Below are 48,903 nucleotides of genomic sequence, written 5' to 3'. Positions count from 1 at the left end.
CTGGGCTACCAATCCCCGGAGGATTATGAAAAGCTCAGTGCATAAAGTGTCCATCAAAGTGGTACAAGATCACGCCGCAAAGCCAAGCGTTAAAAGCTCATAACATCAATCATAGGTGCAGCCATGGAATTTGATTACCGCGCAGACGACGATTCTGGACTCATGTATTTCGGCGACTATGAGCCCGGAACGAGCCTGTCGCAATCTATCGAGCCAGGTGATGAGGTAACACTCAAGGTTGGTGGAAGTAGAGTCAATGTCACCGTCGGTACCATCAACGGTAATGCTTACGAGGGTTCTGTAAGCCGGTTCATTGATGACCCAGATGCACTCGATGATCTAGACGTCGGTGATGACGTGGAGTTTTTCCACTCCAATATCTGGGCTAGGCATCGGAGTTAGTAAGCATTTAACAGCTGTTAAAGGGAACTATTATGTACTGGCGAATTGTCATTCTCTTGCTCATGGTTTCGAGCTCTTTTTTTGTAAAAGCGAATTCCATTCAGAATAATGGGAACAGCTTGTTAAAAGAGTGCGGGGCCTTTCTCCATCTCTTGGATAAGGGGGCAGGCAATAAAGATCCGTATGGCGCAGGTATATGTGTTGGCTATGTTCAAGGAGCTACTGATTTCAATTTCGTGCAGGCAGCTACCAAAGGTGAAGGTAACTTTTGTATACCGCAGGAAGTCGCCTTTGGACAAAAGGTACGAGTACTTGTGAAATATCTCCGAGATAATCCCGCAACTCTCCATGAGCCACAGGTTCTACTGGTTATCAAAGCGTTTCGCGAATCGTTTCCATGCCAGTAGATTTAGTGCCGGATTTTGGGCCTTTTAACAAATCAATTAAGTTCGTTCCGGCCTGCGGCCTCCACCGGACGCCCCTGTCGGGCCGCCGCTTATTTCAGCGTTAAGTTTACGGAGTTCGGAAATGTTCGACGCTATCAAGGAAGATCTTCCCAACTTTCCAGATGATGTAATCAGAGATTGGATTGAGCCGTTTGCTCAAGATGAGGGTTGGCCTCCTACTGCTGAAAGATGGCGGTACCTTCTCAAAGAAACAGACTTAGACCGCTGGCGTTCGGTTAACTGGGAGCTAAGAGATCAGAACTTCTCTGAGCTAGTGTTGAGCCCGAGTTGTACCGCTTCGCTTGGGGCCATGCTACGAGCTTATGTTGGCGGGGAAGACAATGAATATTCTCGAGCATTGGGGGAGAGGGGAAAGGAGCGCTTTCACGTTCAGCTTCATCACCTTATCGATCACGGTTTGTTCCCGTCGCCTCCAGTGTTGGTCGATCATGGAGAAGGTCTAGAGATCATGGATGGCAATCACCGAATAGCAGCCCTATGTGCGTGGTCCCAGTGGAAAGATAACGCCAACTTTCTAGAAAAGCTCGGAAAGGAACCAAAGCCACTACAGGCTCTCCAGCCTGTATGGATTGGAGCATTCGAAACTTAACCAGTGCATTAAATACGTTCCGGCCCAAAGGGCCTCCACCGGACGGCTTTTTCTCCGCTTCGCTGCGCAAAAACCGCCGTTTAAGCAGGCGTTAGGCAAGACCAGTATGGAGCAAATAACAAACTTCGGAGATCAGCGTACGCTAGCTTACTGTGCCTTCTGTGGCGGCAAAACTGGTACCAGGGATCACTGCCCATCACGAGTTTTCCTTGATCAGCCTTTTCCAGAAAATTTGCCTGTAGTGCCTGCTTGCGTTGAATGTAATAGCAGCTTTTCCATAGATGAGGAGTACTTGGCGTGCCTAATTTCGTGCGTGCTAGCTGGCTCTACAGATCCAGATAAAATTGGTCGTGAGAAAATTGCGAAGATTCTTAAGAGAAAACAGGCTCTCCGTTCAAAGATTGAATCTTCTATATCTGTGGTAGAAGGCAACACGATTTTCGAACCAGAACACAATCGTGTAAAAGCAGTATTAACTAAGCTTGCTCAAGGGCATGCGCTATTTGAGCTTCATGAATCAGTTGCTCGCGAACCTGACGATATTTCCGTATTTCCCATGCTTGCGCTGACAGAACAACAGCGTATGGATTTTGAGCAGCCAGTTGCCGCTGAAGTTTGGCCGGAAGTAGGGAGCAGAGCGATGCAACGAATGTTAACCGGCCAAGATACGGATCAAAGTGGTTGGATTGTCGTTCAGCCCAACATGTATCGCTATGTAGCATCGGCAGTCGGATACATTGAAGTGCGGATCGTAATAAACGAATACATTGGGTGCGTAGCGCAGTGGGAATGAGTAAGGCAATGCCTAACCAGGCCAAGCACGGCGACAGCTTTTTCGGTGCGGCTTCGCCTCCACTACAAAGCTGCGCGTGTTGGCGGCGTTATAAGGGGGCTTTAGCAAGGAAGCCTAAGAAGGATATCTATGATTATTCAAAGGTATATGGACCTTCCAAAGTTTGTAGGCCTTGTTCAGACAAGGTCACTCTATTTCGCAAAAATGTCCGCCTTTGAGGATGCATTAGAAGGTGGCTTGACGGTTGATGATTTCTTTAAGACATCGAACGCTCCTGCACACATTGATTTGGCAATTAACGATATTTGGCCTCGTGCAGCAGAAACTGCTGATGAGCGAGCCTCTCGGCTTAAGAGTTCAAAATTAGCTCAAAGCGAAGTTAGTGCGAGGCAATTTCCAACACCGTTTGGATCTTATCCTCGCGATGATGCAGAGCGATTGTTTCCGGCCTGCAGAGAATGGATATACGTAAGCTGTTGGCACCAGTCAGAGTATGAATGTGCAGCTATGTGGCCGCTATACGGTCGTGATAAAAACTCTGTGTGTATCTTTTCAACTGATGAACAGTTAAAAGAAGCCATCGCCCCGGATGCTTCATATGACAGTCTAGAGATTGAGCGAGTAAAATACGTTTGTCACATCAACGATAGTTTCTCAGGCAATTCACTAGACCCATTCATAGCCAAATCAAAGCCATACGCTTTTGAGCGAGAGATGAGAGTCGTGGCTTGGAATTCTGACTTAGATCTCTCGACGTTACCTAAAAACGAAAACTCGGGCCTTTTACTCGGAGTGGACCTGGGACAACTGATTCAAAAATTGGTTGTCTCGCCACATGCAGATCCTTGGTTTAAAAATATAGTTAAAAAGCTATGTGAAGACGCTCGAGTGAGTGTAGAAGTCGAAGATTCCGCAATCCGAATGGAGCCTGTGTCCGACATTTACCAGGCAATGTCTTATAACCAATCACGGAAGCCGGACGCGTGAGACGCGCCGCTTCGTTTTCGCGTTATGTTTCATCGCAGGACCGGTTTACACTCTGAATCATGTCAAAGAGAGATAAATGAGCATTATTCCATTGTTTGGAGGGGTTATTTTTAGCGCGTTAGGTATTTACATATGCTACGACTACCGACGCTTCAACAAGAAAGCACTTAAAATTAAAGGCAGAATTCTTCGTTATGAGGAATACATTTCTAAAGATACTGATAACATTAAGAGGAAGGTTTATAGGCCCTTTTTTGAGTTAACAGTTAATGGCTCTACCTATGTTGTTAAATCTAAAACTTCATTTCATTCAAAAATCATTCCCGTAGGTCACCATGCAGATATTCTATACCAGAAAGGTGATGAAGAAAATGCTCGCTTAGCCAAAGGTAATGGTGACGGGTTAGGTATTTTATTTATAGCCCTCTCTTTACCAGCATATTATTTTGGGCTGTTTCATTAATATATATTTTTACCTTGGAAGTAAAGAAACAAAACAATGAATTTAACAGGACAAAAAATAGTTGATTTTTCTACTGCGCCACAAATTTTAACCAACTGATTCTTTCCCGTTAATGGGGTGTTATGTTTTCTAGGTGATGAATATGAGCTGGCAATACATAATTCTTCTGCCTTGGATTCTAGTGTTGCCGACCGGACTATTCTTGATACTCTGGCACAACTATCGCGTTAACTCGGGCTTGTGCCCTTCTTGTGGCGCGCCGTTAGAAAGAGGCGCCGGCTGCTCTGTATGTACAGATGCCGGGAAGCCTTCATTTTTTAAGGCTGTCGCTGCTAGCTGTCTTTGTCATCTGGATGCTTGTTAGTTTTTCAGTATTACGGAGGTTCGCTCTATAATGAGTGAGCAAATACATAACAAGCCGTCGCAGTTTGCGCCTGTCGGCGCCGGACTCGCTACGCTCGCCGCTGCAAAGGGGCGTTAGCTTTCTGGAGGAACTTTCGTGGTACTTGAATCATGGTTTGCGTTCGTTATTGCATCGGCAGTTCTGCTTGTTATTCCCGGTCCCACAATCCTCGCAGTTATAAGCTATTCCATGGCTCATGGTCGCCAAGCCAACATACCATTGGTGATTGCCGTTGCACTCGGCGATTCAACCGCGCTATTCGCGTCTATTATAGGGTTGGGTGCCTTGTTCGCAATATCGGCTTTCTGGTTCACAGTAGTCAAAGTGGCTGGCGGTATGTACTTGCTCTACCTTGGTATCAAGTTGTTTCGCTCAGGCCTTTTGGTGGCTGAAACCGTCGCTCTGGATTTTGCCTCTTCGCGTTTGAAATTGTTTGCTAACACCTATCTTGTTACTGCGCTCAATCCAAAGGGCATCGTTTTTTTCGTAGCATTCTTGCCGCAGTTCATCACTCCGGGAGCAAACAGCACATCGCAATTGTGGCTGCTCGCTGTCACCTTCGTTACGTTGGCGACGATAAATGCCACGCTGTACACCGTTTTCGCATCATCTGCTCGCCGGTTGCTCTCATCTGCCAAGGCACAGCGGAGGTTTAATTTTGCGGGTGGTGCGTTACTCTCAACAGCAGGGGTCTGGGCATTGTTCGCCAAACGTCCGACTATATAAAAGCTAACAATCCGCGTCACGGGGATGGCCTTTACGTCGCTTCGCTATGCAAAGGCCACTGATCTTTCACCTCTTTAGTGGACGGTCATTTACCGCACTGTTGAGCAAAGCGTTATACACAGCGAGGAGCGTAATGAGTTATTTATATTTGGCTATAGCTATTGTCGCTGAAGTTGCTGGTACAGCAGCTCTGAAATCCTCAGAGGGATTTACTAATTTGTTGCCCAGTATTGTTGTTGTCGTGGGTTACAGTATAGCCTTTTACTTTTTATCATTGGTGCTTAAAACTATTCCGGTTGGCGTCGCATATGCTATTTGGTCTGGAGCTGGAATCGTTCTAATCTCGGTTGTCGGTTTGGCTATATTTGGTCAAAAGTTAGATCTTCCAGCAATAGTTGGTATGGCCCTTATAATTACCGGAATTGTAATAATGAATGTGTTTTCCTCTTCGGTTCAACACTAATGCATACAAGGCCATTAAGGTTGTTCCGGGCCGGTGGGCCCTACACCGGACGCCCTTGCCAGGGCGCCGCTTATGGCTCGCGTTAAAAATCCCCAAACATCCATATTCAGCCCCCTTCACAAGAACCTATACTGCATACACCCCTCTCCCATTCGCCCTCTAAAAAGGATTACGACATGGACCTCAAAAGCGGTTACCCCTTCTGGGCCATCAAAAATGGCCTCATGTGCGCTTTCCCCCAGCTCAAGGCGAATATCAGCTGTGATGTGGTGGTGATAGGAGGCGGTATTACCGGGTCGTTGATCGCTGACAATCTGGGTAAGAACGGTTTTGATGTGGTGGTGGTTGAGCAGCGCGATATCGCCTGGGGCAGTTCTGCTGCGAGCACGGCATTGTTGCAGTACGAAATTGACACCCATATGGCCGATCTGGCGCGGATGTACGGCGAGTTCCATGCGGTGGCAGCTTACAAGGCCTGTGCCGCCGCGATCACGGATCTGCGGGATCTTGCTGATGAATTGGGTGATGTGGATTTCGGCATGCGGGAAAGCCTGTACTTCGCCAGTAAACGTAGCCACAAGGCCGAGCTGCGAGAAGAGTACGATCTGCGAATAAAGCATGAGTTTGACGCTGAGTGGCTTGATGCGGGTGGCGTGAAGGAGCGCTTTGGCTTCAAGGCGCCTTGCGCGATTCTGACCAAATTGGCGGCCCAGGTTGATCCATATCGTATGGCTTCCAAGCTGCTCCTCCGGCTGGCAGAACGCGGCGGCAGGGTGTTTGATCGCACGGTTATTCATACCATCGAACCATCGGAAGACAAGGTGACTCTGCAAACACCGGAAGGTTTCAAAATTCAGGCCAGGCATGTGGTGATGGCCGCTGGATATGCCTCGCAGAAATGGCTGAAGCAGTCGGTGGCGAAGAACCGCAGCAGTTATGCCTTTATTACCGACCCGATAGAAGAGTCAGCCCTCGGCCCCTTAGCGTCCACTATGATGTGGGAATCAGCCAGGCCTTACCTGTACATGCGCACGACGGGCAATGGCCGGCTTCTGGTCGGTGGAGATGACGACGATATCGACATCCCGGCGCGTCGGGACCGACGGGTGGATAGCAAGGCCAAAGGTTTATGCAAGAAGGTCAGGAAACTGTTTCCGGACCTGCAGATGCGCCCGGCGTTTTCCTGGGGCGGCACGTTTGCAGAAACCAAGGATGGCCTGCCTTTTTTCGGCGAGCATCCGCAGTATGGTCCCAGGGTGCAATTCGCTCTCGCGTACGGCGGTAACGGTATCAGCTACAGTATGATTGGTGCGGATTTACTGAGGGCCAATATCGAAGGCCGCTTGCATCCCTTGGCAGGCTTATTCGGTTTTTCGCGGGTAGGCTAGCTGTGACCTACCGGGGTACATGCCTGGTGGGGCGTTGCCTTAGGAAATAGGATTCAGTAATCCCGCCTCATACGGGGAGTCTTTCCAGGCGCACCAATCCCAGCAAGAAGGTAACACCTATAATCATGATTCCCGCTGAAAAGTATAATCCAAGGTTGTAGCTGCCAAACGCTTCAGTAAGGTACCCGGTAAAGGCGGGCGCGATGATTTGAGCCGCTCCATAAGCCAGTGTCATTACGCCCATAAATCGGGCTGGATTGCTTGGGAAGAACTTTCCAGCCATGGTGAGTACCAGGCTGACACAGGCAATAAAGGTTCCGCCAAACAGGAATGCACTTAACAATAACGCCGTTAAGCTGTCATCAATGGCGGGCAGAATAATACCAACCACCTGAAGAATGTAAGCCGCCAGGAGTGCATAAAGATAGCCGGTTCTTCTCGCAATTCTGTCCCACACCAGTGTCGCTGGCATGGCGGCAATCCCTACCAGCAAAAACGCCAGTGTCCCCTGCCCCTCCAGCCCCTTTGTTCTTTCTACAATGTCTACAATGAATGTGGAGCTGACAGCGTATCCGTACCCGGCACAAAAATAAGCAAGCATCATGAGCGTGGTAAACGCCCGGCCCGGGGGGTTATCTTTTGTGGTCGTTACGTCCTGCCCATCCACCAGAGGGTGTGGAATCCATAGCCATGCGGGAATAGCGACAACGCCTGCCATCACGGCCAGCGCCAGCCACTGTTGCTGCCAGTTGGCCGACAGAGTCAGCATTACTTCAACTAAAACGGATGTGGCTATGATGCTCACACCGATACCGGCGAAATGAATGCCTAATTCAGCGCGATGATCATTCTTCACCAGCCATTTCAGAATCAGGCCGGATGCAATGATAAGGCCCCCGGATGCACAAACCCCGGCAATGAATCGTAATACAGCCCAGGCAACAACATCCGTTGTCATCACCATGGCGGCTGACGTGCCTATGCTTAACAGAAGATAGGCCCTGTGCAGATTGTATTTGTAGTTGAGGTTGTTCAGCCTCGATGCAAGCAGCACCCCGGCCATGTACCCCATAAAATTAGTGGTCGCCAGCCAGCCACCACCTACTTCGGTGAGGCTTGCCCCGCTCTGCATGATGGGCAGTACAAGACTGTAGGAAAGACGGGCCACGCCAACGGTTACGATCAGGCTGCAGATTCCGGCCAGGTAGACTCGAGTCCGTGTAAGCTCCATCAAGATTCCCACCATGCTGTTATTAAATGATTTTCAGCAAAGATTACTCCCGTCTGCTAATCTTAAATATTGAATTATCAAGAACATTTATTTCTTTTTAAGAGAACTGTATGGAAATCCTGGCATTGAAGACCTTTAAAACGCTGGTCGATGAAGGTGGCATCAAAGGCGCAGCAGATAAGCTTCATACGGTTCAGTCGAACATCACCAGTCGGATTAAAAAGCTGGAAAGTGAGCTGGATACCAGGCTGTTCACCCTGGCAGGCAGAAAGCTGCAGCTAACCCCCAGCGGGCAACAGCTCTACAAGTATGCGGACGAGATTCTGGAGCTGGAGTACCAGGCTAAATCTGCCATTTTGCGTGATAAAGGTAACTATGAGTTAAGGGTGGGAATGCCAGAAACATTTGCAGCGGTTCACATGCCTTTAGCACTCAAGCAGCTCAAACAGGATTACCCGAATATCCAGACCAGGATCTTTACGGACACCAGCGACAGGCTCGTAGGTGCCGTGTTGAACAACAAGGTGGACTGCGCCGCCATAGGCAATGCACCCGCCCATGAAAAGCTTTGTGTTATTCCTATTGTGAATGAAGAACTGGTTATGGTGACCCCTGCGGGAAGCCATTATGACCCTGTACTCTTTGTGCGCGAAGAAGGTTGCGGTTACAGGAACCATGCGCTTTTATGGCAGCAAAAAGTAGGACGCATCAGCGATGAACTCATGATCATGAGCAGTGCGGATGGGGTTTTGGGCTGTATCTCGGCCGGTTTGGGTTACACCATTATTGGCAAAAATATGGTGGTCGGAAGCCGATATGAAAAGTCTCTGGTGATGACGCCCGTGACACAGGGTCCAAAGCATGTTCAGCTATCTATCGTTTACCGAAAAGGCAGCCCCCTGGAAGCAGGCACGCTGGCACTTGCGGACATTTTCACAAACAGGGGCCAGTTAGAGCCTGCCCTCTGCAATTTTTAGGCGCAGGTTTTACCGGGAGAATACTAATCTCAATGAACATCATAAAAGGATGACAGGTATGATCTTCTCTGATGCTGCCCGTTGGCGGGCCGCTACCACTGTGGTGGCATTGTGCGGGTCGCTGGCCAGTTGCGCGGCTCTTTCGCCTGCGCCGAACTTGACCACCGATGAAAAGAAAGCCCTCAGTACCAATCTTAACGAGAAATACGTAGCGTATCAGGATTGCATGGCCAGTGAAGCCGATCGCTTCAGCCATATCACATCCGCACCACCTTCAGACATCGCCAAGGGCGCACAAGCGGGCTGTGAAGCTGCTTTCAGGAGTTATCATCAGGCTGTGACCAAACAGTTTACGTCCTTTGTTTCAAGCGCCGGCCAGGCAGAAGCCCGAAGCCGGGCCGAGCAGCATGCCAGCGATGCAAAAGATCGCACCTGGAGTCATGTCATCCAACGGGTTCTGCTCCAAAGACAATAAGCCAGATCATGAGAAAGCTTGAAGGCTTTGTTGGGGGTGTGGTTGTGGTTGTGGGTGTGGTTGAGGGTGTGCTTGGGTAACGTGGCGTGACCCAAGCACAGTGCTGGCTATACCTGCATCAGGACTCGCTCACCATAACAGACTTCACATTCACAAATTCGAGCATGCCAAAGCCACCATGTTCGCGGCCATAACCACTCTGCTTCACGCCACCAAATGGCAGGTTAGGCTGGGCCAGATTATAGCCATTGATATTAACCATACCCGTGTCGAATTCATCCCGGGCCAGGCGCACAGCCTCATCTTCGTCGGTGCTAAAGATGCCACCGCCCAGGCCATAAATGGAATCATTTGCCACTCGCATAGCCTCGGCTACATCTTTTACCTTGATCAACGCCGCTACCGGACCAAACAGCTCATCGTCATACGCTGGCTGCCCGGGCGCCACGTTTTCCAGGATCGTGGGTGGGTAGTAGTAACCTTTGTCTTCGGGAATTTCACCACCCAAAGAACAGATTGCGCCGTTCTCGATCGACTTGCGAACCTGCTCATGCAGCCCGTCTCTGAGGTCTTCGCGAGCCATGGGGCCCATTTTGGTATCACTGTGTGTGGGATCACCAAAATTAAGCTTTTCCATTTCAGCCAGGTAGGCATCCCTAAACTCTTCATACACAGGTTCTTCAACGATAAAGCGCTTCGCAGCAACGCAGGTCTGGCCCGCATTGTAGGTGCGGCCCTGAACGCATAATTGCACGGCCTTCTTGATGTTGGCATCTGCCAATACCAGATAGGCATCATTGCTGCCCAGTTCCAACACGGTCTTTTTCAGCACTTTAGCTGCTCGCTGGGCCACTGCCCTGCCAGCGTTGGGGCTACCCGTCAGCGTTACGCCACGCACCAGATTGTGTTCGATAACGGCGTCTGACACCTCATGGTCAATTAACAGTGTGCGGAAGGCGTGCTCCGGCATGCCGGCATCGCGGTAAAGTTTTTCAACTTCCAGAGCCATGCCCCATACGTTATTGGCATGCTTCAGCAGCACGGTGTTACCCGCCATAAGGTTGGCAGCGCTGTAACGAATAACCTGGTAAAGCGGAAAATTCCACGGCTGTATGCCGTAAATCACGCCTTGCGGCTGATAGGAAACCACAGCACGGCCGCCTTCCAGCTCTCTTGTTTCATCCGCAAGTTCGGTGGGGCCATGTTCAGCGGTGTACTCACAAATCGCCGCACACAACTCACATTCCTGTTTGCCCTGTGCCAGGGTTTTTCCCATTTCCCGGGTCATCAGTTCGGCGTAGTCATCCTGGCGTTCGCGAATCAGTGCAGCGGTTTTGCGTAGGGCATCCGCACGCTCTTCAAATCCGGTCTGGCGCCAGTTCAGAAACGCATGGTGCGCCTGTTCAATGATGCCCTCGGCATCTTGCCTGGACATCAGGGTATAGGTTTCAAGAACTTCTTCTGTGGCAGGATTGATTGTCTTATGAGTATTCGACATCAGTTTGCCTCCTGAATAACTAATGACAGCGGAACCGGTATTGGGTCGGCCGTCATAAATTGAAGTTGCCGGATGAACCTAACATTTCCAGATACCCTTAAGGGCGAAGGTTACCTAACCGTATAACTCCACCGCGACCTGGCCGAAAGTTACCTTGTTGGATCAGGCTGTCTCGTAAGGTGACGATGGGAACTGGCAACTTTTGAGTGATTACTCAAATATAATTTGAATCCTGAGTTTTCACTCGGTAGCGTAAATGTTCAACAGATCACTTTGGAAAACGTGAGCTGCGAACTGTGAAATGAGAGGAGCGCTACGATGAGTGAATCAAACTTTGAGCACCAATACCTGCATGTAGACGGCCACCGTATTGCCTACCTGGATCAAGGCGAAGGAACACCGCTGATCTTGCTTCACGGCATCCCGATGTCCGGCCTGCTCTGGCGCAAGATCATCCCGCAGCTGGCGCGGACACACCGGGTGATCGTGCCAGACATGCTGAATTACGGTGAATCCGATAAACCGCTTGATGCGGATGTCTCGATCGCTGCACAAAGCACGATACTGCTCGGCCTTATGGACGCATTAGGCGTGCGCTGTGCCGACCTTGTGGCCCATGATATTGGCGGTGGTGTTGCCCAGATACTGGCGGTAAATCACCCGGAACGCATAAACCGGCTGGTGCTTGCCGATGCTGTCTGCTTCGATTCCTGGCCGATTCCAGACTTCAAGCCCTTGCAGGAACCGGGGGCGGAAGATCAGATGAGCGAACAGGAACTGGAGCAGATGCTTCGCGACTTCCTGCCCAAGGGCATGCATGATGAATCACATGCCACCTCTGAGCTTGCCGATATTGTTGTGCACCCCTGGCAGGGTGAAACAGGCAAGCGAGCGTTTTTCAGAAACCTGCGCAGGCTCAATCCGGAATACACACTCGCGATTGCTGATGAACTGAAGAATATTCCCCATGAAACCCTTGTGCTATGGGGACAACATGATAAGTTCCAGAAGCCGGAATACGCTGAGAAGCTGAAAGGCGCGATACCGAACACGCGCCTGGAGTGGGTCGACGCGGCGCACTGGATAACCGAAGAGCGCCCTGACGATGTCGCGAAAAAGCTCATCGCGTTTCTGGATAGTTAGGGGACCACTGGAGTCCCCGGCTCTGTTCCCTTTTATCTAGATTCAACAGCGAAAATACCATGGCCTCTTCATTTCATAGCCTCTACTCTTTTCGCCGCTGCCCCTATGCCATGCGCGCCCGGCTCGGTCTTTTGTTTGCCGGGCTGCAGGTGGAGCTGCGAGAGATAACACTGAAAAACAAGCCGGCGCAAATGCTCGCGGTTAGCCCGAAAGGCACCGTGCCTGTTTTACAGTGTTGTGATGGGGCTGTGATTGAAGAGAGCCGTGAAATAATGGTGTGGGCGCTTGAACAGCAAGACCCGCAAGGGCTTTTAGATGCACAGGTTTTGCAGCAGGCCAACGCCCTGATCGAGCAAAACGACAGCGAATTCAAGTATTGGCTGGATCGCTATAAATACGCCGATAGGCATCTGGAAATGTCCCAGACAGAATATCGTCAACGGGGCGAAGCCTTTTTGCAGGTTTTAGAGACATTACTGACGAATAACCGTTTTCTGCTGGGGCCTGACGCGACCATCGCAGATATTGGCATCATGCCGTTCGTTCGCCAATTCGCCCATGTTGATCGCGATGTTTTTTACGGGCTACCCTACCCCAACCTGCAGCTATGGCTACAACACTGGCTGGAGCATCCGCTCTTTCTACAAACCATGACGAAATTCCAGCCATGGCAAGAGGGAGATGACGTGGTGGTTTTCCCTTCTTAACGCTAAGCGCTTTGTAATAGCCTGCAATTTCACTACTCACCAGGAAGCGCTAGGCAGCGTCCGACGTGCGACCAGTGGAAATCTGATTGCGCCCCTGAACCTTGGCCTGGTATAGCTCTTCGTCCGCCCTGGAAATAGCGTGTTCCAGGGTGACATGCTGAGCATGGCGGCTGGCGATACCCACACTGATGGTGCATCGAATGGTCCTGCCGCAATCGTTGACCTCCAGTTGCTCAATATTACGGCGGAAACGCTCAGCCACTGTGAGGGCTTCGGCCTCGTCCGTTTCCGGCAACAAAAGAGTGAATTCTTCACCTCCCCAGCGAGCCAGAACGTCGCCTTTGCGCCGGGATTTTTCAAGCTCGTCGGCAATTTTCTTCAATACCCTGTCGCCGACTGCATGGCCATATTGGTCGTTGATGCTCTTGAAATGGTCAATATCGATCATAGCCACACACACATTGCTGCCCTTGCGCGTAGCCAGGCTCCACAGTGATTCTGCGACAGACAGAAAACCACGCCGATTGTTGAGCCCCGTCAGCAGATCGACCTGGGCCGTCCGTTCAGCTGTCACCCGGGCCTCTTTATTTTTACGGGCCAGATCGGCCAGCGCCAACATCAACAGTATGGCATCCACTACCATACCGATATCCAGGGCATAGTAGCCAAGCTGAGAATATGAAATCACGCCGGCTACCGTCAGGGCCGTCACAAAGGCACCAATAACAGAGGCCAGTGTTCCTAGCATGAAATACCGTGCGGATTGGTTGCCGCCCATCCAGCTCGACACGCCCATGTAGAGCATGAGCACCGTGAATACCGGCACAACCAGGAATGCCAGTTGCAGCGCCAGGCCCTGTTTGTCTAAGGCGAAACAGACACCAAAGAAGGTGAAATAGGCCACACCGATTGTCTTAATAACTTTGTGAAGCCCTGGGCGCCGCACCCGGGTCTTTAGAAAACTCGTCGCAAAGGCCAGGCCAGAGCTTACGAAGCAGAGCATGAACAGGGGCGGCGCCCACTGTTGCCAGCGCACAGCATCGGGCCACAACAAGGCCATGCCGATACCATTGTAGGACGCCGTCACGACTACGAAAATGGCCGTGTAGAGCGAGTAAAACAGATAGCGCCGTTTTCGAAAGCCTGCGAATAGCATCAGGTTGTAAGTGGACAGCGCAAACATTACACCGTAGATAAAGCTGAAGAAGATCGCCTCGAACTGCTCTCGACTATGGCTGACGGCGATGCTGGAAAAGTAGAGTGGCACCACCATTGGATCTGCAGTCTCAACGCGCAGCAATAGACGTGTCTCGCCGGGCGGAAACCGATAGTCTGCGCTGGGTATCCGTTTGGCAATGGCGCGTTGCTCCAACGCAATACGGTCACCACTGACGAATTGCTGTAGCAACTGGCGGTCGGTCAGGAAATAGAAGTCGACCCTTTCCAGCCAACCGGTTCCGACGGACACGCGCCGCAAAATGGGGCCGTCGGTCGGATTGGATACGTTCGCCACCAACCATATCGCATCAGAATTGAGGCCGTTGGCTAACACCCCGCTCTGAGGGCGCATCAGGAGAGCCGGATTCGTACTGATCAAAGACTGAACTTCGTCGAAGGAGAGCGCTTCACCTTGCTCAACGAGATAGGCTACCCGATCAGCCATTGCGCCCTCGTAGTCGGCTCGAGCGTCAATCAGGGGTAATGCGCTTTCGTCCTTTGCAGGTTCCGCCAGAACGCATGTGGTCAGATTCACAGCGATCAGGAGGAAAAAGAGGAACCAATGCTGGTGCACTTGATTATATTTCCGTAAGTATTTCTAAATAGGTTATAGGCAAACCTGTGCCTTGTCATACGGTGCTGTGTAGCGAATTGTGGTGATTGCAAGCGACTATCTGTAGCTACCCGCTGATACTTGGCACTACCGCTCGTTTTTCCTTCAGGCCATGGTACGATCTCCAAAAAAACCAAGGAGATAACCAATGCCCCGCATATATGAAGACAACTCTCAGTCTATTGGCAACACGCCGCTGGTCAGGTTGAACCGCGTTAATGACGGCGCTACGATCTGGGCCAAGATTGAAGGCCGCAACCCGGCCTATTCGGTGAAGTGCCGAATTGGCACCGCCATGGTTCTGGATGCTGAAAAGCGGGGCGTGCTTAAGCCGGGGATGACCATTATCGAGCCTACCAGTGGCAACACTGGCATCGCACTGGCTTTTGTTGCTGCAGCCAGAGGTTACAAAATTACTCTCACCATGCCGGCTTCCATGAGCCTGGAACGCCGCAAGGTATTAAAAGCCCTGGGTGCGGATCTTCTGCTTACAGAACCTGCCAAAGGCATGCCCGGCGCGATCGCCAAAGCGGAAGAACTGGCGACCGCCGAGCCCGAAAAGTACTTTCTGCCCCAGCAGTTTAACAATCCCGCAAACCCGCAGATTCATGAAGACACAACCGGCCCTGAAATCTGGAATGATACCGACGGCGCTGTAGATATTTTCGTCGCCGGCGTAGGCACGGGGGGTACGCTGACCGGCGTATCACGCTACCTCAAGAACACCAAAGGCAAAGCTATCACCACTATCGCGGTTGAGCCTTCCGACTCACCGATCATCACCCAGGTGCGAAATGGCGACGCCCCCAAGCCCGCCCCGCACAAGATACAAGGCCTCGGCGCTGGCTTTGTGCCGAAGAATCTCGACATGAGCCTGGTTGATCAGGTGGAAACGGTAAGCAACGACGAGGCTATGGCCATGGCGCATCGGTTGATGCGGGAAGAAGGTATTCTCTGCGGCATTTCCTGTGGGGCGGCTGTCGCTGCCGCAATCCGGGTTAGCCAGCAACCCGAGCATAAGGGCAAGAATATTGTAGTAATACTGCCGGATTCTGCCGAGCGCTACCTGTCGACCGCGCTGTTTGCCGATCAGTTTGGCGATATGGAAAACGTGCAGTAAAGATGGCGGCTGTAATTCTTGAGCGCTAAATCTATATTGCCTAGAATGGCGCTCTTTCTATTCAATGCAGGTCAACAACATGAACGATACTAAATCGCTGCCAGCGCTACCGGATCGCCTTTCAGGCAATCCTAATAGCCCGCACCATGTAGCAGAAGTTTTCGAGAACGATATTGGCATTCTGCTAAACGGTAAAGAGCGGACCAACGTTGAGGAATATTGCATCAGTGAAGGCTGGATTAAAATATCTTCGCCAAAAGCACTGGACCGTCGCGGACAGCCGCTTCTGATGACCCTGAAAGGAAAGGTTGAAGCCTTCTATCGTTAACCAATCTTTTGCAGTCTGGGGGTTGCTGATGCAATGCCCCCAGTCACATTTCCTCATGAACCTGGCCATAGGCCAGCATCGCGAACAGGCCTGTTCCGCCGAGAATGTTGCCGATCAATACCGGGCTGATGTGGAAGACCAGGCCGGTCAAAATGTTCATCTCCCCATTCAACACCAGAGTGAAAATCTCGTTTGACCCTGCAATGACATGGGTGAAATCGCCTGCTGCAATCAGCCAGGTAAACATAACGATCACCAAGACTTCAGATCCCTTCGCCGAAGGCATCATCCACACCATTGCAGCTATGAAAAACCCTGATGGAATGCCTCGCAAAAAGGCCTCAGCCGGGGTCAGTTCCGCCACGTGACGGGAAATTTCCAGGATTGCCACAAAGGTGTCAGCAGGGATAATGCCCCCGTGAACGCTAATGGCAGCGGTTAAGAATGTGCCCACCAGATTGGCCGCAAGTACAATGCCCCATAGGCGGGCAGCGCAGTAAAAGCGGTTACGCGATGGTTCTGCCAGTACGGGAAGGACGACCGTGATGGTGTTTTCGGTAAATAACTGAAGCCGGCAGAGGATAACCAGCACAAACCCGAACGCGTAGCCCAGGCTCTCAATCAACGTCAGGTAGGGGTGATCTGAGCCAAGATTGGCGCGAATAATTCCCTCGGCGAGTACGGAAGTCGATATCCCTACCCCTGCTGCCACACCAGACCACCATAACGATGTATTCGGGCGCCGGAGTTCGTCCTCGCCCTCGCGCAGCACAACGGAGTAAACGGTCAGCGGCGATAGGTTACCGTGTTCGGCTACAGAAGCCCTCTCTTTGCGAGTCAGCGACTTTTCACTGGTCGTTGGCGTCTGTTCGCGGGACTCTCGATCTTTGCGCTTGGCAACTGCCTGGCGCTCCCTTGCCGCTTCCTCATCGTTCATTTAATGGTCCTTTGGACAGCCATACACAGGCACCCAGGTTGCTTTAACATTTAGTCTTCCGGAGCTCTGATATAAGAACTATGATTTGAGAACTATGATAGTCCAGGACGGTGGGTTTGGATCACTCTCAAGGAGAAGCACCATCAAATATCTATGGATTGGCCTTTTCCTGGCCGTTTTGACCTGGTCAGGGATAAACCCGAATGATCAGATTACGTGGATGCTGGAGGTTTTTCCCGCAGTTGCCGGCGCCATCCTTCTGGCTCTGACCTACCGTAGCTTCAGGCTTACCTCCCTCCTGTACATTCTCATCCTTGCCCATTGCATCGTGCTGATGATTGGCGGCCACTACACCTATGCGGAAGTTCCTTTCTTTGACGGGCTTTTCGGGGCCGAGAGGAACAACTATGACAAGCTGGGCCATTTATTCCAGGGGTTTGTGCCAGCAATGATTGCCAGAGAAGTTCTGATCAGAAAACACGTGGTGAACGGGCGTTGGTGGCTAAGCCTGTTTGTAATCTGTGTTGCACTGGCTTTCAGCGCGTTTTACGAACTAATCGAATGGTGGGTCGCCCTGTTATCCGGCGAGGGTGCGCATGCCTTTTTGGGGACCCAGGGCTATATCTGGGATACACAGTCGGATATGGCTTGTGCATTGATTGGTGCTATATCGGCGCTGATAATCCTGTCCAGGTACCATGATAAACAGATCGAGGCGTTAGATACGCTACCCGAATAGCCAGATCGCTTGCCCCGCATTGCGAGGCATGGCGATGGCTATAACCGGAAACTAACGTGCAAGGCTTACGGTAGCGCCTGCCGATGCTGTTTCAACGGCATCTGCAAGCTTCTCTGCGGTAATCGCAGACAGTGTCCAGCCCAGGTGACCATGGCCCGTGTTGTAGAACACCGTGGGAAGGCTGCCCGGCCCTACTCTCGGCATCATGTCAGGCAGCATGGGGCGCAACCCGGCCCAGGGCACAACCCGCCGTGTACAAACGCCTGGAAAGCATTGTTCTACCCAGCGGGTAAGAGGTCGAATACGGTCATCCCGGATATTGCGGTTGTAACCATTGAACTCTGCGGTACCCGCGATCCGGAAACGGGTATCACCCAGCCGGCTGGTTACGAGCTTAGTGGCATCATCCAGCAGACTGACGGTCGGTGCCGCTTTTTGTGAGACTTCATCGTCCAGCTCAACGGTAATGGAATAGCCCTTCACCGGATAAATGTTAACGCGGTCGCCCAGCTTTGCCGCCAGCGCCCGGCTACCAACGCCGGCACAAATCACCACGCCATCGTATGTTTCGCGGGTTTGCTGTTCGTCGTCGTAGGAGGTTACCCAGGCATGGGATTGATCTGCGCTGAGTTCAGTCACCGTATGGCCGTAGCAGGTCTTCACGCCAAGGCGCAGGATGGCCTCTGCCAAACCGTTGGTGAATTTGTGGATATCGCCGGTTGAATCACTTTCGGTGAAAAATCCACCGTAATAGGTGCCGGCAAGGGTGGGCTCGATTGCACGCATCTCCTCTGGAGTAACGGCCCGGCGCTCAAGGCCGCCAGCGGCAAGGAGTTTCGAGACATTCGCTGCGTGGTCGAAACCGGCTTTGTCGCGATAGATGTGCAGAATGCCCTGCTTCTTGAGGTCGAAATCGATACCTTCTTCTTTCGCCCACTCAAACAGATATTCACGGGCAGCAATGGCCAGGCGCGTAGTTTCAGTGGTGTTCTCTTCGTATTTGGGCATGGCGGCGCAGAATTCGGCAAACCAGCTCAGTTTGTGCCAGGACGGCTTGGGATTAACCAGCAACGGGGCGTCATTGTGAAACATCCACTTGATGCCCTTGGCGATGGTCTGCCAGTTGTTCCAGACTTCAGCATTGGAAGCCGACAGCTGGCCACCGTTGGCGAAAGAGGTTTCCATCGCCGCATAACGGTGCCTTTCATAAACGGTGACATCCAGGCCACGCTTGGCCAGCGTATACGCGGTCGTGATACCGGTAATACCGCCGCCAATAACTGCAATTCGCTTCATAGCAATCTCCAAAGAGTGTCCAGAGTTCACTTCTACGTAGAGCCGTAGAAATCACCCCTTCCGTCACGGGACCTGAGAGATTCACGCGCTGTTTTACAAAACAGCCGCTTGCTCCTTCGGTGTGCCGACTAACGCAGTCGCCGACAGCTCTTCGGAAAGTCGTCATGTTAGCGGTCCGTTTGCCTGAGAGTTTCCGGGGCAGTTGCTCCTTCGGCGCCGATCACACAACCGTGCGATTCAGTCTCTCCCGCTAACACGTTGGATTTGCATTTAATCCTATCCTGCTTCACAACATAGCAAATAATTCGGCTCTACAACATCTCCTCTGCCACTGGAACATGCTAACGTCCTTGCTGACAGAGCATGTTGTTATGCCTGATCAGCGATATGTTTGATTTCAAAAACGAGACAATAAGGTGCCTTCTCTATGACGGAACTTACACAGGTTGCCGGCCTTGACCCAAACCAGCTTCTCAATATTGAAGGCCACCTGGACCGTCGTTACATTCAGCCCGGGAAGTTACCCGGTGCGCTTACGCTGGTAGCCAGGCACGGCGAAATTGCCTATGTAAAAGCCCAGGGGCTGATGGATGTGGAGCGCAACAAACCCGTCTGCCGGGATACAGTGTTTCGCATCTATTCCATGACGAAGCCGATCACGTCTATCGCCATGATGCAGCTCTACGAACAGGGCCGGTTTCTGCTGGATGACCCGGTACACAAATACATTCCGTCCTGGAAAGACCTGCGGGTATATAAAAGTGGTGTCTATCCGGATTTTCTGACCACACCAGCAACCAGCTCAATGACCATTCGCGACCTGTTCACACATATGTCAGGTTTAACCTACGGTTTTATGAACCGTACCAACGTTGACGCTGCCTACCGCAAATTGCGGCTGGACGGCAGCCGGAATCTGACGTTGGAATCACTGATCAATCAGTTGGGGGAGTTGCCACTGGAATTCTCACCAGGTACCGCCTGGAATTATTCAGTCAGCACGGATGTGCTGGGGTATCTCGTGGAGTTGCTGTCTGGCCAGCCCTTTGATGAATACCTGCAAGAACATATCTTTGCGCCTCTTGGCATGGTGGATACAGGCTTCCACGTTCGTGATGATCAGCTTGAGCGCTTTGCCGCCTGCTACCAATATCAGGCCGGCGATCACTTCAAGCTACAGGATGACCCGGAAACCTCGCCTTTCCGGCGCCAGGGGAAGTTTCTGTCGGGCGGCGGAGGGCTGGTCTCTACCATTGATGACTATTTCCGTTTTGCCCAGGCTCTTTGCCAGGGCGGGGAGTTTCTGGGGCAACGGATTATTGGTCGCAAAACTCTGGAGTTCATGCGCAGTAACCACCTCCCCGGCAATCAGGATTTACCCGGTCTCTCTGTAGGCGCGTTCAGCGAGACACCTTATGCCGGCAGCGGTTTTGGTCTGGGCTTTTCAGTAAAGACTGACGTTGCCAAATCACAGGCCAACGGATCGGTCGGCGAGTACGGCTGGGGTGGCCTGGCGAGTACCAACTTTTTTATCGATCCTGTGGAAGAACTGGTAGTGATCTTCATGACCCAACTGATCCCCTCCTCCAGTTACCCGATTCGTCAGGAATTGCGGGCCATCGTTAATGGTGCGCTGGTGTAGACTTTCAATTGTTTGAGGAGATTCAACATGAGCCAGAACCCCAGCAAGGTGGACAGGCTACTGGCTGAGCAACGTGATTACATCGCGAAACGCGAAGCTGGTTACCGCGAGCGGGCTCTGAAAATGTATCCCTGGGTGTGCGGGCGATGCGCCCGTGAGTTCACTCGCGTCAATTTGCGGGAGCTCACAGTGCATCATGTTGATCACGACCACGACAACAACCCCGCCGATGGCAGCAACTGGGAGTTGTTGTGCGTGTATTGCCACGACGAAGAACATAACAAGTTTGAGGATTTTGTACGCTACGGAGGTAGCTCCGCGAAAAAACGGGAAGCAGCGACCTACAACCCCTTTGCAGGTCTCAAGGAAGCGCTTGAGAAGAAAAACTAGGCGGATTTTGATCTATGATTAAAAGTCTCTTACACAGGAGACTGATATGAAGAACTTTCCCGCACACTTTGAAGAACTGAATACCTGGATGGGCAAACTTGGTGCCGCCATTCCGGACGTAATGGAAGGCTTTGGCGCTCTGCATAAGGCGAGCATCGCAGACGGTGCCCTGGACAGCAAAACCAAGGAGTTGATCGCGCTGGGGATCGCCATCACGGTGCGCTGTGACGGCTGTATCTCATTCCACGTACACGATGCCTTGACGGCCGGCGCCACCAGGGAAGAGATCGCCGAAACCGTATCCGTAGCGATTCTCATGGGAGGCGGGCCGTCTATGGTCTACGGTATTGAGGCCATGCAGGCAACAGAACAGTTCATGGAGCGTTCGAGCCAGGGCGACTCATAATCTGCTGCTAATAGAGGGGCTTTGGCGGGTTTTAGTTATCGCCCCGCCAAAACCTTAGGATGTGTCCCTTGAAAGGCTGTTCCAGATAATCGGTATGCTCTGGTTTCTCTTGTGAAAAGCTGTACCCATGGGTTTCCATTCGCCGGCAGAATTTATTTTTACGACCTCTTCCCGGATCAACCAGAATCACTTCACAGGCCCTGTTGGAGTGCTTGTGAACGAAGTCGGCCAAGAGGTTTATATGCGCGTCTTCGTATAGCAGGTCACTGCCAATAATGATGTCAAACAAGCCGAGATCACTGGCCTCATCCGCCCAGCCAATGCGCTGGTAACCTATGGCTTTTCCATGGTTAAGCTGCGTGTTTCGCTCGAGAAAAACGCCCACTTCAGGGTGGTAATCGGTTGCAGTGATATCGTCATTGCGTTGGTTCAGCAACAGGCTGGACAGCGCCATCCCACAGCCAATTTCAAGAATTCTCTTGCCCTTGGTTTCATGGCAAGCGATGTAATGCGCAAGTACCAGGCTTGAAGGCCAGATCACGCCAAAAATCGGCCAGGTTGCAGACGAAATGCCCAATTTGAGAGCTATGTCGTTTGGGTCATCGAACTGCTGATTATCACGCAGGGTGCAAACGTGGATGTCCACGTCGCCGAACTCAATGGTTTGATAACGCAGGCGCAGCGGCGATGTCATCGCTTCGCCAAATCCTCAAGGAAAGCCTGAACTCTCTCGGCGTTGGCGCCAAGGTCGCTCTTACCTACTCTTGATGCGGAACGCATGTCTACCTGCACACCGGTTTCTGTTTCAGCCATGCGGATTACTACGTCGTCTTTGAAACCGAACCAACGGGTGGTCGCGGTGGCTTCAATGGTGTTCGCGGTGGTTCCGGCAATTTCCCAGCCCCGCGCCTGAATAATCGATCTTGCAGCTTCCATAACGCTGGCCATGGGCATGCTGAGGGTCATCGCCTTTAACTGCGGATAGGCAGCCTGTTGCTGGCGTGCGGTTTCCGCTCCCGGATAATCCACTGCATTGGGCGCTTCCTCACGGGCGGCAGCCAGCAATATGAAGGCGGGTGGGTTGTTGGTATCCGTTGTGATGTCGTGGATGGGCGGCACGCTCTGCGCACGCTGTTTCATCTGCATGGGCATGGCGATCATGGCGCCAACGGCTAGGCAGACGAGAGCTCCCACGAGTGCCGGGCGCCAGCGGCGAAGAACAAGTGCAAGCACCAGAGTTATCAGCCCCAACACGGCCGCACCTGCTGCCAGCTGGGCACCTTGGCGCAACCAGGAGAATGACGTACCTAACTCTATCAGCTCAGCCCTGTAGGCTGGCCCCGCAACGGCCATCAACACGCCCGCAGTGATCAGAAGGATCACACCAAGCCAGGCGATAATCACAGGCCATTTTCCGCCACGGCGGGGCGGATTTGTTTTTGTCAGCATTCTGGCTCCTTTAACGGACACAACCTTTTGGCTGGCTATTACTCGACAGTCTCACCAGCATCGCTTTTGGCCGCCAGCACTCTGACGCGTTCGAAATCTTCTTCACTGAACACGCCGTTCACGCCGGATATCGCCGCGAGCGTCATTCCGTGTTTCAGGCCCAGCTTGTAGATATCCCGAACTTTGCCCCACTCAATGTTGCGCCCCAGTGTGAAGTTCTCGAATCGGCCTTCCAGTGCCAGCACGATTGTTTCCGCCAGGCAGGCATAGGCAACGCCTTCAGGCAGGCCGATGTTTTTCATATACACGTCGCCCGGCAATTGAACCTCTCCGGATTCAATCACCAATACGTCGGGGCGTTTGGCTACATCTTCTGCCGATATATCCAGGGGACGGGCCACGTCAGTGATCACACAACCAGGCTTTACCCTGGTGATATCCAGGATTCGTTTCCCGGCACCAGAGGTGGCTGTCACTATCATGTCCATGTCTTCGATATCCCGGTCGGCAGAACCTGCCACATGCACGATGGCGCCCGGGGTTTCCTGTTCTATGCTTTCTTTCAGAGCCAGCAGCTTGGCGGGCTCAGGTGCCGCCAGATAGATCTCGTCCACCGCTTTGGCCAGCAACCTTGCGCAGACTGAGCCAATTGCGCCCGTTGCCCCCACAACCATGGCCTTGCCTGCCATTTTTCCATTTTCGCCAATCTTGGCCCTGCCGATATTTTGCACGGCATCCTTCGCGGCCCAGAGTGCACCAGAAGCACTGTAACTGTTGCCGGTGGTAATGGGTAGCGGTGCCCGTTTGGCTACGGTGATACCGGCATCTCCCACCACTTTGGTAAAGGCACCCAGGCCCATTATCTGAGCGCCCAACTTTTTCGCGAGATTGGCTGCAGCCAGCAACCGGCTGTACGTAAATTCAGGATCGTGAGCCATTATTTCTTTAGGCGTGCCGCCGACGGTAATCAACCAGCCCTCTACTTCGTCTCCTGTAGGCGATTTGATGCCAGTGACTTTTGAATAGATAAACGGCGGAGAATAAGCGATGGCCTTTTCTACCAGATTCATCACCATTGGGGGTGACACATCGGCAACCCAATCCAGCGGCCGTGTCTTGGTGAGGTACTGTTGTGAGAGCGGATGGATCACGAAGGCAAACCGGTTTATCCGGCGATAGCCATTCGGGTAGAGAATCCGGGGCTCAATGCCCAGGCTTTGAATAACATTAAGATAATCATCTGCACCCAGTTGTTCCGGGGCACGGGAAAGCGCCGCACTGATCATCGCTTCCATCACATTCACGCCCACGGGGCGGCCTTCCAGCCAGGGGCTGTAATCAACGACCATCGCCACCTTGCGTGTGCGCAGCCACTCCATAGCCGTTTCCGATACACGGGACGTAATGATGGTTTTACCGTCCAGTTCCTTATCGGTGAAATTCTCCAGATCGCCCAAGTGGGAAACAATCACATGGGCATCTTTCACCGCCTGGTGCAGCGACCCCTTGATCAACCCTTCGCCAAGACGATACAGCGGCGTTCGAAGCACGGTTTCGACCATCTTCACTGCTGATGGGCGAAACATAATCGGGGCCGTCAGCGAACTGTAGGTCTCAAGCTGTTTCAGCGACGTCAGCAGGCGTGGTACACCGAAATCCATATAAGGATCGGCAAAAAAAAGGTTTTCGGTATGCTCGGAGAGAGCTTTTGCTACACGGTAACCGGCCTGCCCGTTCATGAAGACTACCCGGGCATTATCAAAGAAGTGACCCAATTCCGACTGGGTATGGCGCACTGCCCACTCCTGAAGAATGCCCCGCAACCCTGAACCGCTGGTTATCGGCTTGTCTGGAATACAGGCTTCAAGCCTGGCCGTGTCCGGATGCTCCAGCTGCACCGAACCGATTTTGTAGTGATCAGATACCATGCTGAGGCCAAAGGCATCTGCCCGGTCATGGTAAGTTTTCAGCAAGGATACGGCGCGGGAGAGATCGCCATCGGTACCTGCACGAATAACCCGGAAACTCTGCCCCAAAAACTCTGTTTCGAGATCGTAATCGTATTCGGATGAGCCCTGACTTACGCTAATAACTGTCTTCATACCAAGTCCTTGTTCTTATCGTGCCTTAGTTAGAATCAGCGTATGGCATTATCTGAAAAATTGCCTTAGCTCAGGTCAAATTATGACCGGAATCGCAGCGCCCGCAGCCAATGAACGGGCTACACTGATGAAAGAAGAGAGAGCTGTAAAAGACCACAACACTTATCATGACACAGGAGTGAGCATGAGTATTCAGAACGAACTTCATTCCACGATTCAACGCCTTGTGCAGCCAGGCAAGGGAATTCTTGCTGCGGACGAAAGTCATCCTACCATCGCAAAGCGTTTCAAAGCGGTTGGTGTTGAGTCTACCGAAGACCTGCGCCGTGAATATCGCAGCCTGATCTTCACCCCACCTGGGCTTGGCGACTTTATCAGTGGCGTGATTCTTTTTGAGGAAACTCTTGGCCAGAACAGCCTGGATAATGTGCCAATCCCCAAGCTACTGGAAAGCCAGGGCATTGTTCCGGGTATCAAGGTCGATAAAGGGAAAAAGCCGCTGGTTAATGCGCCGGGGGACGAAATAACCTACGGGCTGGACGGCCTCGACGACCGGCTGGAGATTTACAAAAGCCAGGGTGCCCGTTTTGCCAAATGGCGCGCTGTGTACAACATCTCTGACACCCTGCCCTCACGCCAGGCGGTGGAGGCTAACGCTGAGATGCTGGCCCGCTATGCAGCGCTCTGCCAATCCATTGGCATTGTGCCGATTGTAGAGCCGGAGGTGCTGATTAACGGGAATCACTCTATCGAGCGTTCTGCAGAAGTGAACGAAGTGGTGATTGCGGAGGTTTTCAATGCCCTTCGCCGGCACCGTGTGCAACTGGAAGCCATGATTCTCAAGCCCAGTATGGTAACGCCGGGCAGCGACTGCGCGAAAGCTTCTCCGGAAGAAGTAGCTGAAGCCACTCTGCAGGTTTTTCGGCGAGTTGTTCCGGCAGCCGTGCCGGGCATTAACTTTCTTTCCGGAGGCCAGACCCCCGAAGAAGCCACCCGCAACCTGAACGCCATGAACAGCGGTGGCCAACAACCCTGGAACCTCAGCTTTTCCTATGGCCGGGCCCTGCAGGAACCCGCCCAGAAAGCCTGGGCAGGAAAACTGGACAACGCAAACGCTGTCCAGCATGCCATGCTTGAACGGGCCAGGCTCAACGGTGCAGCCTGTTCCGGAAGCTACAAGGCCGATATGGAAGGCTGATCTCAGTTACATCCGGTCGTACAGCCACCGTCGCCGTTGAAGGCGATGGTGCGCCCACTCAAGGGAACGTGCATAGGCACTTTAACCAGATCCCTGAACAAGGCAGTTTTGGTGCCCTGCTTCAACTCGCCGCCTGATGTAGCTGGCTCATTGGCATGAGAGGCGATAACGGCTTTTGGATCAATCAGATCATTGATCACATAAGCGGCCTCTTTTGGCCCGGTCGTGTAGGTATCACCAATGTTCATAACCACCAGCTCAGCTCCGTAGTGATCGTTCACCACCAGTTTTTGCTCAGCCGTAATACCGGTATCGCCAGAAAGATAGACCACCAGGCCATTTGAGAAAGTCAGCACGTAGCCGGTAGGCGGCCCAACACTCGCACCAACGCCTGCGGCTTGCAGATATTCCGCCAGCGGACCAGTGAGGAAGGATGGTGAAACCCCATTACTGTGAACGGCCGGAACGGTCGTGATGGCAACACCACCAACGTTCACCTCTGCACCAAAGCGTACCAGCATGGAGTTGGCAGCATCACCGCCTGCCGCCTTCAGCTTGGCGGCAAAAAACGCCGGCATTTCACTGCCCGTCACGATTTTTGAATTTTTCTTCAGGGCAATGTCCACGGTGTTTGATTGCGGCAAAGTAACCACGGGGAATTCAGGGCCACCGCAAGTCCCGGCATTGGTTTCCTTGATGCGTCGGTCACCCAGGTGATCACCGTGCATATGCGACACCAGCACCACGTCAATTTTGCCAAGGCGGGGGTCATCCGGGCCAGCAACGGTACGGCCGGCATCGTAAAGGATACGGGTGCCATTCGGGTCTTCAAACACCATGGCTCTGTCCAGGGGGCAGAATTCGCCATCGTGGCTTCCCAGCGGCGTAACCTTTACATCACCTTCTGCTGCGCCTGCACCGGTCACGAGCCCCAGCGACAGACAAACTCCACTCAGGAGCCCTTTGAAGGCCCCGGATTTCATTTTTTTGGTCATTAAAGATCCCTCCTTCGTGGTTTTTTTATACGGACCACAGTATTTACGAACACATGGCAGCTCTGTACCAGTGTAGTTCGCAATCAGGAAGGACAAGGAATAAAAGGTCGAAAACAGAAAGCTTCAGGCGGCGCACTCTGCACTGCGGGATAGCGGCAGCTTTTGCTCAAGGCAGTCGAGCATTGGTGCTACTTCGCGGATTTTACGGGCGTCCTTCCAGATTGCTTCAGCTTCTGGAAAGCCCTGTCGCAGAAAGTTCATCCATTGCTTGATACGGCCGGTGACGTACTTGTCTTCAAGCCAGCCTTGCAGTACTTCCGCATACTCCCGAACCAGAACTACTGCTTCGGGCCAGGTCATATCCGGAATTTCAATGCCCTCTTGGCTCGCCTTGATCTTGCGAGCCAGATCCGGCCGGGCAATCAGGCCCCGGCCGATCATCACATCATCACAGCCAGACACTTCCCGGCAGCGCCAGTAGTCCGCTACAGTCCAGATCTCGCCGTTGGCAATAACATGAGCGGACACCGCCTGCCGAACTCTGGCAATTTCCTCCCAGTAGGCTGGTGGCTTGTAGCCATCTACCTTGCTGCGGGCGTGAATAACGATTTCCTGTGCCCCGGCTGCTTCCAACGCCTGAGCACAGGCAACGCCCATGGAGCGATCGTCATACCCGAGGCGCATTTTTGCCGTTACTGGCACACCTGCGGGAACGGCCTTACGCACGGCAGCCGCAATCTCATGCATCAACTCGGGTTCACGCATCAGCACACAGCCACCTTTATGCTTGTTCACTGTTTTCGCCGGGCAACCGAAATTGATATCCACCTGGGTAGCGCCCAACTCTGCAGCTTTAAGGCCATGCTGACCCATCTGTTGCGGATCGGAACCCAGGAGTTGAACGGCCACTGGCGTACCTACCTGAGTGAGTGACTGATTATGAAGCTCGGGCGCATACTTGTAGAAAATCCGGGGCGGCAGCATGCCGTGAGTCACGCGAATAAACTCGGTAACACACCGGTCGATACCGCCGACTTTAGTCAGGGTTTCACGGATAGGTGCGTCGACCAGCCCTTCCATCGGGGCAAGGATGATTCGCATGTAAACTCCAGAAGCGGAAAGACAGAATGAGAATGCTGCTGATCAAAAATCAGGCGGAGGGGATTGTAAGGAATATAAAGTAAAGTTGATAGCCGGACACTCCACTAGAGAAGTGCCCGGCCTGTTGCTTTCGACTTACTGCTGTACGTCGAAACGGTCTGCGTTCATGACTTTGGTCCAGGCAGATATGAAGTCTTTAACAAACTTCTCCTGGTTATCATCCTGGGCGTACACCTCAGCGTATGAGCGCAGGATGGAGTTCGAACCGAACACCAGGTCCACACGGCTAGCGCTCCACTTGAGCTGATCGGTTTTGCGATCACGAATCTCATAGAGGTTGTTGCCCACAGGCTTCCAGCTATTACCCATGTCAGTCAGGTTAACGAAAAAGTCATTCGTCAGCTGGCCTTCACGGTCGCTCCAGATTCCGTGCTTGGTTGCATCGTAATTGGTTCCAAGCATGCGCATACCGCCAATGAGAACGGTCATTTCCGGTGCTGTCAGGCCCATCAGCTGAGCACGGTCCAGCAATAGCTCTTCAGCCTTCACCACGTAATCTTTCTTCAGCCAGTTGCGGAAAGCATCTGCAACAGGTTCCAGCGGCTCGAAAGAATCCGCGTCCGTCATCTCGTCCGTGGCATCGCCGCGGCCTTTCAGGAATGGTACGCGAACGTTATAACCGGCAGCTTTCGCAGCCTTCTCGATGCCTACGCTGCCTGCCAGCACAATCACATCGGCTATGCTAGCGCCGGTGTCGGCTGAAATCTGCTCATATACCTTGAGCACCTTTGCCAGGCGGGCGGGCTCGTTGCCTTCCCAATCTTTCTGGGGAGCCAGACGAATACGCGCACCGTTGGCACCACCGCGCATGTCCGAACCACGGTAGGTCCGCGCGCTATCCCAGGCCGTGCTGACCATCTCGCCGATGCTAAGACCACTTTCAGCAATCTTTTCCTTAACGACTTCTTCGCAGTAGTCGGTGCGGCCAGCAGGAACCGGATCTTGCCAGATCAGCTCTTCGGCCGGCACTTCCGGTCCGATGTAGCGAGCTTTGGGCCCAAGATCACGGTGCGTCAGCTTGAACCAGGCGCGGGCGAAGCAGTCCTTGAAGTATTCTGGGTCCGCCATGAACTTTTCACAGATGGCCCGGTACTTGGGGTCCACCTTCATGGCCATATCTGCGTCGGTCATGATCGGGTTGTGGCGAACGGAAGGGTCGCTGGCGTCAACCGGCTTGTCCTCTTCCTTCATGTCGATGGGCTCCCATTGCCAGGCGCCCGCCGGGCTCTTTTTCAGCTCCCACTCATAGCCAAACAGCAGATCGAAATAACCCATATCAAAGGTGGTCGGGTGCGTGGTCCAGGCACCTTCAATACCCGAAGTCACCGCATTGCTGGCTTTACCCTTCATATTAGGGTTGCTCCAGCCCATACCCTGCTCTTCCACACCACCCGCTTCAGGCTCTGCGCCAAGCGCGCCGGCATCACCATTACCATGGCATTTGCCAACGGTGTGTCCACCAGCGGTAAGAGCTGCAGTTTCTTCATCATCCATTGCCATGCGGGCAAAGGTCACTCGTACCTGCTCACCTGTCTTGAGCGGATCCGGCTTGCCGTTCACGCCTTCTGGGTTTACATAGATCAAGCCCATCTGTACGGCTGCGAGCGGGTTTTCCATGGTGTCTGGTTTATCAACGTCTTCGTAACGCTCATCCGAGGGTGCCAGCCACTCCTTCTCAGCGCCCCAGTAGATATCTTTTTCCGGGTGCCAGATATCTTCGCGGCCAAAGGAAAAGCCGAAAGAAGGCAGACCCATGGACTCATAGGCAACCGTACCCGCCAGGATTATAAGATCGGCCCAGCTGATCTTGTTGCCGTACCTTTTCTTTATGGGCCACAGTAGGCGACGGGCCTTGTCCAGGCTGACGTTATCCGGCCACGAACTGATGGGCGCAAAACGTTGGTTACCAGTACCGCCACCCCCACGGCCATCCGCAATGCGGTAAGTGCCTGCGGAGTGCCAGGCCATACGGATCATCAGGCCACCATAGTGACCCCAGTCTGCCGGCCACCAGTCCTGGCTGTCTGTCATCAATGCGTGGAGGTCTTTTTTGATGGCGTCAAAATCGAGGGTTTTGACTTCTTCGCGGTAATCAAAGTCTTCGCCCAGCGGATTGGTCTTGCGGTCATGCTGGTGCAGGATGTCGAGGTTGAGCCCTTCTGGCCACCAATTCATGACGTTACGGTTTTCAGTAGAGTTAGCTCCGTGCATCACGGGGCATTTACCACCTGTATTGTTTTGCGACATGGTATTCTCCTGATTTATCCATCATTAAAATATTCGTCTTCGCCACTAAGGTAATCATAGCTACTGACTGCCCAAGTGCTGCTTCAAATCTCTGCTACTTTCGGCATTACAACTGTTTGCCTGCCCCTACCCCTTCACGGAGAAGGCCCTACTTCTCTTCAATGTGCAATCGCATAATTCTCCCAGTAGTCAGCCAGAACAACGAAAGTGTCTTTCCATTTCGGGGAGATCATTGGGTTCAGTGCCTGCATCGTCCCGTTTCCTGCTTTAGTACCACGGACTCAGGTTAACCCTTCAGATAACAAGAGAAACAATTAATTAAAAGTACGAATGTGAAAGCTTTTATTTATCGATCAGCGCGACAGAAAAGCGGAATGAATCAGAATCTTTCGATGGAGGAGAACTTGCCGGAATCGTCGAACAGAATACGGAAGCTGCCCCGCACACCGTCCTGGAGATAAAATCTGGAGAGAATACGAGCCGGGAAACGAACAGAGCGTCCGTCCCGGGCTCGGGTGTGAACATCGGTAGCAACGCCCTGATAGAGCTTTATCCACTCATCAGGGCTGATGCTTATGTCCACAATAATCTGGTGCATAAGGCTTAGTTAGCCAATTCCAGCAACAGACGGTTCAGACGGGTTACGTAAGCACCCGGGTCTTGCAGCTGTTCGCCGCTGGCCAGTGTGGCCTGGTCCAGCAGAACAGCAGAAAGCTCCCCGAAGCGCTCGTCGCCCTTCTCGCTTTCAAGGCGCTGAACCAATGGGTGATCCACATTGATTTCAAAGATCGGTTTGCTGTCAGGAACTTTCTGGCCCGCCGCTTCCATGATCTTCTTCATCTGGGCGCCCATATCAAAGTCGCCGGTTACCAGGCACGCCGGTGAATCAGTCAGGCGATTGGTTACCCGCACTTCCTGAACCCGATCGGTAAGTGCTGTTTTGATGCGCTCCAGAAGATCTTTATGTTCCTCAGCAGCTTCTTCCTTGTGCTTCTTGTCTTCCTCGGTTTCTACTTCACCGAGATCAAGATCGCCACGGGCAACGTCCTGTAGGGATTTGCCGTCATATTCGGTCAGATAGCCCATCATCCACTCGTCGATACGATCGGAGAGGATCAGTACTTCAATACCTTTCTTGCGGAATACTTCCAGGTGCGGGCTGCTCTTGGCGGCCATGAAGTTATCAGCCGTGATGTAGTAGATCTTGTTCTGACCTTCTTTCATCCGCTCGATGTACTGGTCAAGAGATACGTTCTGGGTGCTGTCACCTGAATGGGTGGAAGCGAAACGCAGCAGGCCGGCGATCTTCTCGCGGTTACTGAAATCCTCGGCAGGACCTTCCTTCAGCACAGTGCCAAACTCACCCCAGAATTTCTGGTACTCGTCAGAATCTTTCTTGGACAGTTTTGCAAGCATATCCAGTACTCGCTTGGTAAGCGCGGTACGGATGCTGTCTACCGTGGCGTCGTTCTGCAGGATCTCTCGGGAAACGTTCAGCGACAGATCGTTGGAATCCACCACGCCCTTCGCGAAACGCAGGTACAGCGGCAAAAACTGCTCAGCGTCGTCCATGATAAACACACGCTGCACATAGAGCTTCAGCCCGCGAGGTGCCTCGCGGTTATACATATCAAATGGCGCGCGAGCCGGAATATACAGCAGGCTGGTGTAGTCGAGCTTGCCTTCAACCTTGTTGTGAGACCAGGTCAGCGGGTCTTCAAAATCATGCGCTATGTGCTTGTAGAACTCTTTATATTCCTCGTCTTTGATCTCGGTACGGGGCAGAGTCCACAGTGCGGTTGCATCGTTAACGGTTTCGTCTTTTACCTCTTCACCCTCTTCTGTGGGCTCGGATTTCATGACCACCGGGAAGGAGATGTGATCGGAATACTTTTTCACCAGGTTGCGCAGGCGGAAGCCATCGGCAAATTCTGTGGCATCCGGCTTCAGGTGAATAACAATCTCTGTACCGCGCTTTTCGCGAGCGACCTGCTCAATGGTAAATTCGCCGTCACCGGCTGATTGCCAGTGCACGCCCTCTTCTACCGGCGCGCCTGCACGGCGAGTGAATACATCAACCTTGTCGGCAACAATAAAAGCAGAGTAGAAACCTACACCAAACTGACCAATCAGCTTGCTGTCTTTCTTTTCGTCGCCGGAAAGCTGCTGAAGAAACTCTGCAGTGCCGGAACGCGCGATGGTACCCAGATTCTGGACAACATCCTCACGGGTCATGCCGATGCCGTTGTCGGCCAAAGTGATAGTATTGGCTTCTTTGTCGAACTCGAGGCGAATTTGCAGGTCGGAGTCGCCTTCGTAAAGGCCGTCATCTTTGAGTGCGGCAAATCGCAATTTATCTTCGGCATCGGAGGCGTTTGAAATTAGCTCACGAAGGAAGATTTCTTTGTTTGAGTACAGCGAATGAATCATCAGTTGAAGTAGTTGCTTAACTTCGGTCTGAAAACCCAGAGTTTCTTTCTGCGATTCAACAGTCATTTTATTTGTCTCTCCTGCATGGAACATGTGGGGGGACGCGTGAGCGAAGGAGCTCCCGCGTCATCCGACTTCGGAATTAGTCATGCTGGAAAAGTGGGGGCTTACCGAGGCATTTCAAGCCCTGCATGCCAACTCAGTCAGTCTTCCAGCAGGAAGTGCGCTCGTGCAGTGGAAATCGGCTTGGAACGGGATTGCTGCCAGGCGGTGATCATTACGTTGGCGACGCGATTTCCCTGGCGGGTTAACTTGCACTCGGCGTAGGTCTCGCGGTCGAGGCCTGCGCGGAGATAGTCGAGGGAGAAATTGACAATACGGGGCATGCGAATGGTTTCCTGAGCCAGCATCAGGTATATCGCCGCCGAAAGCTCCATAAAGCCACCGATGACGCCGCCGTGAATGGCGGGCAGCACCGGGTTGCCGAGATTCTGGTCTTTGGCAGGTAGACGGAATATCAGGTCGTCGCCAAACTGGCTGCACTGCAAGCCAATAAAGGTTGCATAGGGAATGCTGGTGATCAATTTGGAAAAGTCACCGCTTTCACGGGTATAGCGCAAGATTTCCGGATCTGTCATACCGGGCCTCCGGTGATTTTTTCGCGGTAGGCTTTTGGCAGTGCGTCAGGGCCGATGCGCATGAAAGTTCCAACGCAATTTGCAACGGTTTCGCCGCCTTCCTGATAGGCTTCACAACGGGTAAAGATGATGTTGCGGGTAATTTTGTAGACTTCCGCGCGGGCATACACGGGCTTGTGTGGTTCGGCCGGACGCATGTAATCAACCCGCAGGTCCAGCGTGGGGCAAAGTTCGAACACGTCGAGGGCGCAGAGCAGGACCGAGCCGGATGTGGTGTCCATCAACGTTGTTATAGCGCCGCCATGAATTACGCCGGTGTCCGGGTTGCCGATGATCCGGTCATTGTATGGCAGGCACAGGGTCAGGCTGCAGTCGGTGGTTTCGGTAACCGACAAGCCAAGCTCTTTGGCCTGGTTGAGTGTTTCGATGAACCGGGTAACCCGGTCGGTTCGGATTTGATTGTCCATTCGGAACAAGCCTGTAGTTCGGGTGTTGGTTCCGGAGCGCCGGTGTTTAAAGCCGGCAGCAGCCGTGTAATTATAGCTTTCAGGAATTCAATCACAGGAGTCGAGAGTGAAAAACACTGCCTTGCATCGCTGTATTCCAGTCATAACGCTTATGCTGCTGCTTACGGGGTGTTCTGTAAACCCGGTAACCGGCGAGAGGCAACTTTCTCTGATTGGAGAGAGCCAGGAGCTCGCCATCGGCGCCGAGCAGTATACGCCCACTCAGCAGACTCAGGGCGGGCAATTCTACATTGATCCTGAGCTTACGCTTTACGTGAGTGAGGTTGGTCAGAAGCTGGCGCGGGTCAGCGATCGCCCCGACCTGCCCTACGAATTTGTAGTGCTGAACAGCAGCGTGCCTAACGCATGGGCCCTACCCGGGGGCAAGATTGCCATCAACCGTGGGCTGCTGACCAAGTTTGATGATGAAGCTCAACTGGCTTCCGTGCTTGGCCACGAAATTGTTCACGCAGCAGCAAGCCACAGTATTCAGCGCATGCAACAAAGCATGCTGATCAGTGTCGGTGTTGCCGGTTTAGGGTTTGCACTTTCCGATAATGAGTGGGCTGGACTGCTTATGGGAGGAGCTGCAATGGGGGCACAATTGGCATTGGCGCAATACAGCCAGGGTGATGAACTGGAGTCGGATCATTACGGCATTCGATATATGAAAGAAGCCGGCTACGACCCACAAGCCGCAGTGGAGTTGCAGGAAATCTTTCTCGAACTCTCCCAGGGCCAGAACACGAGCTTTGTTGATGGTCTGTTCGCCACGCACCCACCCTCCGCCCGACGTGTTCAGGAGAACAGTGAGCTGGTGAGCAAGATCGGCGGCGGAGGCTATCGGGGCGCTGACGTCTACCAGAAGAAAACCGCAACCCTCCGCCAGCTCCAACCCGCCTACGACGCCCACGACGAGGCCATGAAACTGGCTTCTGATGGCGACATGGATGCAGCCCTCAAAAAGGTCAATGAAGCGATTGATCTGTTACCAAGGGAAGCCATGTTTTTCTCCCTGCGTGGTCGTATCTACCAGGAACAAAACAATCATGACAAAGCCTCAGCCGATTTCGACAAAGCGGTTTCGCTGTATCCCGAAATGTTTGCGTACCGGCTACACAACGGTTTGAGCGCGCTCAAACTCAATAATCTGGACAAGGCACGGGAGAACCTGATCCAGGCCAATCAGGTTGTGCCTACGTCCATTGCGTTTTTACGCCTGGGCGATATTGCAGTGAAGGAAAACAACCGCGATGAAGCTATCGCCTACTACAGCAAAGCCGCGGAATCCAGCGGCGAAATAGCAGAGGAAGCGCGTCGCAAGCTGGCCGCCCTTACCCAGTAAAGCGGCGTTTATTGTGCTGCCGGCATCAGGAACATTGACTTCTAGAGCAATAACTCTAAAAATCAGCTCATAACAATCAAATTCAGGTGAAGGACATGTTAACGAAACGTATCCAGCCTATGGCTTCGCAGGCAAAGCGCTTATATGTGGAGCTGATGTTCCAGGTTATGGGGCGAGCTCTTCAAGCTGTCAGTGAGGTTGATAGCGTGGTGCAGACAGAAGCGAAAGCGCTTCCTGAAGGCTTCCTGTTTGAAATGATGGTGATGCCCGATGGCTCAAAGCTGATCGTGGAGCACATGGGTGAAGGCCGCTTCCACTACCACGGCGACACCGCTCCCCGACCTGTAGACGTATCGATCAAGTTCAAACACCTTACTCACGCCTTTCTGGTGCTATCGTTCCAGGAAAAGACGTCGGTCGCATTTGCCCATGATCGCATGCTGGTAGACGGAGATGTGAGCTACGCGGTGCGTATGACCCGCGTGCTCAATAGACTTGAGTCTTTCATTCTTCCCAAGATCATTGCCAAGCGCGCTGTAAAAGAATACCCGGTAGACCTTCACCTGCCAGAAAAACTGACCAGTGCCGCCCGGATCTACCTGAAGGTTGCCACCCACTTTGTCCAGTCAGCGAGAGCATAATGACCAACACTTACTATGAGTTCTTCTGCCCGGTAAAGGTTATTGCCGGCAAAGCCGCCCTTGAGCATATCCCCTACGAGCTGAGCGGATTGGGTGCCAAGCGACCGATGATCGTGACTGACAAGGGCGTTCGTGCCGCCGGCCTGCTCGACCCCGTGATTGCAGCCTGCGAAGAAAGCAATCTGGACATCGTCTGCATTTATGATGATGTGCCACCAGACTCCTCAACCACTGTAGTTCGTGACATTGCTGCCGTTTATCGCAAGGAAAAATGTGACTCCATCATTGCGATTGGTGGTGGCTCCGCTATCGACACAGGTAAAGCAGTCAACATTCTGGTTTCCGAGGGCGGCACAGACATCGCAAAATACTCAGGCGCCGGTGTAATCAAGCATCCGCTCAAGCCGTTTTTTGTTGTGCCTACCACAGCAGGAACCGGTTCGGAAGTTACCTCGATTGCGGTGATTACAGATGAGACAAAAGGCGTAAAACTACCCTTCACTTCATCGTTCCTGCTGCCCAACGCGGCGATTATCGACCCGCGTATGACGATGACGTTGCCACCTCACATTACTGCGGCAACAGCCATGGATGCCATGACTCATTCGGTCGAGTCCTTCACCTGCATGGCAAAGAACCCGCTGAGCGATGCCTACGCTACAGCAGCCATCAAGAAAGTAAGCCAGTCGCTCTTGCAGGTTATGGATAACCCAAAAGATAGCGACGGCAGGCTCGAACTGGCCCAGGCATCCACCATGGCCGGCATTGCCTTCTCCAACTCCATGGTTGGGCTGGTGCACTCCCTTGGCCACGCTACTGGCGCCATCTGCCATCTGCCCCATGGCCTGTGCATGAGCCTGTATCTGCCTTATGTGCTCGAGTACAACCTGGAGACCATCCGCCAGCCACTAGGCGAGTTGTTGTTGTATCTTGAAGGGCCGGAGGTATATGCCGACACGCCAGCCAGCCGCCGTGCAGAAGCCAGCATTTCTGCGCTGCGCAAGTTGCGGGACGCGCTGTACAAACGTTGCCAGCTGCCCCGAACACTGAAAGAAACAGGCAAAGTGACCGAGGATCAACTGGATCATATCGCGGAAATGGCGCTCGACGATGGCTCCATCATGTTCAATCCGAAAGAAGTGACACTCAAGGATGCCCGCGCCGTGCTGCAACGCGCCTGGGCCTGATCTGTCTACCCCTCGAAACAGGGCTCGGCGGCAAGCCGGGCTCTGTACCTGAACAACCACAGGTTACGCTCTTAACATTGAAATTGTCGGGCAATCGGGTAACATCAACCGTGTTTCTGGCAGGGATATAGCCGGGTCAGTTCGTTCACTGACAACATTGCCCGCAGCCCGCAGAGAGCCCCTCTTGATGAAGCATTCAGATTATCCAGAGCTTAAAACCTACTCAAGACGTTTTGCCTCCGCCTTTTTCCTCTTTTCCTTTCTGCTGAGCACCAGCGCAGCTGGCGAAAGCGACCGGAAAATTTTCCACTTCAATATCTCACCCAATGGCTACCCGCCCTACATGATTGTGGATCAGGAAGCGCCTTCGGGGATAATGTGGGATGTGGTATCGCTGATTTCCGAACGCATAGGGTACGAAACTGTCGCGAGAAAAATTCCCCGTAAACGTGTCGACCAGATGTTGCTGGATGGCTACATAGATGGCACACCACGGGCCATAGAATGGACGCACGAGCCAAAAAACTTTCTTTTTACCGATCCCGTGGTCCATATTCAGGAAGTGTTCTTTACACCCAAACACAAAGGCGAAACATACCATTCACCGGAGGACCTTTTTTCCAAAACGGTCGTCGCGCCGCTGGGATATCTGTACCCCGAACTTGAGCCATATTTCGAATCCGGCGCCATAAAGCGTTTTGACGTTCCAGGGGAAAAGGACATGTTTAACTTTTTGCTCCACGGCGATCGTTTTGACGCCGCTGTGGCCGATGTACTCGTGGGTAAATGGATACTGAGAAACGAAGGGTTGCGGGAACATTTTACGGTATCTTCCGGAAGCCTGAATTCCTATGGCTTCCGGATAATGCTACGCAAAGAGAACCACTCTTTCGTCAAAGATTTCAATGCGGAACTTACGCGTATGCGTGAGAATGGAGAGCTCGACGCCATCCTGGCGAACTATCGGTAAGCGGCCACCGCCGCTTACCGACCGCGACTTCTGTTCTACTCGAGGCGCCTCAGCAGAAGCATAGGCGATACACTCAACACTGGCCTCAATTGCCAGCGACCGAACAGCGCCAGAACCACAGCACTGATCACAGGTATGGGTAGCACAACCTGCCAATGCCAGCTGAAAGCACCCTCGAACATCCGGAACTGCAAAGCCCATACCGCGGCCTCCGCTGCTGCTACGCCGAGAATCCCGGCAAAACCGCCGAGCAGAGCAAACTCCAGCATGGTGCTTCTTACCAACAATCTCTGCCGACCGCCAAGTGTGCGCAAAAGTGCGCCTTCCCTCTGGCGATCCTGGAGCGTGGCGCTGACAACCGCTGCCATTACGACCAAGGCCGCGGCCAATATCAGTACAAGAATCGCTTCTATAGCCTGGGTAACCTGTCGGACAATCTCCTGTATACGCTCAATAACGTTGTCGATTTCCAATAACGACACGGTCGGGAAGCGCCGGGAGAATTCATTCAGCTCGCTTTTGCGATCTCTGGGCAGATAGAAGCTGGTTATCCAGGTGGCAGGCATATTGGTGAGACCGCCTTCCGGTGGAAACGCCATGTAGAAGTTGGGTTTCATGCTGTCCCACTGAACCGTGCGGATACTTGTGACGGTTTCAGTGACCTTGTCAGAACCTATGGTAAACGTAAGCTCATCACCCAACACAAGGCCAAGCTTGCCGGCCAGCTCTGACTCTACGGATACACCCTTGGTTTGACCCTCCTGAAACCATTGGCCTTCTACAATTTCGTTGTCAGCCGGAAGCGAGGGCATCCAGGTCAGGTTCAGTTCCCGGTTCAGAGCCCCTACCCGCTGGTCTTTACTCACCACTTGTTTGACCGGCTGCCCGTTCAATTCTGTCAAACGGCCTCGCACCATGGGGTAAAGCTGATCCAAGGGCTGACCGCGCTCTTCCCAGTAACCCGCAACCTCATCCACCGCATCCGGGGAAATGTTGATCAGAAAGTGGTTGGGGGCGTCATCCGGTAGTTGAGCCTGCCAGTCGTCCAGCAATGAGGTTCGCACCAGAATCAGCGTTGTCGCCAACATGAGCGTCATGGCAAATACAGCAATTTGCGAGAGGCTGGCACGGCGATGTCGATACAGCCCGACCAAAGCCAGGCGCCATGATTGCCCTCCACCGCGAACCTTCCGGAGGGCTGCAACAAGAACACCGCCCAACAGTGCCAGGGCTCCGAGCAGCAATGCCAGACCACCAAGCAAGGAAACAACCAGTGACAGATCACCGGCGTACATCCACACCAGGCCGAACACAGCTACTATGGCGATCAGCATATCCGGCAGAGCTTCCCGACCTGTCTCACCAGGCTGGCTGCGCAAGACGCGCATTGCCGGAACGTTCCGGAGTCGCCGAATGGGCGGGTAGGCAAAGGCAAACAGAGAAACCACCGCTGTGAGGAGTGCCGGGGCAAGCGCGGACGAATCCAGCTGAAACTCAACTGGCCGGTCCAGGGCCTGGCCCAGCAGCTGAGTGAGCAGCCAGAACAACGGCACGGCAACCAGAAGGCCCCCGATCATGCCGGTCACTCCCCAGAGCGCCAGCCGCTTCAGATAGAGCCGGCCGATCCCGGCACTGCCCAGACCCAGGGTTTTGAGAAGAGCCACAGTATCGCGCTGAGAAAGCGCGTACTGTCGGCTCGCAACAGCGACCGCTACAGCAGCCAGGAGGACCGCCAGGCTACCCCCCAGAAGCAGGAAACTTTCAGCCCGATCGAGAGATCGTGAAAATGTTTCGCCATCGCGAACGCCTTCCCACTCGTGACTGGGTTCAAGTTGCGGCTGAAGCCATTGGTAATAACCCTCAAGGGCCGCCTCCTCGCCTGCAAACAGGTAAACGTATTCCACCCGGCTTCCTTCCTGGAGAACTCCGGTAGAAGCCACGTCATCCACATGCATCATGACCCGGGGAGCGAGTGCGGAGAGACTAAAGCCGCCGTCTGGCTCACGCAGCAACAAGCCGGACACAGTCAGGTTCAGGCTTCCTACTTCGAGCGTTTCGCCAATCTGGAGATCCAGCAACCGTAGCAACCTGGGATTAATCCAGACTTCACCCGGCTCTGGCCCGCTTTGCACCTGTATCCGGGAGCCCTCGGATGCACCTTGAATTTCCAGTTCACCGCGCAATGGATACTCATTGCTGACGGCCTTGATCGAAACAAGCTGGAAAGCATCGCTGCCAAATACCATGGTAGAGAACTCCACCATGCGACCAGTTTCCAGCCCACGTTCCGCAGCTTCTGTAATCCATTGCTCGGGTACGGGGCGCCCGTTTTCAGCTTCCAGTTGTCGGTCTGCCGCCAGGAAGGAGCTGGCAGAAGATACCAGGGTGCGTTGTAACTGGCTGGCGAACAGGGCAATGGTAGCAACCGTGGCTACGGCAATAATAAGCGCCGCAAGTACCACACGCACATCACGCTCTCGCCAGTCCCGGCGCACTGACATCAGCTTTTTTGCAGCAGCCATCAGTCAGCAAGCTCCATTTCTTTAACTGGCTCGGTCAGCTCGCCGGCCTCAATATGAAACTGCCGGCCACAGCGAGCGGCCAACTGTTCATCGTGAGTGACCATCACCAAAGTGGTGCCCTGCTCCTGATTTAACGCCATCAACAGATCCGAGATTTCCTGGCCCGTTCGGTTATCCAGGTTACCGGTGGGCTCGTCGGCAAACAGAATCACCGGGTCAGAAGCAAACGCACGCGCAATGGCAACCCGTTGCTGCTCACCGCCGGAAAGCTGCCTTGGCGTGTGGCTGACCCGCTCGCCCAACCCCACTCGCTCAAGGAGCTCATGTGCACGCTTTTCCGGCGCATCCAGGCCCGCAAGCTCCAGCGGTAACATAACGTTTTCCAATGCAGTCAACGCCGGAAGCAGCTGGAAAGACTGGAATACAAACCCGACCCGGTGGGCACGCAATTTGGCCCGTTCATCTTCGCTCAGGCCGCTGATGATGGATCCGTCAAGTTCAACGGTGCCTTCGGTCGGTGTGTCGAGGCCGGCGAGCAAACCCAACAGTGTGGTTTTGCCGGAACCGGAGCGGCCAACAATGGCTACGGATTCTCCCCGATTGATTTCAAGACTGACCCCCTTCAATATCGTGAGCGTATCTGTTTCCAGGCTTACGCGATGGGTCAGGTTTTCAACTCGCAGCATTGCGCGCTGGCTATCAGGGTTTATAGTCTGCATCTTGCTAACGGGGCTCCCGGAAAAAACACGTTCATTTATCAAGGTATACGGATCTTCTATGCATACGGTGTTGCTGTACGTCAGATCAATCACATTCCTTCTGGTGGCATTCTTTGCCATGCCTTTGATGGCTGGCCAGCAAACACTTCTGGTTGTAGGTGACAGCCTCAGTGCCGCCTACGGCGTACCTTCAGAGACCGCCTGGGTACAACTTCTGCGCCAGCGTCTGCAAGGCAACGGCTTGAGCCACTGGGATGTGGTAAATGCCAGTATAAGCGGCGAAACTACGGACGGAGGCGCTCGCCGGCTGCCCGATTTGCTTGAGAAGAATAACCCCTCGGTGGTCATCATCGAGCTGGGTGGTAACGACGGCCTTCGCGGCTTCCCCCCTAACGTGATCAAGTCCAATCTTGCGTCGATGGTTGAAAACGTTCAAAACTCCGGTGCCCGCGCCATTCTGGTTGGTATGCAGATACCCCCGAACTATGGCCAACGCTACACTCAGATGTTTGCCGACATCTTTCCAGCGCTATCAGACAGCTATAGCACCGCTCTGGTTCCCTTCTTTCTTGACGGAATCTATGACCAGGCGAACCTGATGCAGGGTGATGGCATTCATCCTACGGAAGAAGCCCAGCCCAAACTGCTTGAGAATGTGTGGCCAGCACTCGAACCCTTACTTGAGTAGCGCGGAATCACGCCACACCCTGAAGAAAGGCGAGAGCCCTGCGTTCAGACCAGTAGTACCCGTCATTGCCGAGTTCTACAAACCCGACATGGCCACCCCATTTTGGCGCGTCCAGGCGTACATGGGCTCCGAGCACAGCCCGGGATTCCGGAAAGCACTTTTGCGACAAAAACGGATCGTCCGCTGCGTTCACCATCAAAGACGGAACCCGGATATCTTTTAGCCGGCCTGAGGCAGAACATTGAGCCCAATAATCAGGGGCGGATTTGAACCCGTGCAGCGGCGCAGTGTAACGATCATCAAATTCATGAAAACTATGAATCGCGTCAAAATCGGAAATATCGATAAGATCGGGAAATTTTCGTGCCTTTTCGTCCATTTTTACCCGAAGATCTCTCAAAAACCTCTGCATATAAATTTTCCGGCTGGGCAGGGCCAGCATATCCGCACTACCCGCCAGATCGCAGGGTACTGAGTAGGTCACTGCGCCACAGATTCTACTGTCAACCCGCTCGCCCTGTTCACCGAGATACAGCAGTGTCAGGTTCCCTCCCATACTGAAGCCAGATAAAAACACGGTGCTGTAACCTTGGGCCAGGCCATGATCCACAACCTGACGGAGATCTTCAGTAGCCCCGCTGTGATAAAACCGCGGCTGCAGGTTCATAACGCCGCCACAGGAGCGGAAATTCCAGGCCAGTACATCCCAACCTTCTGCTAACAAGGCCCGCGTCAGCCCTAGCACATAAGGCCGCCGACTATGGCCTTCCAGACCGTGGGAAACAATGGCCAAACGACTGCTACCCTGGCGATGCCAGTCCAGGTGTAGCTCATCGTTATCGGGCGTTGGAAGCACTTCCGATTCAGGATTCTCCACTCGAACCTTGCGAAACAACGCCGGCCATACAGACTGAATATGCCCGCTGCGTAACCAGGGAGGAGGACGATATTGATGAGCCATACTGCAGTACAAATTTTGACCTTTTATATCAGGGGGTTGACCGGCTAATTCAAAGCGCTTAATATGCCGCCCGACTTGATGCTGTTCCCCGATAGCTCAGTTGGTAGAGCAACGGACTGTTAATCCGTTTGTCGCTGGTTCGAGCCCAGCTCGGGGAGCCACTTATTCCGAAATGCCGCTGCTTCTTGTGAAGTAGCGGCATTTTTCGTTTCGGGACTTGTAAAGCGACCCTCAGAAAACCTGCTCACGCTGCATGAACTCTGTCAGCACGCGGAACAATGTAAAGCCATCTTCATTTCCGATCAGTTCACGTATGGAATGCATACCGAACTGTGGTACGCCAATATCCAGCGTTGTCACACCCAGATTTGCTGCCGTCAAGGGCCCGATTGTGCTGCCGCACCCCATATCACTGCGCACCACGAAGGTCTGGTGCGGCAACCCCAGTTCATCACTGATATGCCGGTAAACCGCGGCCGAGCGGCTGTTAGTGGCATAACGCTGATTGTGGTTCACTTTGATAACCGGGCCCTTATTCAGAATGGGGCCATGGTTTTCATCGTGTTTGTCCATGTAGTTCGGGTGCACGCCATGCGCATTATCTGCGGAGATCATCATGGAGCGGGCAAGGGCCTTTGCCTTGCCTGAGCCACACCAGCGATCGAGAACCGCGGTGAGAAACGGCCCTTGGGCGCCTTCGGAAGACACACTTCCCACTTCCTCATGATCGTTACACACCAACAATGCTGCTTCATCGCCAGACGTGTTCAGCAGCGCCTGCAGCCCGATGTAACAACTCAACAGGTTATCCAGCCGTGCCGATGCAATAAATTCATCGCGCAGCCCCACGTACCCGGCTTCCTGAGCATCATAAAAACCCAGTTCATAGCCAAGTACCTTACGAACCCCGACACCGGATTCCCTGTCAATTTGCTCGCTCAGAAGATCGTTAAAGCTGGTCGCATCGTCTTGCGGTGCCTGCATCAGAACCGGCGGCAGGTCCGTCTGGGCATTTACCGTGCGATTGCTGTTGGCTTCTCTATCCAGATGAATTGCCAGGCTGGGGATGAAGGCGACAGGCTTCTGGAAATCAACCAGGGTGTCAGTGACCTTGTTATGCTCGTCGAGAAAGGTCACTCTCCCCGCCAGCGAAAGATCCCGGTCGAACCAGGGGTTCATCAGGACACCACCGTATACCTCGACCCCAAGTTGGAAATAGCCTTTGCGGCGCAGCTCCGGGTTGGGTTTTACCTTCAAGCATGGGCTGTCTGTGTGCGCACCGACCATGCGTATACCCGACGCGGCGGCATCTCGGGTGCCGGTGCGGAAAGCGACGATGGATGACCCGTTTCGCAATACGTAATAGCTGCGGTTCTGAGCAAGGGTCCAGTCGTTTTTCTCATCCAGCTCTTCGAAGCCGGCTGCATCCAGCTGCTGCTTCATGGTGGCCACAGCATGCCAGGGCGTGGGTGATGCGTTCAGAAACTTCAGCAAATCTTTGTTGAATTCAGCGTGTTCCATGATGTCCCTGATAGAATGATAGTTATTGCCATAGTATGTCATGAAGCCTGAGCGCCTCATACCGAAGCAACAGAACTTACCCGCCCGGGCCACAAATTCTGCAGCTTCTATCTGCCACCCACAACACGGAGACTGACATGCCTGCACCAAAGTTCCTGGACATCGAATATTGCCAGACTGACGACGCCCTGTTCCCGACTGCCATCGCCTGGTCGCTGGAAGACGGCCAGATGAAAACTGTAGTCATTGCTCCTGCAGAAGAGTGGCTGCCTGAAGATGGCGACTTTGGCGACCTGGATATCCCCTACCTTGAGGAACAGGGTGTGCCTTTGCTGGAGCTTATTCAGGAGCTACACCAGGACCTGACCGACCAGACGATATACGTTGACGGCATCGATCCGGACGAAATTCTGATGGATATGATTTTCGGCGCTCTGGAACAAGACGCTCCGTTTGAAATAGGGCCCATCAGCGAGCTGATCACCGGCATGAGCAATGAAGTGCTGGAAGATCGCCGCCGTGAGTTGCTTTTTGAAGAAGGTCTCGAACCCCAGCTACCCGAAAACGGTGTTTACGCTTTGTTGTTGATGGCCCAGGAAGCTGGCCTGTTCAACCAGGACTGATAGCTCAAGTGAACCGACACAGGGAAGTGTGACACGGGTCGACGTAACAAACGGTTACACAAGGCAGACTCAGCCCGTAACCGCTCACGTCAGGAATCCCGATAACAATGAACAAGGTTGTGCGATCGCACCGATTACTCACACTGGTGCCTGCTTGTCTGCTTTCCGCCCAGGCTGCTCTGGCCCAGGAAACTGAGGAAACGCCCCGTGCAGACAAGCATTACATAGGCCTACTGGCAACGGCGTTCAACTTCCGCTCGATAGGCTCTGCTTCTAATGAGCAAGCCACGGGAAGCGGTGGAACGCTGATTGCAGGCAGCCACATCAATGATATGTTCCATGCAGAGCTGCGCGCAGGGGGTGGCCTCAGAGACGCTGAAGTGCCAAGTAGCGACCTCACCCTTTCTGTCGACTACTTTGCCAGCTGGTATATTGGCCTGCACTACCCTGTTACGGACTATGCCAACGTTTACGGCCAGGCAGGATTCTCTTTCATTCACGGTACAGCCGAACTCGAAAATACCGATGAAAATCAGAACGCCCAATTCCAGGATCTGGAAGGCGATTTCCCGGACAGCAGCTTCAGCATTAGCTGGGTGCTCGGGCTGGATGTCAAAGTTATGAGCGACACCTATCTGGTGCTTGAAGGCGGAAAACTGTTTGAAGATACCAGCACCGATGCCAATACCTTTCAGTTTTCCGCCGGGCTCAAATACGAGTTCTAACGGGCCCCAGGCCTGATTTAAGCATTATTGTTATGCATTTTTTCGGATATGCCAGCACCGGTGAATCCGGGCGTTCCGCTGAAAATCCTTATCGAGGGTGCTGGCGCTCACTTCTTCCACTTCAAACTCCGAGGCCAGCTCCTCATCAAGCTTGAAGCGCCGGAAGTTGTTGGAAAAAATTAACAAACCATCCGAGCTCAGTCTGGCCATTGCCTGACGGATCAGCTTTGCGTGATCTTTCTGTACGTCCAGCACTCCCGTCATACGGGCGGAGTTGGAGAAGGTGGGCGGATCCATGAAAATCAGGTCATACAGCTGATCCGGAGCCGGCCTGGCAGCGAGCCACGCCAGACAATCTGTCTGCTCTACTTTATGTTTGCGGGGATCAGCCTTGTTCAGCGCCAGATTATCCTGTGCCCAACCCACATACGTGTTCGACAGGTCCAGGCTCAAGGAACGGCTGGCACCACCAACAACCGCATGGACAGTTGCGGCGCCGGTATAACAGAAGAGGTTCAGAAAACGCTTACCCCTGGCGTTCTTCTGGATCCAGTGGCGCACTGGGCGATGGTCCAGGAACAGGCCGGTGTCCAGATAATCTTTGAGATTTACCTTCAGGATGCAGCCATGCTCATGTACCTGGAAGAATTCGCCGCTGACGTCCTGCTTTTCATACTGACTGATACCTGTCTGGCGCTGCCTGTGCTTGCAGATCATCCGATCCGGCTCGATGCCCAGGGCTTCGGGAATAACGGCCAGGGCCTCAGCCAGACGCTCCCGCGCCGAACGCTCATCAACCGACTTGGGGGCGGCATATTCCTGCACATGCACCCAATCCTCGTAGATATCAATCGCAATCGCGTACTCGGGCATATCCGCATCGTACAGTCGATAGCAGCCAATCTGCTGTTTTCGCGCCCACTGGCCGATGGATTTCATATTTTTCTTAAGCCGGTTGCGCAGCATGGCTGCGCGCTCCTCGTTCGCAATCCGGGGTGATACCTCACCCGGCGCTGAGGGCTCTCGGGGCGTGCGCACACTGGCTTCGTCTATGGTAAACAGCAAAAGTTGCGCCGGCAGCTTGCCGTTAAAAAGTTTGTACTGTTTAAAGCTTCGCAAGCCAATGGATTTGCCGAATTCGGGCGCGCCGGTAAACACGCCAAGCTGCCAGCCTGATGCTGCTTTTTTTACTGCATCACCCAGTGACTCATACAGACTTGCAAGAGCCGCCCTGTCGCTGAGCCGCTCACCATAAGGAGGATTCACAAGTACCAGACCGGTTTTCGACCGGTCGTCTCCCAGCGAAAGCTCTTCAATTGGTTGAGCCTGGAACTCAACCAGCCCCTCAAGGCCAGCTCTCTGGGCATTATTACGTGCGGTGGAAATAACCCTGCTGTCCTGATCAAATCCAAGAAACCTGGGTACTATGCCTTGCTTCCCTTCGTAGGCGCGTCTTTCGGCCTCCTGGCGCAGGGCAAGCCAGGTTTCAGGTTGGTGCCCAAGCCATTTCTCGAAGCCAAAGCGCTCCTGACGACGACCCGGGGCGATATCCAACGCCATCAAGGCGGCTTCTATGACCAGGGTGCCAGAACCGCACATAGGATCGACAAAATCGCCGCCTGCGGCTGCAAGCTCAGGCCAACCTGCACGCAGCAACAAAGCCGCCGCAAGGTTCTCCTTCAAGGGCGCCAGCCCCTGCTCTGTGCGGTAGCCACGTTGATGCAAACTGTGGCCACTGATATCAATACCCAATGAAAGGCGGCCACGATGTAGCCGTGCCGATACGGTTACATCCGGCATCTTTGCTTCTACCGCAGGGCGCTTTCCGCCGCTCATGGTGAAACGATCCACAATACCGTCTTTTACGCGTTGGGCACCGAACTGGGTGTTACGGATCGCCTCGTTCTCACCAATGAAATTGACGCGAAAACTCCCATCCACCGAAATATGCTGCTGCCAGTCAAGATGAACCACACCATCGTAGAGTTCATCGGCATTGGTGGCCGCGACTTCATCAATATGGAGGATTACCCGGTTTGCCAGGCGAGACCAGAGACAAGCCCGGTATCCGGCCTCCAGCGGCCCCTCTACCCATGCACCAGCAGGCGCATTTCTCACCAGCCCAAGACCAAACGTGGTGAGCTCGTCCGCCAGAAGGTATTCAACACCCTTTGGGCAGGTTACAAAAAAGACAGATTTGGACAAGTTCAACTCCAGGTTCTTTGGCGATTTCCGGTAAGTACCGGTAATAGCAGCGGTCATAGGTTTTGGGTAATTTTTTTTATCGCTTATCGATCTACAAAAACATTTATTAAGATCAAAACGATTGTGTACTTCTACTTAAGGTTAAGCTTACCTTGTAGATGACGCGTCGTTCGGGAGGAGTAAGTTCTCCCGTTAACAGGATCCTGACTGCTCTGGCTGGAGCTTACAATAGTGGGTTGTCCCTGAGGGAATGCCACACTCCGTAGCCATGGTAGAAGTGTACACGCTTGTTCTGTTAATCCATTAGTGAGGAACGGCATGAAAAGACAGAAAAGAGACATGTATGCTCGTGCATTCAAGCGGGGTTACCTCGCTGGCGTGTCCGGCAAATCCAAAGACAGCTGTCCGCTCGAACAGGCTGAAGTTCGCCAGGAATGGTTGAATGGCTGGCGTGAAGGCCGCACAGATCAATGGGAAGGCATGACCGGCGTCTCCGGTATTCATAGGCTGGCAAACGTCACGACAGCGTGATGTTTGCCGAAACCCCCGATATCTTAATCTGATCTTTTAGTACGCAAGTTGGGGCTAAGGCTCCGTAAGGGCCCGCCATGCGGGCCCTTACTCGTTTAATCACCACGGTTTTAAAGCCCCTGAAAAACTACCTGAGCT

Annotated in this window: 49 protein-coding genes, 1 tRNA gene and 1 riboswitch (1 of these 51 cut by a window edge); of the genes, 29 read left to right on the top strand and 21 right to left on the bottom strand. The window is 53.2% G+C overall.

Translation table 11 applies throughout. The features are described 5' to 3' along the window. Window positions 1-123 precede the first annotated feature (123 nt). The 9 genes from Q4606_RS17790 to Q4606_RS17750 all read left to right on the top strand — a co-directional run bounded on the left by Q4606_RS17790 (window position 124) and on the right by Q4606_RS17750 (window position 6,681). A complete protein-coding gene (locus tag Q4606_RS17790) occupies window positions 124-402 on the top strand; it encodes a hypothetical protein (RefSeq protein WP_303608308.1) in 279 nt (92 codons plus the stop codon). Between the two features lie 32 nt (window positions 403-434). Continuing rightward, entirely contained in the window at window positions 435-809 is a 375-nt protein-coding gene (locus tag Q4606_RS17785) for a Rap1a/Tai family immunity protein (protein WP_303608307.1), read from the top strand. A 121-nt stretch (window positions 810-930) separates the two neighbouring features. Continuing rightward, window positions 931-1,458 (top strand): hypothetical protein, encoded by a 528-nt coding sequence (locus tag Q4606_RS17780; protein WP_303608306.1) that lies wholly within the window; start codon window positions 931-933, stop codon window positions 1,456-1,458. A gap of 106 nt (window positions 1,459-1,564) precedes the next feature. Continuing rightward, window positions 1,565-2,251 carry a hypothetical protein gene (locus Q4606_RS17775; RefSeq protein WP_303608305.1) on the top strand — a complete coding sequence of 229 codons (687 nt, stop codon included), beginning with the start codon at window positions 1,565-1,567 and terminating at the stop codon, window positions 2,249-2,251. A gap of 129 nt (window positions 2,252-2,380) precedes the next feature. Further along, entirely contained in the window at window positions 2,381-3,238 is an 858-nt protein-coding gene (locus Q4606_RS17770; protein WP_303608304.1) for a hypothetical protein, read from the top strand. A 76-nt stretch (window positions 3,239-3,314) separates the two neighbouring features. After that, a complete protein-coding gene (locus Q4606_RS17765; RefSeq protein ID WP_303608303.1) occupies window positions 3,315-3,701 on the top strand; it encodes a hypothetical protein in 387 nt (128 codons plus the stop codon). Window positions 3,702-4,200: 499 nt separating this feature from the next. Further along, complete coding sequence (locus Q4606_RS17760) at window positions 4,201-4,830, top strand: LysE family translocator (RefSeq protein ID WP_303608302.1); 630 nt, start codon at window positions 4,201-4,203, stop codon at window positions 4,828-4,830. A gap of 133 nt (window positions 4,831-4,963) precedes the next feature. Continuing rightward, window positions 4,964-5,293, top strand: coding sequence for a multidrug efflux SMR transporter (locus Q4606_RS17755; protein WP_303608301.1), 330 nt, complete (start codon window positions 4,964-4,966; stop codon window positions 5,291-5,293). A 176-nt stretch (window positions 5,294-5,469) separates the two neighbouring features. Next, window positions 5,470-6,681: an FAD-binding oxidoreductase gene (locus tag Q4606_RS17750; RefSeq protein WP_303608300.1), complete on the top strand. Its 1,212-nt coding sequence runs from the start codon at window positions 5,470-5,472 to the stop codon at window positions 6,679-6,681. A gap of 67 nt (window positions 6,682-6,748) precedes the next feature. Here the strand turns inward: Q4606_RS17750 and Q4606_RS17745 are convergent, their stop codons facing one another. Continuing rightward, window positions 6,749-7,912: a YbfB/YjiJ family MFS transporter gene (locus Q4606_RS17745; protein ID WP_303608299.1), complete on the bottom strand. Its 1,164-nt coding sequence runs from the start codon at window positions 7,910-7,912 to the stop codon at window positions 6,749-6,751. 110 nt (window positions 7,913-8,022) lie between these two features. Here Q4606_RS17745 and Q4606_RS17740 point away from each other — a divergent pair, with 110 nt between their 5' ends. Both Q4606_RS17740 and Q4606_RS17735 read left to right on the top strand, forming a co-directional pair. Beyond that, entirely contained in the window at window positions 8,023-8,889 is an 867-nt protein-coding gene (locus Q4606_RS17740) for a LysR family transcriptional regulator (RefSeq protein WP_303608298.1), read from the top strand. 58 nt (window positions 8,890-8,947) lie between these two features. Then, complete coding sequence (locus tag Q4606_RS17735) at window positions 8,948-9,364, top strand: hypothetical protein (protein ID WP_303595632.1); 417 nt, start codon at window positions 8,948-8,950, stop codon at window positions 9,362-9,364. A 118-nt stretch (window positions 9,365-9,482) separates the two neighbouring features. Here the strand turns inward: Q4606_RS17735 and Q4606_RS17730 are convergent, their stop codons facing one another. Then, a complete protein-coding gene (locus Q4606_RS17730) occupies window positions 9,483-10,862 on the bottom strand; it encodes an NAD-dependent succinate-semialdehyde dehydrogenase (protein WP_303608297.1) in 1,380 nt (459 codons plus the stop codon). Between the two features lie 318 nt (window positions 10,863-11,180). On the opposite strand from Q4606_RS17730, the gene Q4606_RS17725 reads away from it, so the two are divergent. Together Q4606_RS17725 and Q4606_RS17720 are read left to right on the top strand one after the other, a co-directional pair. Continuing rightward, on the top strand, window positions 11,181-12,005 hold the full coding sequence (locus Q4606_RS17725; RefSeq protein ID WP_303608296.1) for an alpha/beta fold hydrolase: 825 nt from the start codon (window positions 11,181-11,183) through the stop codon (window positions 12,003-12,005). A gap of 59 nt (window positions 12,006-12,064) precedes the next feature. Continuing rightward, window positions 12,065-12,712: a glutathione S-transferase gene (locus tag Q4606_RS17720; protein ID WP_303608295.1), complete on the top strand. Its 648-nt coding sequence runs from the start codon at window positions 12,065-12,067 to the stop codon at window positions 12,710-12,712. A gap of 49 nt (window positions 12,713-12,761) precedes the next feature. On the opposite strand, the gene Q4606_RS17715 is transcribed toward Q4606_RS17720, so the two are convergent. Then, window positions 12,762-14,504, bottom strand: a complete 1,743-nt coding sequence (locus tag Q4606_RS17715; RefSeq protein ID WP_303608294.1) for a diguanylate cyclase — start codon at window positions 14,502-14,504, stop codon at window positions 12,762-12,764. 187 nt (window positions 14,505-14,691) lie between these two features. Here Q4606_RS17715 and cysK point away from each other — a divergent pair, with 187 nt between their 5' ends. Then, entirely contained in the window at window positions 14,692-15,663 is a 972-nt protein-coding gene (gene cysK / locus Q4606_RS17710) for a cysteine synthase A (protein WP_303608293.1), read from the top strand. A 79-nt stretch (window positions 15,664-15,742) separates the two neighbouring features. Continuing rightward, window positions 15,743-15,991 carry a DUF3297 family protein gene (locus Q4606_RS17705; protein WP_303595620.1) on the top strand — a complete coding sequence of 83 codons (249 nt, stop codon included), beginning with the start codon at window positions 15,743-15,745 and terminating at the stop codon, window positions 15,989-15,991. Window positions 15,992-16,034: 43 nt separating this feature from the next. Here the strand turns inward: Q4606_RS17705 and Q4606_RS17700 are convergent, their stop codons facing one another. Then, window positions 16,035-16,928, bottom strand: a complete 894-nt coding sequence (locus Q4606_RS17700) for a formate/nitrite transporter family protein (RefSeq protein ID WP_303608292.1) — start codon at window positions 16,926-16,928, stop codon at window positions 16,035-16,037. 220 nt (window positions 16,929-17,148) lie between these two features. Here Q4606_RS17700 and Q4606_RS17695 point away from each other — a divergent pair, with 220 nt between their 5' ends. Further along, entirely contained in the window at window positions 17,149-17,667 is a 519-nt protein-coding gene (locus Q4606_RS17695; protein WP_303595618.1) for a DUF2238 domain-containing protein, read from the top strand. A gap of 51 nt (window positions 17,668-17,718) precedes the next feature. On the opposite strand, the gene Q4606_RS17690 is transcribed toward Q4606_RS17695, so the two are convergent. Next, window positions 17,719-18,963, bottom strand: coding sequence for a D-amino acid dehydrogenase (locus tag Q4606_RS17690; RefSeq protein ID WP_303595617.1), 1,245 nt, complete (start codon window positions 18,961-18,963; stop codon window positions 17,719-17,721). 161 nt (window positions 18,964-19,124) lie between these two features. After that, a riboswitch (glycine riboswitch) is annotated at window positions 19,125-19,223 on the bottom strand. A gap of 167 nt (window positions 19,224-19,390) precedes the next feature. On the opposite strand from Q4606_RS17690, the gene Q4606_RS17685 reads away from it, so the two are divergent. From Q4606_RS17685 to Q4606_RS17675, 3 genes are read left to right on the top strand one after another with little or no spacing between them, the layout of a single operon-like run. After that, window positions 19,391-20,605 carry a serine hydrolase gene (locus Q4606_RS17685; protein WP_303608291.1) on the top strand — a complete coding sequence of 405 codons (1,215 nt, stop codon included), beginning with the start codon at window positions 19,391-19,393 and terminating at the stop codon, window positions 20,603-20,605. 27 nt (window positions 20,606-20,632) lie between these two features. After that, window positions 20,633-20,995 (top strand): YajD family HNH nuclease, encoded by a 363-nt coding sequence (locus Q4606_RS17680; RefSeq protein ID WP_303595615.1) that lies wholly within the window; start codon window positions 20,633-20,635, stop codon window positions 20,993-20,995. Between the two features lie 46 nt (window positions 20,996-21,041). Beyond that, window positions 21,042-21,401, top strand: coding sequence for a carboxymuconolactone decarboxylase family protein (locus Q4606_RS17675; protein ID WP_303595613.1), 360 nt, complete (start codon window positions 21,042-21,044; stop codon window positions 21,399-21,401). A gap of 31 nt (window positions 21,402-21,432) precedes the next feature. Here Q4606_RS17675 and Q4606_RS17670 read toward each other — a convergent pair whose 3' ends face one another. The 3 genes from Q4606_RS17670 to Q4606_RS17660 are packed head-to-tail and all read right to left on the bottom strand — an operon-like array spanning window position 21,433 to window position 24,952. Beyond that, window positions 21,433-22,095: a methyltransferase gene (locus tag Q4606_RS17670; protein ID WP_303608290.1), complete on the bottom strand. Its 663-nt coding sequence runs from the start codon at window positions 22,093-22,095 to the stop codon at window positions 21,433-21,435. Next, window positions 22,092-22,850 (bottom strand): DUF1499 domain-containing protein, encoded by a 759-nt coding sequence (locus Q4606_RS17665; RefSeq protein ID WP_303608289.1) that lies wholly within the window; start codon window positions 22,848-22,850, stop codon window positions 22,092-22,094. Before Q4606_RS17665 ends, Q4606_RS17670 begins: the two co-directional genes overlap by 4 nt. Window positions 22,851-22,888: 38 nt before the next feature. Then, the gene (locus Q4606_RS17660) at window positions 22,889-24,952 is read right to left on the bottom strand and encodes a dehydrogenase (protein WP_303595607.1); all 2,064 of its coding nucleotides are present in this window, start codon (window positions 24,950-24,952) and stop codon (window positions 22,889-22,891) included. A gap of 184 nt (window positions 24,953-25,136) precedes the next feature. Between Q4606_RS17660 and Q4606_RS17655 the strand changes: the two genes are divergently transcribed. Further along, a complete protein-coding gene (locus Q4606_RS17655) occupies window positions 25,137-26,150 on the top strand; it encodes a class I fructose-bisphosphate aldolase (protein ID WP_303608312.1) in 1,014 nt (337 codons plus the stop codon). Between the two features lie 2 nt (window positions 26,151-26,152). On the opposite strand, the gene Q4606_RS17650 is transcribed toward Q4606_RS17655, so the two are convergent. The 7 genes from Q4606_RS17650 to Q4606_RS17620 all read right to left on the bottom strand — a co-directional run bounded on the left by Q4606_RS17650 (window position 26,153) and on the right by Q4606_RS17620 (window position 34,088). Then, window positions 26,153-27,145: an MBL fold metallo-hydrolase gene (locus Q4606_RS17650; protein WP_303608288.1), complete on the bottom strand. Its 993-nt coding sequence runs from the start codon at window positions 27,143-27,145 to the stop codon at window positions 26,153-26,155. Between the two features lie 123 nt (window positions 27,146-27,268). Beyond that, window positions 27,269-28,246, bottom strand: a complete 978-nt coding sequence (locus Q4606_RS17645; protein WP_303595603.1) for a tRNA-dihydrouridine synthase — start codon at window positions 28,244-28,246, stop codon at window positions 27,269-27,271. A gap of 135 nt (window positions 28,247-28,381) precedes the next feature. Then, window positions 28,382-30,553 (bottom strand): catalase/peroxidase HPI, encoded by a 2,172-nt coding sequence (gene katG, locus Q4606_RS17640; RefSeq protein WP_303608287.1) that lies wholly within the window; start codon window positions 30,551-30,553, stop codon window positions 28,382-28,384. 379 nt (window positions 30,554-30,932) lie between these two features. After that, a complete protein-coding gene (locus Q4606_RS17635; protein WP_303595600.1) occupies window positions 30,933-31,151 on the bottom strand; it encodes a DUF2835 domain-containing protein in 219 nt (72 codons plus the stop codon). A gap of 5 nt (window positions 31,152-31,156) precedes the next feature. Then, on the bottom strand, window positions 31,157-33,049 hold the full coding sequence (gene htpG, locus Q4606_RS17630) for a molecular chaperone HtpG (RefSeq protein WP_303608286.1): 1,893 nt from the start codon (window positions 33,047-33,049) through the stop codon (window positions 31,157-31,159). Between the two features lie 137 nt (window positions 33,050-33,186). Beyond that, entirely contained in the window at window positions 33,187-33,621 is a 435-nt protein-coding gene (locus Q4606_RS17625) for a PaaI family thioesterase (protein WP_303608285.1), read from the bottom strand. Beyond that, window positions 33,618-34,088, bottom strand: coding sequence for a PaaI family thioesterase (locus Q4606_RS17620; protein WP_303595596.1), 471 nt, complete (start codon window positions 34,086-34,088; stop codon window positions 33,618-33,620). The genes Q4606_RS17625 and Q4606_RS17620 overlap by 4 nt, the downstream gene beginning before the upstream one ends. Window positions 34,089-34,239: 151 nt before the next feature. Between Q4606_RS17620 and Q4606_RS17615 the strand changes: the two genes are divergently transcribed. The 4 genes from Q4606_RS17615 to Q4606_RS17600 all read left to right on the top strand — a co-directional run bounded on the left by Q4606_RS17615 (window position 34,240) and on the right by Q4606_RS17600 (window position 38,270). Beyond that, complete coding sequence (locus Q4606_RS17615; RefSeq protein WP_303608311.1) at window positions 34,240-35,472, top strand: M48 family metalloprotease; 1,233 nt, start codon at window positions 34,240-34,242, stop codon at window positions 35,470-35,472. 95 nt (window positions 35,473-35,567) lie between these two features. Further along, complete coding sequence (locus tag Q4606_RS17610; RefSeq protein WP_303595595.1) at window positions 35,568-36,113, top strand: hypothetical protein; 546 nt, start codon at window positions 35,568-35,570, stop codon at window positions 36,111-36,113. Continuing rightward, complete coding sequence (locus Q4606_RS17605) at window positions 36,113-37,300, top strand: iron-containing alcohol dehydrogenase (protein WP_303595593.1); 1,188 nt, start codon at window positions 36,113-36,115, stop codon at window positions 37,298-37,300. Before Q4606_RS17610 ends, Q4606_RS17605 begins: the two co-directional genes overlap by 1 nt. A gap of 187 nt (window positions 37,301-37,487) precedes the next feature. Beyond that, window positions 37,488-38,270: an ABC transporter substrate-binding protein gene (locus Q4606_RS17600; RefSeq protein WP_303608284.1), complete on the top strand. Its 783-nt coding sequence runs from the start codon at window positions 37,488-37,490 to the stop codon at window positions 38,268-38,270. 35 nt (window positions 38,271-38,305) lie between these two features. Here Q4606_RS17600 and Q4606_RS17595 read toward each other — a convergent pair whose 3' ends face one another. Continuing rightward, complete coding sequence (locus tag Q4606_RS17595; protein ID WP_303608283.1) at window positions 38,306-40,792, bottom strand: ABC transporter permease; 2,487 nt, start codon at window positions 40,790-40,792, stop codon at window positions 38,306-38,308. Continuing rightward, the gene (locus Q4606_RS17590) at window positions 40,792-41,511 is read right to left on the bottom strand and encodes an ABC transporter ATP-binding protein (protein WP_303595588.1); all 720 of its coding nucleotides are present in this window, start codon (window positions 41,509-41,511) and stop codon (window positions 40,792-40,794) included. Before Q4606_RS17590 ends, Q4606_RS17595 begins: the two co-directional genes overlap by 1 nt. A gap of 58 nt (window positions 41,512-41,569) precedes the next feature. On the opposite strand from Q4606_RS17590, the gene Q4606_RS17585 reads away from it, so the two are divergent. Beyond that, window positions 41,570-42,199 carry an arylesterase gene (locus Q4606_RS17585; RefSeq protein ID WP_303595586.1) on the top strand — a complete coding sequence of 210 codons (630 nt, stop codon included), beginning with the start codon at window positions 41,570-41,572 and terminating at the stop codon, window positions 42,197-42,199. 7 nt (window positions 42,200-42,206) lie between these two features. Here the strand turns inward: Q4606_RS17585 and Q4606_RS17580 are convergent, their stop codons facing one another. Beyond that, window positions 42,207-43,160, bottom strand: coding sequence for a YheT family hydrolase (locus Q4606_RS17580; protein ID WP_303608282.1), 954 nt, complete (start codon window positions 43,158-43,160; stop codon window positions 42,207-42,209). A gap of 85 nt (window positions 43,161-43,245) precedes the next feature. Between Q4606_RS17580 and Q4606_RS17575 the strand changes: the two genes are divergently transcribed. Beyond that, window positions 43,246-43,321: transfer RNA gene (locus Q4606_RS17575), tRNA-Asn, on the top strand. A 70-nt stretch (window positions 43,322-43,391) separates the two neighbouring features. On the opposite strand, the gene Q4606_RS17570 is transcribed toward Q4606_RS17575, so the two are convergent. After that, window positions 43,392-44,681, bottom strand: coding sequence for a M18 family aminopeptidase (locus Q4606_RS17570; RefSeq protein WP_303608310.1), 1,290 nt, complete (start codon window positions 44,679-44,681; stop codon window positions 43,392-43,394). Window positions 44,682-44,818: 137 nt separating this feature from the next. On the opposite strand from Q4606_RS17570, the gene Q4606_RS17565 reads away from it, so the two are divergent. After that, window positions 44,819-45,304, top strand: a complete 486-nt coding sequence (locus tag Q4606_RS17565) for a hypothetical protein (protein ID WP_303595582.1) — start codon at window positions 44,819-44,821, stop codon at window positions 45,302-45,304. 107 nt (window positions 45,305-45,411) lie between these two features. Continuing rightward, entirely contained in the window at window positions 45,412-46,029 is a 618-nt protein-coding gene (locus Q4606_RS17560; protein WP_303608281.1) for an outer membrane beta-barrel protein, read from the top strand. A 30-nt stretch (window positions 46,030-46,059) separates the two neighbouring features. Here the strand turns inward: Q4606_RS17560 and rlmKL are convergent, their stop codons facing one another. Beyond that, the gene (rlmKL, locus tag Q4606_RS17555; protein WP_303608280.1) at window positions 46,060-48,234 is read right to left on the bottom strand and encodes a bifunctional 23S rRNA (guanine(2069)-N(7))-methyltransferase RlmK/23S rRNA (guanine(2445)-N(2))-methyltransferase RlmL; all 2,175 of its coding nucleotides are present in this window, start codon (window positions 48,232-48,234) and stop codon (window positions 46,060-46,062) included. A 318-nt stretch (window positions 48,235-48,552) separates the two neighbouring features. Here rlmKL and rmf point away from each other — a divergent pair, with 318 nt between their 5' ends. Beyond that, window positions 48,553-48,765 carry a ribosome modulation factor gene (gene rmf, locus Q4606_RS17550; RefSeq protein WP_048494371.1) on the top strand — a complete coding sequence of 71 codons (213 nt, stop codon included), beginning with the start codon at window positions 48,553-48,555 and terminating at the stop codon, window positions 48,763-48,765. Between the two features lie 127 nt (window positions 48,766-48,892). Here rmf and Q4606_RS17545 read toward each other — a convergent pair whose 3' ends face one another. After that, window positions 48,893-48,903: the 3' end of a quinone-dependent dihydroorotate dehydrogenase gene (locus Q4606_RS17545; RefSeq protein WP_303608279.1), read on the bottom strand. 1,009 nt of this gene lie beyond the right edge of the window; 11 of the gene's 1,020 nt are visible here — the last part of the coding sequence; the start codon falls outside the window, past its right edge; it ends in the stop codon at window positions 48,893-48,895.

The organism is Marinobacter sp. 1_MG-2023 (assembly GCF_030549045.1).
GTDB lineage: Bacteria > Pseudomonadota > Gammaproteobacteria > Pseudomonadales > Oleiphilaceae > Marinobacter.
The sequence above is the reverse complement of the archived record's forward strand: the minus strand, read 5'-3'. Positions and strand labels throughout refer to the sequence as shown.

Excerpts from the sequence above, each read along its gene's own strand:
- Q4606_RS17790 (WP_303608308.1), top strand. The coding sequence starts at position 124 with ATGGAATTTGATTACCGCGCAGACGACGATTCTGGACTCATGTATTTC.
- Q4606_RS17785 (WP_303608307.1), top strand. The coding sequence starts at position 435 with ATGTACTGGCGAATTGTCATTCTCTTGCTCATGGTTTCGAGCTCTTTT.
- Q4606_RS17780 (WP_303608306.1), top strand. The coding sequence starts at position 931 with ATGTTCGACGCTATCAAGGAAGATCTTCCCAACTTTCCAGATGATGTA.
- Q4606_RS17775 (WP_303608305.1), top strand. The coding sequence starts at position 1,565 with ATGGAGCAAATAACAAACTTCGGAGATCAGCGTACGCTAGCTTACTGT.
- Q4606_RS17770 (WP_303608304.1), top strand. The coding sequence starts at position 2,381 with ATGATTATTCAAAGGTATATGGACCTTCCAAAGTTTGTAGGCCTTGTT.
- Q4606_RS17765 (WP_303608303.1), top strand. The coding sequence starts at position 3,315 with ATGAGCATTATTCCATTGTTTGGAGGGGTTATTTTTAGCGCGTTAGGT.
- Q4606_RS17755 (WP_303608301.1), top strand. The coding sequence starts at position 4,964 with ATGAGTTATTTATATTTGGCTATAGCTATTGTCGCTGAAGTTGCTGGT.
- Q4606_RS17750 (WP_303608300.1), top strand. The coding sequence starts at position 5,470 with ATGGACCTCAAAAGCGGTTACCCCTTCTGGGCCATCAAAAATGGCCTC.
- Q4606_RS17745 (WP_303608299.1), bottom strand. The coding sequence starts at position 7,912 with ATGGAGCTTACACGGACTCGAGTCTACCTGGCCGGAATCTGCAGCCTG.
- Q4606_RS17740 (WP_303608298.1), top strand. The coding sequence starts at position 8,023 with ATGGAAATCCTGGCATTGAAGACCTTTAAAACGCTGGTCGATGAAGGT.
- Q4606_RS17735 (WP_303595632.1), top strand. The coding sequence starts at position 8,948 with ATGATCTTCTCTGATGCTGCCCGTTGGCGGGCCGCTACCACTGTGGTG.
- Q4606_RS17730 (WP_303608297.1), bottom strand. The coding sequence starts at position 10,862 with ATGTCGAATACTCATAAGACAATCAATCCTGCCACAGAAGAAGTTCTT.
- Q4606_RS17725 (WP_303608296.1), top strand. The coding sequence starts at position 11,181 with ATGAGTGAATCAAACTTTGAGCACCAATACCTGCATGTAGACGGCCAC.
- Q4606_RS17720 (WP_303608295.1), top strand. The coding sequence starts at position 12,065 with ATGGCCTCTTCATTTCATAGCCTCTACTCTTTTCGCCGCTGCCCCTAT.
- cysK (WP_303608293.1), top strand. The coding sequence starts at position 14,692 with ATGCCCCGCATATATGAAGACAACTCTCAGTCTATTGGCAACACGCCG.
- Q4606_RS17705 (WP_303595620.1), top strand. The coding sequence starts at position 15,743 with ATGAACGATACTAAATCGCTGCCAGCGCTACCGGATCGCCTTTCAGGC.
- Q4606_RS17700 (WP_303608292.1), bottom strand. The coding sequence starts at position 16,928 with ATGAACGATGAGGAAGCGGCAAGGGAGCGCCAGGCAGTTGCCAAGCGC.
- Q4606_RS17695 (WP_303595618.1), top strand. The coding sequence starts at position 17,149 with ATGCTGGAGGTTTTTCCCGCAGTTGCCGGCGCCATCCTTCTGGCTCTG.
- Q4606_RS17690 (WP_303595617.1), bottom strand. The coding sequence starts at position 18,963 with ATGAAGCGAATTGCAGTTATTGGCGGCGGTATTACCGGTATCACGACC.
- Q4606_RS17685 (WP_303608291.1), top strand. The coding sequence starts at position 19,391 with ATGACGGAACTTACACAGGTTGCCGGCCTTGACCCAAACCAGCTTCTC.
- Q4606_RS17680 (WP_303595615.1), top strand. The coding sequence starts at position 20,633 with ATGAGCCAGAACCCCAGCAAGGTGGACAGGCTACTGGCTGAGCAACGT.
- Q4606_RS17675 (WP_303595613.1), top strand. The coding sequence starts at position 21,042 with ATGAAGAACTTTCCCGCACACTTTGAAGAACTGAATACCTGGATGGGC.
- Q4606_RS17670 (WP_303608290.1), bottom strand. The coding sequence starts at position 22,095 with ATGACATCGCCGCTGCGCCTGCGTTATCAAACCATTGAGTTCGGCGAC.
- Q4606_RS17665 (WP_303608289.1), bottom strand. The coding sequence starts at position 22,850 with ATGCTGACAAAAACAAATCCGCCCCGCCGTGGCGGAAAATGGCCTGTG.
- Q4606_RS17660 (WP_303595607.1), bottom strand. The coding sequence starts at position 24,952 with ATGAAGACAGTTATTAGCGTAAGTCAGGGCTCATCCGAATACGATTAC.
- Q4606_RS17655 (WP_303608312.1), top strand. The coding sequence starts at position 25,137 with ATGAGTATTCAGAACGAACTTCATTCCACGATTCAACGCCTTGTGCAG.
- Q4606_RS17650 (WP_303608288.1), bottom strand. The coding sequence starts at position 27,145 with ATGACCAAAAAAATGAAATCCGGGGCCTTCAAAGGGCTCCTGAGTGGA.
- Q4606_RS17645 (WP_303595603.1), bottom strand. The coding sequence starts at position 28,246 with ATGCGAATCATCCTTGCCCCGATGGAAGGGCTGGTCGACGCACCTATC.
- katG (WP_303608287.1), bottom strand. The coding sequence starts at position 30,553 with ATGTCGCAAAACAATACAGGTGGTAAATGCCCCGTGATGCACGGAGCT.
- Q4606_RS17635 (WP_303595600.1), bottom strand. The coding sequence starts at position 31,151 with ATGCACCAGATTATTGTGGACATAAGCATCAGCCCTGATGAGTGGATA.
- htpG (WP_303608286.1), bottom strand. The coding sequence starts at position 33,049 with ATGACTGTTGAATCGCAGAAAGAAACTCTGGGTTTTCAGACCGAAGTT.
- Q4606_RS17625 (WP_303608285.1), bottom strand. The coding sequence starts at position 33,621 with ATGACAGATCCGGAAATCTTGCGCTATACCCGTGAAAGCGGTGACTTT.
- Q4606_RS17620 (WP_303595596.1), bottom strand. The coding sequence starts at position 34,088 with ATGGACAATCAAATCCGAACCGACCGGGTTACCCGGTTCATCGAAACA.
- Q4606_RS17615 (WP_303608311.1), top strand. The coding sequence starts at position 34,240 with ATGCTGCTGCTTACGGGGTGTTCTGTAAACCCGGTAACCGGCGAGAGG.
- Q4606_RS17610 (WP_303595595.1), top strand. The coding sequence starts at position 35,568 with ATGTTAACGAAACGTATCCAGCCTATGGCTTCGCAGGCAAAGCGCTTA.
- Q4606_RS17605 (WP_303595593.1), top strand. The coding sequence starts at position 36,113 with ATGACCAACACTTACTATGAGTTCTTCTGCCCGGTAAAGGTTATTGCC.
- Q4606_RS17600 (WP_303608284.1), top strand. The coding sequence starts at position 37,488 with ATGAAGCATTCAGATTATCCAGAGCTTAAAACCTACTCAAGACGTTTT.
- Q4606_RS17595 (WP_303608283.1), bottom strand. The coding sequence starts at position 40,792 with ATGGCTGCTGCAAAAAAGCTGATGTCAGTGCGCCGGGACTGGCGAGAG.
- Q4606_RS17590 (WP_303595588.1), bottom strand. The coding sequence starts at position 41,511 with ATGCAGACTATAAACCCTGATAGCCAGCGCGCAATGCTGCGAGTTGAA.
- Q4606_RS17585 (WP_303595586.1), top strand. The coding sequence starts at position 41,570 with ATGCATACGGTGTTGCTGTACGTCAGATCAATCACATTCCTTCTGGTG.
- Q4606_RS17580 (WP_303608282.1), bottom strand. The coding sequence starts at position 43,160 with ATGGCTCATCAATATCGTCCTCCTCCCTGGTTACGCAGCGGGCATATT.
- Q4606_RS17570 (WP_303608310.1), bottom strand. The coding sequence starts at position 44,681 with ATGGAACACGCTGAATTCAACAAAGATTTGCTGAAGTTTCTGAACGCA.
- Q4606_RS17565 (WP_303595582.1), top strand. The coding sequence starts at position 44,819 with ATGCCTGCACCAAAGTTCCTGGACATCGAATATTGCCAGACTGACGAC.
- Q4606_RS17560 (WP_303608281.1), top strand. The coding sequence starts at position 45,412 with ATGAACAAGGTTGTGCGATCGCACCGATTACTCACACTGGTGCCTGCT.
- rmf (WP_048494371.1), top strand. The coding sequence starts at position 48,553 with ATGAAAAGACAGAAAAGAGACATGTATGCTCGTGCATTCAAGCGGGGT.